Origin of the sequence: Haladaptatus sp. W1 (assembly GCF_001723155.1) — an archaeon.
GTDB lineage: Archaea > Halobacteriota > Halobacteria > Halobacteriales > Haladaptataceae > Haladaptatus > Haladaptatus paucihalophilus.
Window position 1 is genome coordinate 1 of sequence record NZ_MEIH01000322.1, and the last position, 40,909, is coordinate 40,909.

Consider the following 40,909-nt stretch of genomic DNA (forward strand, 5'->3'; position numbering starts at 1 on the left):
GCTTGGGTCGCGTACATCCCCGCGCCGATGTCGGCGATGGCCACGCCCACTCGAACAGGCGAGCCGTCCGCCTCGCCGGTGATGCTCATCAGTCCGCCCTCTGCTTGCATGATGAGGTCGTACGCGGGTCGGTCTTTGTCCGGCCCCCACTCGCCGTATCCCTGCTCTCCATCGGCGTTCACTTCCTGCTCGGAACGGGCCTGACGGACGGAAACGCGACGCTCGCCCAAATCGTGCTGGTGTGGCTGTTCGCGGTCGGTGCGGTCGCGGTGGCGTTCAGGAAGACGGTTATCGAGCAGTTGCGGGCGTAATCACGGTTCGTCCCGGAGATACGGCCGAAGCAGGTCGCCGTCGTGAAGGTTCTCGGGCAGTCGCTCGAACCACTCCGCCGCCGAAATCTCGCCCTCGTGCACGCCCAACCGCGACGCGTCGGGAATGTCTCCCTCCGAACGAGCGGCGTACACGACGTACCGGGCCGAAAACCGTTCCTCCCCGTCCGCCGCCGCGACGTAGGATTGGTCGAGGACGACCAGCGGCGCGCCGATGGTAGCATCCAATCCCGTCTCCTCGCGCACTTCGCGTTTTGCGGCTTCCGTCGGTGTTTCGCCCGGTTCGACCCCGCCACCGGGGAGAATCCATCCCTCGGACCACCCATTCTTCACGAGGGCGATTCGCCCCGCCGCGTCGCGGACCCGCGCCGCCGCTGTCAACCCGGTGCCGTCGACCGCCCACTCCTGAAGCGACGCCAGTTTCGACTCGGGAAGCGAAAGTGTCTGTTGCTCGCGCGGCGTGTCCGGTGGAACGTCGTGAGACACACCGTTCCATCCGTCCCTGTCTATCAAAAATTCGATGGATGCGGTCGGGTCAGTCCTCGCGCTCGATTTTGGACCGGAGGTACGCACCGACGCCGCCGACGCCGCCGAGGGCGGTGAGGAGTCCGAATCCGGGCTGTCCGTCCGAGGTGGTCGTCGTTCCGGTCGTCGTGCTGGTGAGCTGTCCATTCCCTCCCGTTCCCGTCGTTTCGGTTGCGCCCGGTGACCCCGAAGTCGTCGTGGTCGTTGTCGTCGTTCCCGGCGTCGTGGTTCCCGAAGTCGTCGTGGTCGTTGTCGTCGTGGTCTCCGAAGTCGTCGAACTTGTCGTGGTCATTTCGCTGGCGGTTGTGGTCGTTTTCTCGCTCGTCGTGGTTTCGGCGGTAGTAGTCGTCTCCTTCGTGGTCGTCGTGGTTTCGGCGGAAGTGGTCGTTTCTTCCGTGGTAGTCGTCTCCTCCGTGGTGGTCGTAGTGGCCGGTCCGTCGTCGCTCCCGAGGACGTGGAAATCGCCGTATTGCGTGTACATCCAATCCAGCGTCGAGCCCATCGGATAGGTCGCGGTGTACACCTTCCCGTCCACGACGACGGGCGAGTTGGCCGCCGGGCCGTATTCGTCGAAATCCCATCCTCCGAACTCGTGTCGCCACTCCAGGTCCCCGCTCGTCGTGTTCAGCGCCAGCACGACCGCGTTTCCGGTCTCCGTCTCCGGGTCCGCTCGGCCACCGGCGTACAGCGTTTCCCCCCCGACCGACAGGGCACCCGCGAGCGCTGCGTCCGTCACGGTCGTCCACGCTTCTTCGCCGCTTTTCGCGTCGAACGCCAGTATCGTGTTCCCGACGCGGAAGAACACGCGCCCGTTGGCGACCGTGAGGCGGTCCCCGAGCCAGTAGTACTCGATGTTGACCGACGACGACCATTGGAGCGTCCCGTCGTCGGCCGACCGCGCTTTGATTGCGTGCTCGCTGCTTTCGTTCACGACGCCAGTTGTCGCCCGCTCCGCACGATGGGAAACACGCGCTCTTCGTTCCGCGGGTCGGGTCCCTGCGCGAGGTCGAATCCGGTATCGTAGTGGGTCGTGTGCGTTGTCCCTCGGGCGTGCGGTTCGAGGAACGTCTGGACGATTCCGTGTTTGTTCGAGACGCTGAGCTTCCCGGAGACGCTGTAGAACTGGTCGTGAATCGGATAGAACACGTTCACGCCGTTCTTAACGAGGTCGAGACCGATTCCAGCGACGACGAAGGCGAAGAGACTCACCCACGCGACGCGGACGCCGTAGGCCCCCCACCGTCGTCCGATTCGGTTCTTCCCCAGCAAGTCGGCGAGCAGGACGATTCCGATGACCGTCGGTATGAGTAGGTTGTGAAACACCGCCCGGTGTCCCCCCTGAATCCAGAACCCGACCAGCGTGTCGATATCGGGAAACGCGGCGGCGGCGAGCACGATGACCGCCGCCCGCGTGTCGAACTGTTCGGCGAGCAGTGACGTGGCGAGTAAGGCCCCCACCGCGACGTGTACCACCGTCGATGGCATCGAACGATGGACGACAGCTTCCAAGAAAGTAGTTTGGTGGGAACCGTCGTCGTAGGCCGGGCGTACTTTCGGATGCCAATCGTTAGCAAACAAACGCGGCGTGACAGGTTCGGAGTTGTGTCCGATGAGGGCTCGCTTAGAACGGTATTCCCTCATTGACGACGGGGTTCGGGGCGACTGATGCGGTCCACGACGCCTAACGGTTCGTGACCCGTATTTCGACGCCCGTCGAAGGCCGGTTTCGATACGCTTTTCGGGACCTCTCCCACATGCGAAGACATGACAGATGCGCGCCGGACGCTCGCCGAGCAAATCGCGGGTGAAATCACGCTGAGCGACGACCCCGGAGCGACGCTCCGCAAGTGGCGCACCGACTTCGACGTGTCCCAGACCGCACTCGCCGACTACCTCGACGTGTCCTCGTCGGTCATCTCCGACTACGAGAGCGGCCGCCGCGAGAATCCGGGCATCGGCGTGGTCCGCCGGACCGTCACGGCGCTCCTCGATATCGACGAACAGCGCGGCGGCGACCGCATCCGCCAGTACGCCCGCGTCCTTTCGGCCGGGTTCGACAGCACCATCGTTAACGACTTGCGCGAGTATCCGACGAGCGTCCCGCTCCCCGAGTTCTACGACGCAATCGACGCGACGGAACTCGCACAGGGAACCTCGGCGGGCATCACCGGACACACCGTCATCGACAGCATCGAGGCCATCACCCGCCTCTCCAGCGAGGAGTTCTACCGCCTCTACGGCCAGAGCACGAACCGCGCCCTCGTCTTCACGAACGTCACGCGCGGGGAATCGCCGCTGGTCGCCATGCGCGTCGTCACCCCGACGCCGAACGCGGTCGTCCTCCACGGCATCGACCGGGACGAACTCTGGGACTACGCGCCGAAGATGGCCCAACTGGACGGCTTTTCGCTCGCCGTCACGGACTGCGAGAAGGAAACCATGCTGGATTCCATGCGCGAACTCGCGCCGTGACAGCCGGGGTTCATATCTCCACTCTGACTGTGATGCGTTCGTGACATCATAAAGGATGGCGTGGTGAAGGCCAGAGTTGAACCATTACATATGTGTCTCTGTGTGATAATGAGCGCAGAGGAATCACGGGGCGGGAGCGATGTGCACCAGTCGATATGTCCGTGGTGTGACGAAAACATCGACAATCCGACCGATTGCGTCAGAATCGCGCCGCCCGACCGTCGTCCCCCCGAGCACCGTCCGACCGTCAATCGCTGGTACCTCCACGCCGACTGCGCCGCCGAGTGGCGCGAGTTCGTCGGCCACCTCCGAACGCTCGCGGGACGAGGGGCGTTCCGGACGCTCGTCGAAGGGCCGCTGTCCGGCAACGTCAACGAGATGCTCGAATGGGAGCTGGCCGACACGAGCTAAAATATATTTTAGCTAACACTTTTCCATCGTCACCCCCTTCCTTTCTCCATGTCCGATACGATAGTGAAGACCGGAACGACGACGGTCGCGCTGACGACCGACGACGGAGTGCTCCTCGCCGCGGACCGCCGGGCCAGCCTCGGCGGTCGCTTCGTCACGAACAAGGCCGTCCAAAAGGTGCAGGGGGTTCACCCGACCGCCGCGCTGACGATGGCCGGTGGCGTCGGCGACCTGCAGTCGTACATCCGCACGCTCCGCGCCGAAGCCTCCCTCTACGAGACGCGCCGGGGCGAACCCATCGACATGGCCGCGCTCTCGACGCTCGCCGGGACCCTCCTGCGCGAGGGACCGTACCGGGGTGCCCAGCCGACCCTCGGCGGCGTCGATAGAACCGGCCCGCACGTCTACGACCTCGACACGGCGGGCGGCGTCATGGAAGCCGACTATCACGCCAGCGGCAGCGGGATGCAACTCGCCTACGGCGTCCTCGAACGCGAATTCGAACCGAACCTTCCGACGAACGTCGCCCGTCGCGTCGCGGCCAACGCCATCGAGAGCGCCACCGAACGCGACACGGCCAGCGGCAACGGCCTGACCGTCGCAACCGTCTCCGCGGATGGCGTCGAAATCCGTGGCTACGACGCGTTCTCGGAGGTGGCGGCATGAACGGAGGACAACAGCAGGCCTACGACCGGGGGACGAACATCTTCTCGCCCGACGGCCGCCTGTATCAGGTCGAGTACGCCCGCGAAGCGGTGCGTCGCGGGAGCGTCAGCGTCGGCGTCCGCGCCCGCGATGGCGTCGTTCTGGCCGCGAGAAAACACGTCCGCTCGCCCCTCCTCGAAGCCGACGGCATCGAGAAACTCCACAAGATAGACGACCACCTCGGCGTCGTCAGCGCGGGGCACGTCGCCGACGCCCGCCGACTCGTGGACTTCGGCCGCCGCCGCGCCCAGACCGACCGCCTGCGCTACGGCGAACCCATCGGCGTCGAACCATTCACCAAGGCCGTCACAGACCACGTACAGGAGTTCACCCAGCAGGGCGGCGCGCGTCCGTTCGGTGCGGCGCTGTTGGTGGGCGGTGTCGAACCACGTTCGACACGACGAGCGAGCGGCTCGACCCCGCAAGCCGGTGCCGAACCCACCACCACCGACGAGGACCCGAAACCGCGACTCTTCGAAACCGACCCGTCCGGCACGCCCCACGAGTGGCGGGCGACCGCCATCGGCGCGAACGACGACACGGTTCGGGAGTACCTCGAAGCGAACTACGACCCGCAAAGCTCGGTGCAGTCCGGAATCGAACTCGCCCTGTCGGCGCTCGCGGATGCCGAGGACGGTCCGCTCGCGCCCGAGGAGATTTCCGTTGCGACCGTCGCACCCACGTACCGGGCGCTCGACGCCGACGCTCGGCGGGAAACACTCGATTCGCTCGACCTGCTAGACGAGCAGGCGTCGTAGAATCGCCAGTAGATGTCGTAGAACCGTCGTGACGCGGTTACGAGGCCTGCTGCCCCGTCGATTCCCGCACCGTCACGACCTCCAGATTTTCCGCGACGAACAGCGCGAGCGCGTCGCCGCCGACCTCCGTCGAAACGCGCACGCACCACGGTTCCTCCGAGACGACGCGTTCCCGCCACTCGTCGCCGACGTTCCAGACGGGGCGCTCGCGCACGTCGATGCCGTGCCGGTGGTAGAACGCGATGACCGCCGGGTGTTCCAGCACCGCGAGCGTCACGGGCGAGCGGAGAAGACAGCCACAGCGCTCGCAGTCGAATCGGGCTTGCGGGCGGCGGACGCCTTCCGCTCGGTCCGCGGGTTCGTCACCGTCCCCGTCGGCGTCGTGGTATCCGACGCGCGCGTTCGCCGGTGCGCTGCATTCGGGGCACACGCCGTCGGCCATCAGCGAGAGGCGGTGTCGGTGGTGGCGGTCGAACGCCGGGAGAAGCCCCTCGGGGTCGTGTGCCCGATGCCCACCGGGTGGGAACGGGAGCGTGAGCGTCGGCCGCTCGCACGCCCGGCACTCGACGACGACGTAGTTGTCCTCGCCGTGGGCCGCCAGTCGCTCCTCCCCGCAGAAGGGACACGGGTCGTCCACCGCGATGGGGTCGAAATCTACGCTGTCCGTGTACGTCCCGGCGCGAATCGCCCGCGCGATTTCCCGCCCGGCGTAGGTGAGGGTGTAGCCCCCGTCCGTCTTCCGGACGAAATGCTCGGTCAGTTGCCGGAGATGGTAGGAAAAGCCCGCCGTGTTGTCCGCGGACGTCGCCTCGAACAGCTCCGAGAAGGCGAGCGTCTCCTCTCCCTCCGCCTCGGCGTCCAGCAGGGCGCGGAGCGCGGCCATCCGGACTTCGTTTCCGAGGACCGCGAACGCGTCCGTCGGGTCCACGTCGTCCTCGGATTCGGTTCCGATGGTCTCGGGCAGTTCGTCCGCCGCGTGTGTCGGCTCTGTTTCGGTCATTTCGATGGTGGTCGCGTCGGTTTGTGGTTCACCGTCGGGCGCGTGTCGTGTAGTCGCACGGACGGGTGCGACGCGGTTAAATCGTTTGCTGGCGGAAGGTCGTCGGAAAATAGGGCGGGACAAAACCGCGTGTCGTCGGGTTACTCGACGTTCCGGCGTATCGTCGTCTTATTCGACGTATTCGTACGTTCGCTCGTCCATGTCTCCGCGGCCGACGAAGACGAACTCGTTTTCGGGTTCCGTGAAGTCTTCGAGTTCGACGCGCTTGTCGTGGTTGTGGCGGTCGTGGACCTGCTCGTACTCCTCGTAGGTGAGGTCGTGACGGTTTCGAATCTGCTCGTCGATGGAGAGCTGGTCGAGTTCCTCTTCCCAGCCCTCTTGGACGGTTTCGGCGTGGATTTCGGCCTGTGCGCCGCTGCCGTAGGAGCCGACGAGGAGTTTCTTGCCCGTCATCTCCATGTCGTTTTCGGCGGCGTACTGGAGCGCCGAGGCGCGGGCGATGTGAACCGAGCCGGTGTACCAGTTGCCGACCTCGCGCGAGATGCGGAGCGTCGGGTCGATGGTGTTCGCGTACCACTCCTGATACTGGTCGGTCGCCTTGAGGTCGTCCATGTACCCGCGGATGGCCTCCTCGAACGCCTCGCGGTCGTCGTAGTCGTCCTCGCGGGGCTGGCGGCCGATTTCGGCGGCGAGTTCCTCCTCGATGTCCGTGTCACGGATGGTGTGACGGAAGGCGAACAGCCCCGCCTTGCGGACCATTCCGGGAACGGCGTGTGGTACGGGCCGAAGACGTAATCGCCGGGGTGGGTCTCCCCACCGGCGCGCTCGAAGTCCTCCAGCGCCTCGCGCATGCGAGCGAGGTAGACCTGCATGGAGCGCTTGCCGTCCACGCTGGGGAACTGCTGGTTGGGCTTGAGGAAGTCGGTCTCGTCGGCCGACCCGTAGCCCTGTTCGGTCGAAAGTTCGACGATGGACGGATCCTCGCTGATGAGCATCGCCACGGCACCCGCACCCTGCGTCGCCTCGCCGGGGTCGCCGCGGGCGTACAGCGCGGTGTCGGTCGCGATGACGAGCGCCGAGCGCCCGCGGTTGCGACCCGCCTTGATCCAGTTGTAGGCGTCGTCCAGACTCTGGGTTCCGGCGATGCAGGCGAACTTGCGCTCGCCCTTGTTCGCGTGGTGGAAGTCACCGTCGTACACCTGTTCGAGGCAGCCCGCGATGTACGTCGAAACGGGCTTGGAGTTGTCGAACGCGCTCTCGGTCGCCACGTCGATGCGGCCGATGTCGTCCGGCGTCAACCCCTTGCGCTCCATCAGTCGATGGGCCGCGTTCGCGCCCATCGTCACGATGTCCTCGTAGGAGTCGGGGAACGAACTGGCGTACAGTCCGAGCCCTTTCGTGTACTTCTCCGGGTCTTCGTCCTTGACCGGTGCGAACGTCTCGGGGAGGTCGAGTTTCAGCTTGCCCGTCCAAATTTCGATGGCGTCGATACCGACGGCTGTCATTCTTGCATCAATCTTGCATAACATGGTATAAGGGTTTGTCGATAGAACTATCGACAGGCGTCGAAACCAAGTCAGTCGTCGGAAGATTCGACCGAGAGGTAGTCGATTCGGAGCCGCTCGTCCTGATTGCTGTTGCGGTCTTCGAAGACCAGATAGAGCGTCCCGTTGTCGTTTACGTACTCGACGACCGCTTGCGGGAGGTCGATTCTCCGTGTCGTCGTGCTCGACTCGGACAGCGTATAGCTTCCGCCGAGGGGGTCACCGTTCTCGTCCACGGGTGTCACGGAAACCTCGTGGCTCCCTCCTCCACTCGTCCGGTAATCGCCGAGAACGAGCGTGTGGTGATTCCGCGATTCGATACCCGAGACCGAAACGCCGATGCTCATCTCGAAACCGTCCGGATGTCGGTAGTATTCGCGGAGTGCGGCGACTTGGTTATCGTTCGAATCGACATCCAGGTTGCCAAACCCTTCGAGACCACCCTCGGGATTCGATGGCGGTATCGAGGGGTCTTCTCCGTATTCCAGCGCTCCGTCACCGTCGTTGAATGCATCCGGGTACGCCGTCGTTTGCTCCCCGCCACCACCGCCGTTTCCACCGTCGTTCGCATCCAACGTGAACGATACGGGGTCGTGGTTCTCGAACGTCAGCGTGACGTCCACCGGTTCGTTCGCTATCTCGACTGGGGTGCCGTTGCGCTCGAACTGGTAGAGATAGAACGTCGCGGTTCCGTTGTTTCCGCCGATTATCGGGTTCTGCCGGAACGGCGGGGCCAGATTCTGCCCGTCGCTGTCGATGTCGATGGTCGTCGGGAGCGACACGCCGTTTCCGATGTCGCTCGCGCCGTCCCGCTGTGCGCTGACGTACAGTTCGCTCTCGTAGATACCCGTCCCGTACGACGGGTCGCTCAGCGCGTCGATGGTGCTATCGTGCGGTTCGACGTGAACGTCCGTGAGCGTCGCGCCCTCCGGACGTTCGTTCGTGACGCTGAAGACGACGCCCGATTTCGGCCCGCTGTTCCGGTAGCCCCTCGTCGCCGTCGCGTCCCCGTTGTAGACGATTTCCGGCATCGCTCCGGACTGGACGACGTGAACGACGACCGAATCCGCGTCCCCGCCGCTCGCGGCGAGGAGTTTCACGTCCCCCGTGGAACTGTCGTCGATGGACACTTGGACCCGCCCGTCGTCGCCCGTCGTCGCTTCCTTCGAAGACGTGCTGACGACGCCCGTTCGGTTCAAGCCGAAATCCACGGTCGTGTCCGTCACGGGTTCGCCGCCGTAGGTGACGTTCGCCGTCAGGGTGTGCGTCGAAGCCGCGCTTCGGTCCAGCGTACACACCGTCGGATAGCCGTTCGCGTTGTGCGTGCACTCCAATCCGGCCGCATCGACCCACTCTACGTCGTAGGTGCCGCCGCCACCGCTTCCGGTGCCGCCGCTCGCCGTCTCGATACGGAACGAAACCCGCTCGTGCTCCGCGCCGTTGTCGTCGATGGAGAGCGTCACCGTTTCCGTTCCGGACTCGCTCGCCTCGTACTCGAAGCGCACCCGACCCTGTTCGTTCGTCGTCTCGGTACGCCCCCCGTCGCTCGACGTTACCGTGACCCCACTCACGGGGTTGTTGTACCGGTCGCGCACCTCCGCGACGAGCGTCGTCGTTCCGTTGACCGTCTCCGTCTTCGGACTGACGTTGGTGATGTAGGTCGCGTTCGTTTCCGTAGTGTTCGACCCGACGCCGACCGCGGCCATCCGAAGGTCGTAGGTGACGTTCGCGCCGTTCTCTCGCCCCTTGAGCGTCACCGCGACCGTCCCGTCCTCCCCCGACCCGACGCTCTGTACGTATCGCTGGTCCGCGAGCAACCGCGTCCATTTCGCCACGCCGAGCGTCGTCGGAATCCGTATCACCGGGTCGTTTCCGTCCGACTGCACCGAAATCGTCCGCGTCGTCGTGGTCGATGGACTGAGCGCGTGCGGGTCGAGGCTCACCGTGCCGGACTGGGTGCGAGAGAGGCTTCCGTTGACCGTGACGAGCGTTATCTGCGTCCCGCGGACGAGTTGCTGGTCGGTCAGCGTCGCGTTTCCGTCCCGACCCCGGTTGTAGACGACGGTGTTCTCGTACACCGTGTCGGGCGCGTTGGCGTACTGGTCGTAGTTCGGCGCGTAGACGAGCGCTCGCGTCGAAAACGAGTGCCCCCCGCCGTCGAAGTAATCGCGCGTCTCCGAATCGGTGGCGCTGAGGTGTTCAATGGTGGTGGACCCCAGTTTCGCGGTTCGAAGCGACCCCGACGCCGGTGGCGGATTGACGAAGAGAACGTGTCCGGGGTACTGCGTCCCGAGCGTTACCGATGTCGGCTGTCCCGTTCCGGTCGCACCCGTTCGAACGATGGCGTTGCGCACGTCCTGCATCTGGCCCTGCACCCGCTCGTTATGTCGGAACTCGACCGTCTGATTTTGGCTCGGGATGGCAGTCGCCTGATACAGCGACATGGCGACGACGAGCGTGGCGAACAGGAGAATCGTTCCAACCTGTACCGTCACGCCACGGTCGTCAGACCGGAACGTCATGGATGGGACAGATACGGGAAAAGGATAAAAAACCTGTTACTCGATTACTCGTCGTCTTCCTCGACGAGTTCCGGGTCGCTCATCGCACTCTGAATGCTGTCCAGGCCGTTTGCCCACTCCGTAACGAGTCCGTACTCCATCTCTTCCATAACCGATATGTCGAGTTCGTCACCGGCGAAAATGCGCGTTCCACCCGCCGCGACGAGACCGAGCGCCGAGTCCAAATCCTCGGCCGATTCGGCTTTTTCGGCTTCGCGGATGTACTCCTCCACAGGTGCCTCCTCGGCGGGTCCGTGCGCGACGTACTCCTCTGCGGCGTAAAACACGCAGAGGAGACTCGTCTGGACGCCGTCGATGAGCATCGCTTTCTCTTCGTCCTCGAAATCGACCTCGCCGAGGACGGTCTCGCGGATGTCCGTGAGTTCCGAGAGGGCCGTCTCCTCGTCGATGTCCTCGTCGTCGTACGCGGTGACGATTTTGGCGACGGCGATGGCCACGTCGTCCTGCAGGTTGAGCAGGAGGCGCGCGGAATCCTCGTTTTCGGGATCGATGTCCTCGTCCCTGATTCTGTCCAGCCAGTTCTGCCAGCGTTCTTCGGAGTAGAACTCCTCTGGAGGAGCGCTCATACCTCTTCCGTGCGTAGCACGATTCATAAATCCTCCGAGGCGGCCTGAGGAGGGTGTGGGGGGTTGAAACGGCCGAAAAGCTGAAATAAATGTGGCGGCGCGGCCGGTAGTGGCCCTCATACGCCGCCGCTCGGCCCGAACGGGGCGAAGCGCTCGCTCCTATCCTTCTGACACAATTATCGGCGGAAGAGACGTTCGGCGGGGAATCTCAGTTCGAGAGCGTCGCTTCGGTGTCCAGCCCGTACACGAGTTCTGGCGTCGAGACGTGCGCGGTTCGTATCGCCTCGTCGTATCCCTGCTCTTGCATCCACGAGACGCGACGCGGCACCGTCTTGGGTCCCATCACCGCGCCGGGGCGGTCGGGGTCGTCGATGAAGTCCGTCTCCATCAGGAACGGCTCACCGCGCTCGACGGCGCGTTCGAGGCGGTCCTTGTCGCTCATCACGCTCGGCGTTACGCCCGCCAGTTCGCCGCCCGCGTAGTGTTTGACGACGCGTTCCGACGGCAATCCGACCGATTCCGCCCACTCCTCCACCTCCGTCAGGTCGTCCGTCGCCTCGGTGTGCAGTTGGACGGCACCCCCCGTCTCGGCACCGAGTTCCAGCGCGCGCCGGAGGACGGCGTTCGAGGCCGACCACACCTCGTCGGTCACGTCGTAGTGCGGCCGCCCCGATTTCAGGGCGACTGCCTTCCCGTCCGCGACGTATTCGGCCGCGACTTCGAGTCCGGCCTGCATCAGGTCGCGCGCACCCGCGGGAGAGAAATCACGGTCGTCCACGAGCCTCGAGACCAATCCCGGATGAACGCCGAGGACGGGCCACGCACGCCCGCGAAGGATGTCGTTCGCGCGCTCCACGACGTCGACCGTCGTGTCGAAGACGGTTCGGAAATCGTCGCCCGATTCGGCTTCGACGCCGAGCAGCCACGACGGTTTGTTGACGACGAGCAGGTGCGTGCCGCCGCTCCGCGCGAAGTCTTTGACCGCTTCGAGGCCGCGTCCGTGGTCGGGGTCCAGATGAAGGTGGTCGTCGAGTACCGGCGTCCCGAGGTCGTTCATACGTCCTCCTTGGGTTCCACGGAAAAAACGCCCGTGGTTCGCCGCCGCGCTCGGTTCGTCATTCGCCCGCGTTCGTTTCCTCGTCTTCGATGACGAACGCCTCGTGGGCCGCGTTCTGGAGGGCGTCGGACCGTCCGTACTCGCCGGGCGCGATTGCGACCGTGCGCACGCCGTTTCGCGCCGCCTTTTCGAGAACGGGTTTGAAATCCGTGTCTCTGGACGCGATGGCGAGGACGTCAACGCGCTCGTCGAGCGCGAGTTCGGTCGCGTCGATGGCGAGTTTCACATCGACGTCGCCGCTCGTGATGACGACTTCGAATCCGCGCGCTTCCGCCGCCTGAATCAGTCCCGGTGTCGCGTGCTCGTCTAGATAGAGACGAGTCGTCGCGAGTTGGCCAAGCTGCCGTCCGGCGGTCCGTACGTCGTCCAAATCGACATCGAAGTCGTCCCGGAGCACGTTCGGACCGTCGACGAAAAGGGCCACGGTTCGGTCGTGTGCGTCGTCGTCTTCCTCGTGGAGAGACCGCAAGCCGCCGCTCATGCTCCGAGCTAAACGATAGCGGGACATAGCGGTGGCGATTCGTTCGTCGTTCACTCCGTTTCTGGGGTTTTGTTGGTATTCCTATGTTGTATGAATCGTTACTATTTATTAGTTCATCTGAATTTTGTATTCATTTATTAGTCTGGGGGTGCAGATTTCAGCATCCTAAATGAATAAAATTTAAATATGTGTGAGGACTTCGTTAACCTGCCGTATGGCAGACGACAACACATCGCGGTTTGACAGACGAACATTCCTCAAAGCAACTGGTGCGGTCGGTGCTGCAGCGGCCCTGAGTGGCGTTACGGCGGCGACACCGGGTCGTAATCCGGGACCGAAAGAAGACGAAATCTTGGTCGGTGTTTCGGCGGGTCACGGTGACATCGAGCAGGCCGTCATGCAGAACGCACCGATGGACGTCAACGTCGTCCACAAGAACGAACACCTTCGCTACGTTGCGGTCGAGCTTCCGAGCGCGATGCCCGACTCCGCGCGACAGAGTTTCATCGACGCTATCGAGCAGCGCGAAGGAATCAAATACGCGGAGGAGAACTCGACGCACGAAGCGCTTCTCACGCCGGACGACCCCAAGTTCGGCCAGCAGTACGCTCCGCAGATGGTCAACTCCGACTCCGCGTGGGACACGACGCTCGGCAGTTCGGACGTCACCATCGCCGTCATCGACACCGGCGCACAGTACGACCACCCCGACCTGGCGGCGAACTACAAATCCAACCCGGGCAAGGACTTCGCCGACAGTGACAGCGACCCGTACCCGGACGTGCCGCAGGACGAGTACCACGCGACCCACGTTTCCGGCATCGCGGCCGGTGTCATCGACAACGGTACCGGCGTCGCCGGGCAGGGTAACTCCTCGCTCATCAACGGCCGCGCCCTCGACGAGGGCGGCAGCGGTTCCACGTCCGACATTGCGGACGCCATCCGTTGGGCCGCGGACCAGGGTGCCGACGTCATCAACATGTCCCTCGGTGGCGGTGGCTACACGAGCACGATGAAGAACGCGGTCACCTACGCGTCCAACAACGGCGTCTTCATCGCCTGTGCAGCGGGTAACGACGGCTCCGGCAGCGTCTCGTACCCGGCGGGCTACAGCGAGTGTCTCGCCGTCTCGGCCATCGACTCGAACGGCAACCTCGCCTCCTTCTCGCAGTACGGCAGCAAGGTCGAACTCTGCGCGCCCGGTGTGGACATCCTCTCGACGACCACCGAGACGCGCGGTTCCTACGAGAAGCTCTCCGGTACCTCGATGGCGACGCCCGTCGTCTCCGGTGTCGCCGGACTGACGCTCTCGCAGTGGGACCTCACCAACTCGGAACTCCGAAGCCACCTCAAGAACACGGCCGTCGATATGGGCCTGTCCTCGGACGAACAGGGCAGCGGCCGCGTCGATGCCTACAACGCCGTCACTACCCAGCCCGGTAGCGGCGGTGGCGGTGGTGGTGGCGGCGGCAGCGACTCCACGACCGATTCGGTCAGCGGGTCGCTCTCGGATTACTCCGACTACGACGACTACACGTGGTCGTGGGAGTACAGCAGCCCGAGCCAAATCGTCGTAGAACTCGACGGACCGAGCAGCGCCGACTTCGACCTCTACCTCAACACGGGGACGACGAGCGCCGCGAGCCCGAGCAGCTACGACTACTCGTCCACCACCACGAACAGTCAGGAAACGGTCACCATCGACAGCCCCGACACGTCGACGGATCTCCAAATCGACGTCGACTCCTACAGCGGGTCGGGTAGCTACACCGTGACCATCACGGAATACCAGTAATTCCCACTTTCAATTGGTCCCCTTCTCTCGTGTGCACCTCGGACCGTGAGTGACGACGTTCATCGACGGTCATCCCCGAGTGACGACGCTCACCACCGGTGAGAACGAAGCCCTATGTAACTTCTCCCCGCGATTACACCACGCGGTTTATCCCTTGTTACGACAAATTCTCGCCCATGGTCGCGCCGACTGGAATCACCGCCGGACTCATCAACCTCCTCGAAGTCTTCATCATCGCAGCGAGCGTGGGTATCTTCGTCGCCAAGGTCGGACGGTTTCCGTACACCATCGCCCTCCTCCTCGCCGGACTCGCCGTTTCGATACTCGGTATCAACATCGACATCACGCTGACACACGACCTCATCCTCCTCGTACTCCTGCCGCCGCTTCTGTTCGAAGGCGCGGCGACGACCGACCTCGACAGCTTTCGTGAAAATCTCGTCCCGGTGCTCGTTCTCGCCGTCCCCGGACTCATCGTCTCGATTCTGGTTCTCGGCGTGTTGGGCCACTACGCGTTCGGCTATCCGCTCTTACTCGCCACGCTGTTCGCCGCGATGATACTCCCGACCGACCCCGTATCGGTGCTCGCGCTCTTCGAAGAACTCGGCGCGCCCGAACGACTGTCGGTGTTGGTCGAAGGAGAGAGCCTCCTCAACGACGGCGTGGGCGTCGTCGTCTTCTCCGCGCTGTTCGCGTTGATCAGCCAGACGCCCCCGAACACGGACCTCTCGGAACTCATCTCGACGGAGGTCATCGCCGAGACGGGTCTGGAAATCATCGTCGCCAGTCTCGGTGGGCTCCTCGTCGGCCTCGCCGCGGGGTACCTCATCTACCGCGTCATGGTCAATCTGGACGAGCACATGACCGAAATCGTCCTCACGCTCATCCTCGCCTACGGCAGTTTCCTCCTCGCGGAACACTACTTCCACGTCAGCGGCGTCATCGCAACCGTCACCGCGGGACTGCTCATCGGCAACCGCGGCGCGGAGTACGCCATGAGCCCCCAGACGAAAATTTCGGTGTTCAACACGTGGGACACTGCCGCGTTCCTCGTCAACACGCTCATCTTCGTGCTCATCGGTGCGAAGACGCCTATCCACCAGATGGTGGACAACTGGCAACTCATCGCCATCGCCATCGTCCTCGCCATTTTCGTCCGCGCGCTCACAGTCTACCCGTTCACCGCCGCCGTCAACCGGTTCAGTCGGCGCGACATCCCGTTCTCTTACCAGCACGTGATGGTCTGGGGCGGTCTGCACGCCTCCATTCCCATCGCGCTGGTGCTCGGACTTCCGGGCGACTTCCCGAACATCTCGGAACTCCGGTCGATGGTGTTCGGCGTCGCGGCGTTCAGCCTCGTCGTCCAAGGGCTGACGATGAGCAACCTCCTCGACCACCTCGATATCGTCACGCGAACCGAAACCGAGGAACTGTACGAACTCCTCCTCGGGCGCGCTCGTGCCGTCGATTCAGCGCTCGACGCCGCCGAACGCCTCCACAACCGCGGCGACCTTCCCACGGACGTGTACGAGGACTTCCGCGGCGAGTACAGACACGAAAAGGAAGACCTGAACACGGCCATCTCCCGCCTGCTTCGGGAGAACCCCGAACTCCGACGCGAGGAACTCCTGGTCGGCGAACGCCGCGTCCTCAAACAAGAAAAGAGCGCCATCATGGACGCCACCCACTCGGGCGTCATCAGCGACGACATCGGCGAACGACTCCTCGAAGAGGTGGACCTCAAACTCGACCGCGTTGACACCGGTCGGAGCACCGTCCGCGACGACCCCGAGAACGAGGCCTACGAGGAGTTCTGGCGCGCCCGCGCCGCCGAGTACGGCCTCGATTTCTCCCCCAGCGACGACTAGCCCGACGAAATCGAATACCGACGTCCCCTCTCGACCCGAACGTTCAAGTAGCGAAACGGGACCACTTCTGGCTGGCCGACAACGTGAATCCACCAGTCGGCTCGCTACCCATGAATTGCCAGAACTATGGTCACTCCGATTCGTTCGTGTTGCTTCTCGACCTCGCCACCCGTGTCTCGGACGCGGAGACGACGCCGCTCGACTGGTCGTTTTGTCTCCAGTGCCCTGCGTGTGAGAGCACCGACGTCGATGGCGACCCGTCGAAACTGTTCGCCCGGCTTCAGGACTCAACGGTGTCGTCGTAAACCGCATCGTTGGCGGTCGTCGTCGCGTCCGTCCACGTCACCAGTGTCGTCCCCGTATCCGCGGCGATGTCGGCTAGCCGTCTCTCAAGCGCGCCGACGCGAACCGCGTGCAAGCAATCCACGAGATGTGGATGCTGTCGAAGCCAGAGACCGTCGAACCCGTCGTCACGGAGCACCTCCGCTACGTAGTCGATGGCATCCAGCAGGGTTCGCGTGCCGAATCGCTGTCTCGTTCGACCGTCCGTGGTGGGCGTTGTGACGTAGAGCGGGAGATACGGACAGTCGCCGCGATACGTTGCGACGAATCCGGCATCGAACGTCACGACGGTATCGGGCGGTTCGAGCGGTGATTCCCATCCCCGGACGAGGATACTCTTCGCGTCCCGCTCGTGTATCTCGCGGATTCGCTCTTGTGTCATTATCGTCATATATGACTATATAGTCGAAATAGCTAAGAATCCATAACGGTACCGATTGCTTTGGGGGGAGTAGATGACGTCCGAACAGATACTCGGGACGACGACCGTGACGCAACGTTGGCGAATCAGCCTCATCAAGGCCGTTCGAGAGGAGTTCGAGGAAGCGGGCGAGGAGGTAAAGGAAGGCGACCGACTCGTCTTCAAGAAGCGGGACGGTCAAATCGTCGTCGAACCGGCGTGAGAACGTCACCGAGTGCGGTCCTGAATCGCCTCCGGCAGGCGCGGGGGAGAAAACAAAGCATTACTTACTACGCTTCGAGGGTTCGGGTATGCCCCTTCGGAAACCGCCGTTGCGCGACCGACACGACGAGCGGGGCGCGACGTTCACCGAGTTCGGCGGCTGGGATATGCCCGTCGAGTTCGATTCGATAAAGCAAGAACACGAGAGCGTCCGGCACTCCGTCGGCATCTTCGACGTCTCCCACATGGGGGAAATAGAGGTCAGCGGACCCGATGCCGAGCGCCTCATGCAACGACTGACGACGAACGACGTGACCCAATTGTCTCCCGGCGACTCCCAGTACGCGATGATCACCGACGAGGACGGCGTCATCATCGACGACACCGTTGTCTACCGACTTCCGGAGGACGACGACGCGGAGTTCCTGTTCATCCCGAACGCCGGTCACGACGAGATGATGCACGACCGCTGGAAGCGATTCCGTAGCGAGTGGGATATGGACGCGGAAATCCGCAATGCGACGGACGACTACGCGATGTACGCGGTCCAAGGCCCGGACGCCGCCGACGCCGTGAACGAGGCCGCGGACGAGTCGGTCGCCGACCTCTCGAGGTTCGAAGCGATGTACGCGAGCGTCGCGGGCGTTCGGTGTTGGGTCGCCCGCACCGGTTACACGGGTGAAGACGGATTCGAACTCATCCTGCCGTCGGACGAGGCGGAAACCGTTTGGGACGCGTTCGACTGCCAGCCCTGTGGACTCGGCGCGCGCGACACCCTTCGGACCGAGATGGGCTATCTCCTGTCGGGACAGGATTTCGACCACGAGGACGACCCGCGGAACCCCTACGAGGCCAAAGTCGGTTTCACGGTGAAACTCGATACCGAATTCGTGGGCCGTGATGCGCTCGAACGTGTGAAAGAGGAGGGCGTCGAGGAGACGTTCGTCGGTTTCCGACTCGTGGACAGGGGCGTCCCCCGACACGGTTACGACATCACGAGCACCGAAGACACCATCATCGGGACGGTCACGAGCGGGACCATGAGTCCGACGATTAGCGAACCCATCGGACTGGGGTACGTTCCGACGGACTACGCCGACCCCGGAACCGTCATCCGCGTGATGGTGCGCGGGCAGTCGAAAAAGGCAAAGATTGAGAGCACACCGTTTCTGAAAGACAAACAATGAGCTTCGAAGTACCAGAAGACCGGAACTATCTTGAATCGCACGAATGGGTGGCAGTGAACGACGGAATCGGAAAAATCGGCATCACCGACTTCGCGCAGGACGAACTGGGCGACGTGGTGTTCGTCGAACTCCCATCGGAGGGCGACGAACTCGAACAGGAAGGCAACCTCGGCGTCGTCGAGAGCATCAAAGCGGTTTCCGACCTCTACTCGCCCGTCTCGGGCACCGTCACGGCCGTCAACGACGAGTTGGAGAATACGCCGGAACTCGTCAACGACGACCCGTTCGGCGACGGATGGATGCTCGAAGTCGAACTCGACGACGAGAGCGAACTGGACGACCTGCTCTCCGCGGACGAGTACCGCGAGCAGATCGAGTAGCGTTTCGGCGGCAGCCGTTTCGATGTTTTTCTTCTGCACTACCTCACGACGAGAGCGGAGCGACCGCCGACGGTAATTCGGGCGACCGTCGACGGAGAATCGGGGCGACCGCCGTCGGCGGAACCCGAATAACTAACCGGGAAGGATATCAAGTAGTTTGCGTTTCCGTGCATATTTTTCCGCCTCTCGTCGCGGCGACGCTACAAATATGTACACGAATGTGCAACTCGCGCGAACGCTTTCCTCCCATATTAAAAGGGTGCGCTCCCTAGCCGAAGGCAATGACCGGAGGCAAGGCGAGTACGGGAAGCCCGTACGCACCGCACACGGCCGAGGAGACGGCGGCGATGCTCGATGCGGTCGGCGTCGAGAGCGTCGAGGACCTCTTCGACATCCCCGAACCGGTTCGCTTCGACGGCGAGTTCGGCATCGAAAAGCGCACCGAACAGGCGACCCGCCGAGAGTTACAGCGAACGCTCGGCGAGAACCGAACCCTGACGGAGTTCCTGGGTCGCGGCCATTACAGCCACTACGTCCCCTCGCTGGTGGACCACTTGGCGGACCGCTCGGAGTTTCTAACCTCGTACACGCAGTATCAACCCGAAGTCACGCAGGGATTCCTGCAGGCGCTGTTCGAATATCAGTCGATGCTGGTCGAGTTGACCGGCCTCGAAATCGCCAACGCTTCGATGTACGACCACGCGACCGCGTTGGCCGAGTCGGCGCTGCTCGCCGCGCGCGTCCGGCAGACCAGCGGTAACCGCGTCCTCGTCCCCGATTCTATCCTCCCCGAACGCCGGAGCGTCCTCGAAAACTACACCGACGGACCGGGCCTCGTCGTGGACGAGTACGCGACGGACGACGCGAACGCCGATATCGACTCCCTCGCCGAGACCATCGACGAGGAGACCGTCCTCGTCTACGCCGAAAACCCGACGACTCGGGGGACCATCGAGGAGAACCTCGCCGAAATCGGCGACCTCGCACACGATAACGACGCGCTGTTCTGCCTCGGCACCGACCCCGTGGCGCTGGCGCTGCTGCAGGAACCCGCCGCGGTGGGCGCCGATATCGTCGTCGGCGACGCGGCCGCGCTCGGCCTCCCGACGAGTTACGGAATGGGCCTCGGACTGTTCGCCACGCGCGAGGAGTTCGTCCGACAGGTTCCGGGCCGACTCGTCGGCGTCAGCGAAGACGGCGACGGCAACCGGGCTTTCACGCTCACGCTCCAGACGCGCGAACAGCACATCCGCCGGGAGCGTGCGACCTCGAACATCTGTACGAATCAGGCGTGGGTCGCCCTCCGAACCGCCATCCACATCGCGTATCTCGGCGCGTCCGGGTTGGTCGAACTGGCCGAAAAGTGCGTCACGATGGCCGACGACCTCGCCCAGCGACTGGACGACATCAGCGGCGTGCAGGCACCGGTCAACGACAGACACCACTTCCGCGAATTCGTCGCCCACACCGACCAACCCGCACCGCCCATCGTCGCGGATCTGGAGGAACGCGGCTTCGCGGTGCACGAAGTCGGCGAACACGAGGTACAGGTTTGCGTGACCGACGTGAACGAACACGCCGTCGATGAGTTCGTCACGCTGTTTACGGAGGTGGCCATCTGATGAACTATACACAAGCGAAGTGGGAACACGACGAGGACGACCTGTACGAGCCCCTCCTCTCCGAGAAGGACGGAGCCGAGGTCGAAATCGAGTCCTCTCTCCCCGACGAGTTGACCCGCGACAGTCTCGACCTGCCCGAACTGTCCGAACCCGAACTGGCGCGCCACTACACCCGGTTGAGCCAGATGAACTACGGCATCGACAGCGGACCGTACCCGCTCGGTTCCTGTACGATGAAGTACAACCCGAAGTTCACCGAGGACGTGGCGACGCTCCCCGGCGCGAGCGTCCACCCCGACCGCTCCGAGGGGAGCGTGCAGGGCACCCTCGAACTCCTCTACGGATTGCAGGACTACCTCGCCCGAATCGGCGGGATGGATGCGGTCAGCCTCCAACCCCCGGCTGGCGCGGCGGGCGAGTTCACCGGCATCCTCGTGGCGAAAGCCTTCCACGAGGCGAACGGTGAGGGCGACCAGCGGACGGAAATCATCGTCCCGGACAGCGCCCACGGAACCAATCCCGCGAGCGCGGCGCTCGGCGGGTACGACGTGGTTGAACTCCCGAGCGCGGACGACGGCCGCGTCGATATCGAAGCCTTGGAAGCCGCCGTCGGTGACAGCACCGCGCTGTTCATGCTCACGAACCCCAACACGCTCGGGTTGTTCGAGCGCGACATCGAACGAATCGCCGAAATCGTTCACGAAGCGGGCGGCCTGCTCTACTACGACGGGGCGAACCTGAACGCCCTGCTCGGACGCGCCCGCCCCGGCGACATGGGCTTCGACATCATGCACTACAACGTCCACAAGACGTTCGCCACGCCGCACGGCGGCGGCGGCCCCGGTGCCGGGCCCATCGGCGTCCGCGAAAAGCTGGCAGAGTTCCTGCCCGCACCGCGGGTCAAGAAGATGAACGGAACGTACGAGCGGTTCGACCCTGAGCGAACCATCGGGAAGGTCCACGGCTTCACGGGCAACTGGCTCGTGTTGATCAAGACCTACGCCTACATCGCCCGCCTCGGCGACGAAGGCCTCTCGGACGCCAGCGCGAAGGCAGTTCTCAACGCGAACTACCTCGCCTCGCAGATAGAGTACGACGTGCCGTTCTCCCCCTTCCACCACGAGTTCGTCGCCAGCGCGGGCGACCAAGACGCCGCCGACGTGGCGAAACGGATGCTCGACTACGGCGTCCACCCGCCAACGACGAAGTGGCCCGAAATCGTCTCCGAGGCCCTGATGACCGAACCGACGGAGATAGAAAACCGCGAGACGCTGGACGAACTCGCGGACGCGTTCAACGCTGTCATCGCGGAGGACGACGAGACGCTCGAAGCCGCACCGCAAAAGACGACCGCGAAGCGCATCGACCAAGCGAGCGCCGCGCGGAACCTTCGCCTCTCCTGGCACTCGCTGGACGACTAATTCCCTCGACTCGCTTCGTATCACGAGTCGGTCCGGCGTCGTCACGTATCACAACGGGTATCGTTCGTTTCCACCTCGGTTGAGAGGTGAACGAAATCCTGAAACCGTTTTGTCTCGTCCTCCTCTTGCTTCTCGCTGGCTGTAACGGCATGGCCACCGACCCGTCTTCGACGACTCACGCTCCGACCAGTCGAACGACGGTCGACACCGTGGTTTCGAACCGTACTACTTCCACGACGACACTCCCAACGAAAACCTGTACCGTCACGAACGAAACGAAGGACGGTAGCATCGTCGCCGTTCGACCGACGATGCACCGGGACGACAGGGAGGTCATCGTCATGACGCAGTGGAATGCGACCGCGAACGTCTCGAAACTCGACGTGACGCTGGACAGTAGCCGACTGTTCGAAGCCCGGTCGTCGGTATTGGACGGGGAGAATGTGAGTGGCTTCGGGCGATCCGTGGGAACCGCACCGCTTGCCGGACAATTGCAGGTCGAGCTCTACGACGACGGAAGGCAGGTTGGACAGTACAACGCGTCCATGGTCTGTGAACGGTAGCAAATCGTTTCTCGTGCAGCCGAATCTGTCGGATGTAAAACCATACCAGCCGAGGAGAGAATTCCAAATGTAACGGATGGACCAAGCACTCTACCGAAACCCGCGCGCTTACGATATTCTCTACCAACACAAGGACTACGAGGGTGAAGTCGAGTTCGTCCTCGACCGCTTCCGGGAGCACGGAAACGACGGCGGTTCGGCACTCGTCGTCGGCTGTGGCACCGGCAATCACAGCCGACTGCTCCAGCGGTCCGGCTTCGACGTGCTTGGTATCGACCCGAACCCGGCGATGCTCGACCGTGCACGCGAGAAATCGTCGGCGACCTTTCGCGTGGGTGCGCTCCCCGACATCGAACTCGACCGGACGTTCGATTTGGTGTGGGTTCCGTACACTGTCGTCGACTATCTGGAACTCGATACCCTCCCGTCCGCGCTGGCGACGTTGACTGAACTCGTCGCCGCCGACGGCCTCCTCGTGGTCGACACCGGTGATTTCCACGAACTCGGTGCGCCCGGCTTTCAACTCCTTTCGAGCGACGAGGGGTCGTGCGCACGACTGTTCCAGTATCACCGAGTCGATGCCGACCACGTTCGGATGGACGCGCTCGTCTTCCTCGACGACGAGTGGTTCTTCGACCAGCACACCCTGCTTGACGTCCCCGACGAGTCGATAGCCGAGGCGCTCCGCGCCCGCGAGTTCACCGTCGAGACGGCCGACTGGTACGGAACGCCGACGGCCATGGACGACCCGGCCGACGTGAAACACCGTCGTTCAGCGGTGAGCTGTCGTTAAGCTGGAGAGCGGGGCTTCGTTGGGATGGATGCCATCGCAAAGTGGAGGGGTTGGTCATCAGCGTGAGCCACCGCCGCGTGTGAAAGTTGGATTTCCCTTCTCCCGATGAGGAACTTCCCCTTCGACCGAGAGGAAATTCCCCTTCTGGCCGATGAGGAGAGTCGCCACTGAACGGAGCGAAGTCGCTACGAAAATCGAGATTCGGGCCGAATTATGCCGACGCGGAGTCGATGTCGCCGTCGATGCGGACGAGTCCGAAATCACATTCCGAGCAGCGCCACTTCGTCTTCTCGCCGAGGTGGAGGTTCGTGCTCGCGCTCCGCCAGAACGTCTGTTCGCTTCCGCACTCCGGGCAGTCGTGCTGCATTTCGAGGCTCATACGTGCCTCTCCGTGACTGACGAAGTTGAAGATACTGGTTTCACCCGGCTAGTCCTCCCCGCGCTCGAGATGCAGGGCGTCGAAAAACCGGTGTAACACGCGCCGGGACGTGAACTGGACGAGCTTCTCGTCGTCGGCATCCGAATCGGCGAACAGGCCGAGCGGAATCTGTGCCCCGGCCATGTCTGCGTGGCCACCCGCGCTTCCGACGTCGCCGAACGCCTGCTGGAGGACGTTGCCCGCGTGAACCCGGGGGTCGATGGACCGCGCACTCATCTCCACGGACCCGTTGACGACGCCGAACACGAGCACCGTATCCACTCCTTCGACGTTGAGGAGGTAGTCCGCGGCTTGAGCGAGCGCGTCGCGCTCGCTCGTTCGCCCGGCCGAAGTGGCGAGCGTCGCCCCTCGTTGGACGCGATTGCGAATCGCCTCGCCGATCGCGTCGACCGTCGCCGGGGAAAACGCCGCACCGTACAGCTCTTCGAGCAGGTCGAGGTCCGCATCCCGACAGACGTAGAGTGCGGCCTCGTACTCGTGGGGCGTCGGATTACGAATGAAGTCGATCCGTTCCCGATGGAGGGCGAACAACAGCGCCGACCCGAGTTGAACATTGACTCCGATGTCGAGATCGCGCAAATACTCGATGAGGATGGTCGCGGTCGCGCCGTAATCCTTGCGCACGTCGACGAACTCGGCTGTCGGGTTCTCCGTGGAGTGATGGTCGATGACGATATCGGGTTTCACCGAGTCGAGTTCCGTATGTCCCGCCGGTGTCGAGTGGTCGACGAAGGCAACGCGGTCGAACTCCTCGGGGTCGAACGTATCGAGGTGGTCCAACTCGACGTGAAGCAGGTTGACGAACGCCCGGTTCTGCTGGTGGGAAATCGCACCCCCGTAGAAGAGTTCTACGGTGTCGACACCGCCCGACTCGGCGATGACCGAGAGCGCGAGCGCACTGGCGATGCAGTCCGGGTCGGGGTTGTCGTGGCAGACGACCGCGAGCGAGTCGACCCCCGCGAGGTACTCGACTAACTCCTGGGCGCGGGTCATGATAGCCGTTCGACGCGAGACGGTATCAAACCGTGGCTGGGTATCCGGTACGCTCACGAGAAATAAACTGGATACCACGATACAGAATTAGTTGGGGACGGACACGGCCGGACGCTGTATTCTCGCCTCACGCATGCCTCACGTACCGGTGTTCCACGCGTATTCGGTCGTGACGCGGCGTTCGATACGAGCGATCGAAGCATCGGCCAAATCCGGGATGTCATCGACCGGAGTATCATTGATCGTCCGCCGAATGTCGTCGTTCGTTCCGATGAGTCATCGGGCGCGCTTGCGCCTCAAAAATCGTTCTGACACGCCTGAATGACCAGTTTTGGCTCGTCGTACAGGCTGTTTACCGTGTGTTTGCCCTTTCCCCTCCCGCGCCCTCGCTGGTCCTGTTTGATGAGGTCGAGGAACTCCAACTCGGTAAGCAAATCCCTGACGCGTCGTTCCTTCAGGGGTTCGGAGTCCATCTGTTCACAGATTTGGCGGTAGGAGTGCTGGACGACTTTGTTCGGAATCTCGGGGTCCTCCTCGTTCGACTGTTGGACCCGCGAGGCGAGCGCGAGCAGCACGTAGCGCGCGTGCGGTGGCTGCTTGGAGATGAGTTCCGAGATGCGGTTCGCTCCTTCGCGGTCCTGTGCGACGTCGACGTGTTCGTCCCGGACCACCGATTCGCGTTCCTCTTCCGCGACTTCGCCAGCGAACCGGAGTACGTCTATCGCTTTGCGGGCGTCGCCGTGTTCTCGTGCCGCCAGCGCGGCGACCTTCGGAATTACGTCGGTTTCGAGGACGCCATCGACGAAGGCGTCGCGCCGCGATTCGAGGATTTCTCGGAGTTGCGTGGCGTCGTACGGCGGAAAGACGTAATCGCGTTCACAGAGGCTGCTTTTCACGCGCTCGTTCAGTTCGTCCTTGTACCGTATCTTGTTCGAGATGCCGATGACGCCGAGGTTACAGTCGTCTATCTTCCCGGCCTCGTTCGCGCGCGAGAGGTTCATCAGGAGGTTGTCCCCGGCGGTGTCGCCGCTCTTGTCGCCGATTCCTTCGAGTTTGTCCACCTCGTCGAGGATGATGATGGCGACGTCGTACATGCTTTCGAGGACGGTCCACAGTCGGTTGTAGTACATCGAGGTGCTGATTCCCTGCTCGGGAATGGTCGTCCCGCTCCGTTCCTCGTCGTTGAGTTGCGCGGCGATGGATTGGACGACTTGCGTCTCGGTCGAATCCTGCAGGCAGTCGATGTAGGCGAAGCCCGCGTTGACGTCGTTTCGACCGGCGCGTTGCATCATCTGGCGGCTGATGAACTTCGTGCAGAGGGATTTTCCGGTGCCGGTCTTCCCGTAGAGAAAGATGTTGTTGGGGGTGTTCCCGTTCAGCGCGGGACGGAGCGCGGTACCGAGCCGTCGCAGTTCGTCTTCACGGCCGATGATTCGGTCGCCGTCGGGGAGGTGTGAGACTTGCAGAAGCTCCTTGTCGTTGAAGATTGCCGTATCGTCTCCGAAATAGTCCACTGACTCGGACATCTATAGAATCGTATGTCGGGAGAGATTATATAAACGTACCCCCTCATTGCCGCTGTAAATTTAGTATACCAACAGTAGAACGGTTCTATGGCTTATTCCCAACCCCTCGTTGCCGTTGTAACGACACCGAATTGCCGCTGTAACGGCCGTCCACAAGCGACGAGAGGACACCGCATTGCCGTTGTAAAGTCCGGCTTTGTTTAAATATGTGTGGATTTGGATTGTCACTGAGACACCCCGTGTTGCCGCTGTAAGTTGGGGTGGTGTGGGGTGGACGGGAAGGAGGGGTGTGTTCGTGCGCCGATAAACGAAAAACGGAGAAGTAGAGTGATTAAAAGGGCGAAAAACCTCGTTCTCTCGTTCCGAGTCTCACAGCCATTCGCTCTGAGTGATGTGGGATTTCCGCTGGAGTAAGAACGCGACCGAGTCGCTACCTATTGTTTGCGACTCTTCTGCGGTGAAGTTAGGAGATTGGTTATTTAGTTCTATTGTTCTCACTGTAGCAGGAATTGCGTCCATCGAGCAGTACGGTGTTTGTCGAACTGTGCTCATCGAACTGTGCTCATTAGTCTCGTCACCGTTCATCGGTGCCGCCGTCCTACCGACGTCACACCATCGTCGCATCATCCCCATCGTCACCGTCACATCATCCTCCCGGTCACAACTGGTTGTCATCGTTACTATTTCATCAGTACTCCATCCATCAATCTTATATCCATTCGTCCGACATTCGAATCGATATTTCACGACGATTCTCCACGATTCACACCACACACCCCATCTACCGCCCTCTTACAGCGGCAACGTGGGGTGTCGGACGACCATCTCTGAAATCAACAACTTCTCTCGACAACTCACCTCGATATTCCCCCTTCCATTTCACAATCATCTCTAGAAATATGACGGCCTCCGAACTCACGACTGTTCCCGGAACTATCCGAACTGCCACTTCGTGGCGTCGTTCGGGTAGTCGCTCCACGCGAAGACGGTCTCCAGTTGCACCGTGAAGAACGGCGCTCCGTGGTGAATCCCGTACTTTCCTTGATACGCCGAATCGAGTCTGTCTTCGAGGTCCGTATCAGTGACGCGCTCCGCGGTGCCTTCGATGATGACGACTGCTTCACCACTCTCCCGATGGACGACGATTCTGGAATCTAGCTGGAGATTTCGAACCCAGCGCGTCCGTTCTCCGCCGCCGCAATGAACGGTGTCATCGACCCAGACGCCCCACACTGGGCGGGCGTGAGGGTGGCCGTCCGGTCGATTCGTGCAAATCCAGTAGTACTCGTCGTTCGCCATCTGCTCGCGCACGAACGTCCACGAGAGCATCCCCGCCTCCTCGTCGGGAATGCCATAGCTTTGTTCGGTCCGTGGCCGACTCCGATGGGAGTCGAACTCCTCGACGTCGTTCCCCACCATCGACGGACATACGAGACGGATGGGCAAAGAGGTATCCGCCACTCTTACAGACAATAGTCCACTCCGCAACGATAGTCCACTCTGCAACGGTAGTCTACTCCACGACGATAGCTTACTTTACGCTCGCGTTCCATTGCTCGAGTATGAGTTCGATAACCCTGTACTCGCTCGACGGCTGTCCGTTCTGTGAGAAGGTTCACGACGCGCTCGACGACGCCGACATCGCGTACGAAACCGAGTGGGTCGAGCCGCTCCACTCGGATCGAAACGAGGTAAAACGCGTCAGCGGTCAGCGCGCCGTTCCCGTCCTCGTGAACGTGGACTCGGGCGTTACGATGGCCGAAAGCGACAAAATCGTCCAGTACGTGGAGCAGTCGCTCGCATGAAAATATACACCGGACGCGGCGATGCGGGCCAAACGGACCTGCAAGACATGTCCCGCGTCTCGAAAGCCGACCCGCGAATCGAAGCCTACGGCACGGTGGACGAACTGAACGCCCTCGTCGGTCGCTGCCGACCGACGGGCCACGACGACGTGGACGACCACCTCCGCAAAATCCAGAATCACCTCCACATCGTGCAGGCCGACTTCGCCAACCCGGACCCCGACGAGGACGACCCACAGGTGAAAAGCGAGCACGCCGATCTCCTCGAATCGTGGATGGACGGCTACGACGAAGAACTGGACCCGCTCACCTCGTTCATCCTCCCCGGCGGGGGCGAATCCGGGGCGAACCTCCACCACGCCCGCGCCGTCTGTCGCCGCGCCGAGCGCCGGGCCGTCGCGCTGGCGAGCGAGCAGGACATCAACGACGCCGCCGTCACCTACCTGAACCGTCTGTCGGACGCGCTGTTCATCTTCGCCCGCGTGGTGAACAAACGCGACGGGGAGCGCGAAGAGAGTCCGTCGTACTGACTTTCCTTCTGCTACTCGGAACTACACTGTCAGCTCACCCTTCGGAATTTCGTGATTCGTGATAATTCTGACGAGGGGGAATTCTAACGAGTGACGAGGTGAGATTCTGATGGTGGATAAAAGCTTCCCACGAGCGATAAAACAGACTTCGACGGATGCTTCCGTTCTCCGACTTACAGTCCCAGTTCGCGCCCGATAACGAGGTGCTGAATCTCGCTCGTCCCTTCGCCGATTTCCATCAGCTTTGCGTCGCGGAGGAACCGCTGCGGGGCGAAATCCTCGGTGTAGCCGTAGCCGCCGAGAACCTGTACGGCGTCTTCTGAGACCTTCCGCGCGGACTCGCTGGCGTCGAGTTTCGCCAGCGCGCTCTCGTGGGAGACGGAGTGGCCTTCGTCGTACTTGCACGCCGCTTTGTGGGTCAGCAGGCGCGAGCGCTCGATTTTGCGGTCCATGTCCACGATTTTGTTGCGGATGGCGTCGAACTTCGAGATGGGCTTGCCGAACTGCTCGCGCTCCTGACTGTACTCGTGGGCCGCCTCGTAGGCACCTTGCGCGATGCCGGTCGAGAGCGCGGCGATGCTGATTCGGCCGCCGTCGAGGGTCTTCTTCGTCTGCTCCCAGCCGTCGCCCTCCTCGCCGAGCAGTCGGTCCTCGGGAACGCGGCAGTCGGTGAACTGGATTTCACAGGTGGGCGAGGCGTTCAGTCCCATCTTGTCCCAGACGGTCGTGACCTCGAAGCCGTCGTCCTCTTCGGGGTCCACGATGAACGTCGAGATGCCGCCGTAGCCCGCGTCGCGGTCCGTGACGGCCTTCACGAGGACGCTTCCCGCGACGTTGGCGTTCGTGATGAACTGCTTCGTGCCGTTGATGACCCACTCGTTGCCGTCTTTCTCCGCGGTGGTGTCCATGTCGCTGGCGTCGGAACCGGAGCCGGGTTCGGTGAGCGCCCACGAGCCGAGGTACTCGCCCTCCGCGAGCGGCGTCAGCCACCTCTCTTTCTGTTCTTCGGTGCCGAACATCTCGATGGGTTTCGACGCCAGCGAGATGTGCGCAGCATACGAGAGGCCGATGGACCCGGACACGCGACCCAGTTCCTCCGCGACGAGGGCGTACATCAACTGGTCGCCGCCCAGTCCGCCGTACTCCTCGCTGACGGGAACGCCCATCATGTCGAGCGCGGCGAGTTCGTCGAAAATCTCCGCGGGGAATCGGTGTTCGGTCTCTATCTCCTGTGCAATCGGTTCGATTTCCTCGTCACAGAACTCCCGAACGGTGTCCCGCACCATCTTGTGTTCGCCGGGAAGGTTGAAATCCATGCGCAATTTTTGCGCGGGTTTGGCTATAAAGACACCGCCATGTCTTCGACATGGCGAGCCTTCAGTTGCTCCGCTCCTGAAGACACCGAAGAAGGGAAACCTGCTTCGAGCCCCCACTCACTCCGTTCGTGGGGACACTGCAACAACGGAGTTGTTGCGAGCCTTCGGTCACTTCGTTCCCGAAGACACCGCTACAGCGTAGCTGTAGCGAGCCCTCATTCGCTTCGCTCACGAGACCACCGAAGCACAACGAAGGGGTCTCGTGACAGCGAGTGACTTTATCAATGGGGGGGACTAACCAACCTCCGATGGGTATTCGGCGACTGGTTCGTGGCACGATAGAGTGGCCGCGCATCGAGGCGGTCATTCGGGAGATTGCGGAGCGGTACGACCGCGACGAAGTTCGCGTCGAGTTCATCGACGCGGATAACTGGCTTTCGACGCCGTGCGTCGTGGACGACGAGTGGTTCGTCAAGATAACGACGGGGCAGAACTCGCTCGTGCACGCGCTGTTCACCAGCGCCCGAAACCTCGGCGCGTTCACCAGCGGCACCGAGGGGTTCTTCGAGCACTTCGCCGGGCCGGAGGAGATGGCCGAACACGAACTGGAAGCCACGCGGAAGATGCGCGAAATCGGGCTGAACGTCCCGGCACCGATAGAGTCGTTCGAATACGACGACCTCGGCGTGTTAGTGATGGAGTACCTGCCGGACTTCGAGACGTTCGAGCAGATGCCCGAGACGGAAGTTCGCGCGTACGCTCCGAACCTGTTCGCGGCGCTGTCGCGCATGCACGAGAACAACCTCGCACACGGCGACCTGCGCGGCGAAAACGTCCTCGTTGCGAACGGGGAGATATATTTCATCGATGCGACCAGCGTGAACGGGGAGCGAATCGACGAGGCGAGGTCGTACGACCTCGCCTGTGCGCTCGCCTCGCTCACGCCGCTCATCGGTGCTCGTGACGCCGTGGTAGCCGCCCGGGAGCATTACACGGCCGAAGAACTCCTCGCCGCCCGCGAGTTCCTCGACTTCGTGAACATCCGCCCCGACCACGATTTCGACGCCGCCAGCGCGAAGGGGGAGATCGAAAAGCTCGCCGAGACGGAAGACAGGGAAGAACGGGAAGCCAGCTAATCGCTCGCCAGTACTTGAACGGGAAACCAAGTGATCGCTCGCCGGTGCTTTCTTGTTCGCACTCCGCGAGCGGACGGATATGACCGACGAGCGACCGCGAATCGTCAACGAGTCGAATCTCGATTGGGAGGAAAAATCACACGGCCAGGATTTTCACGCGCGCCGAAAACGACTCGGAGCGATGGCTGGCGGCGAACAGTTGGGGTGTAGCCTCTACGAACTTCCGCTGGGCAAAAAATCGTGGCCGTATCACTACCACACCGGCAACGAGGAGGCGATTTTCGTTCTCGACGGGAACGGAACGCTCCGAACAGAAGACGAGGAGACAAGCCTCGAAGCGGGGGATTACGTCGCGTTTCCGGTCGGCGAGGAGTACGCCCGTCGGGTCGTCAACGATTCCGACGACGAACTTCGCTACCTATGTTTTTCGACCATGCGCGAACCCGACGTTTCGGTGTATCCCGACTCGGGGAAGTTCGGCGTGTTCGCGGGGTCGGCACCGGGGGACCACGAGGGCCGAACGTTGGCCGGGTACTTCCCGCTCGATGCCGAAGTCGGGTACTGGGACGGGGTAGACGAGTAGCGGAACGAAACGGGGAGACGAATAGTGGAAAAACGAGTCGGGGGGAAGAGAGAAACGACGGGGAAGAGAGAAAAATACGATGTGGTCGCCGCCGGTTATCACATCGGGGCGATAAATCCCGCTTCGTTCGTTAGGAATTGGGAGTCTTTTTTAGCGTACCCGTCCGAGTTCTTCTCGAAGATATGAGTCAACAAGCCAGCGAGCAGGTTTACAGCCACTACATCGGCGGCGAGTGGCACGACGGCGTGGGCGATGAGACGTTCGAGAGCGTTAACCCGGCGACGAAGGAGTCGCTCGGCGAGTTCCAGCGCGGAACACCCGAGGACGTCCAGGCCGCCCTCGACGCCGCGGAGGAGGCAGAAGAGGAGTGGCGCGAGCTTTCGTACGTTAACCGCGCGGAGTACCTCTGGGACATCTACCACGAACTCCGAGAGCGAACGGACGAACTCGGCGAAGTCATCACGAAGGAATGTGGGAAGGAGATTTCCGAAGGGAAGGCCGACGTCGTTGAAGCCGCGCACATGGTCGAGTGGGCCGCGGGCAACGCCCGTCACCCGCACGGCGACCTCGTACCGAGCGAGATTCCGAGCAAGGACGCCTACATGCGCCGCAAGCCGCGCGGCATCATCGGTTGCATCACCCCGTGGAACTTCCCGGTCGCCATCCCGTTCTGGCACATGGCCCTCGCGTTGGTCGAAGGGAACACCGTCGTCTGGAAACCGGCCGAGCAGACGCCGTGGTGTGGGCAGATAATCGCCGAGATGTTCGAGGACGCGGGCATCCCGGACGGCGTGTTCAACATGGTCCAAGGCTTCGGCGACGCCGGAAACGCCATCGTCGAGGACGAGCGCGTGGACACCGTGCTGTTCACCGGTTCCTCGGAAGTCGGTCACAAAATCGCGGGCAAGGTCGGCGGCGAACCCGGCAAACTCGCGGCCTGTGAGATGGGTGGCAAGAACGGCATCGTCGTCACCGAGAACGCGGACCTCGACGTCGCCGTTCACAGCGCCATCATGTCCTCGTTCAAGACGACAGGCCAGCGTTGTGTCTCCTCCGAGCGCCTCATCGTCCACGAGGACGTCTACGACGAGTTCAAGGAGCGCTACGTCGCAACCGCGAAGGAGATCTCCGTCGGCGACCCGCTCGACGAGAACACCTTCATGGGACCGATGGTCAACGAAGAGCAGGTCGAGAAGTTCGGCAAGTACAACCAACTCGCCAAGGACGAGGGCGCGAACGTGCTCGTCGACCGCGAGGAACTCGACGACGACGAAATCCCGAACGACCACGAGAAAGGATTCTGGGTCGGTCCGTTCGTTTACGAGGTCGATTACAGCCCCGACCTGCGCTGCATCCACGAGGAAGTGTTCGGTCCGCACGTCGCCCTGATGAGCTACTCGGGTGGCATCGAAGAAGCAGTCGAAATCCACAACGACACGCCCTACGGACTGGCCGGAGCCATCATCAGCGAGGACTACCGACAGGTCAACTACTTCCGCGACAACGCGGAGATCGGCCTCGCCTACGGCAACCTCCCGTGCATCGGCGCGGAGGTCCAGTTGCCGTTCGGCGGCGTGAAGAAGTCCGGCAACGGCTACCCGAGCGCCCGCGAAGCCATCGAGGCGGTTACCGAGCGCACGGCGTGGACGCTCAACAACTCGAAGGACATCGAGATGGCACAGGGCCTCTCGGCGGATATTAAGACTGAAGACGAAAACTAACCGGGAAGAGTCGAGCGGTGCGAGACGATTCCCCGTAGTTTTCGTCTTCACAGAGGACGAATAAACAAACCCAATTTCCGATTCTCTTCGAAACCGAGCGCTGTCGCTGACGTTCGAGTTACGACGCGGAACGAGACCGCTCTCGAAGAAGATAGTGTTTCGATAGGAGACGACGCTTCGGTTTTGACTTGCGAAGGTGGAAGACGGCGAGAGGCGAGACGGGTGGGTGGTGGCTTCCGGAAGCCAATGTGGGTCCGACCAGTTCCCACGCGACGAAGCGCACAGTCCCAGTTGTTGCCAACACACGACGAGAAAAGCGTCGCATACTGGCATTCATCCCTTTTTCCTTCTTGGTTATAAATCTGTGCAACTCGCGCCGCCCGTTCGGCGGTCGTCGCCACCGACGGACGACGTGGCTGGATGAGGGTCCATTTTTGACGCATCGAAAACGACAGCGAGGCGCAAAGCGTCTCGTTCCGGGCGACTACACCTGCTTGCTGACGTACGGGCCGTCTGGTGGTAGCCCAACTTGTTCCGGTAGTACTCCCGCGCGCCGATGCCGGAGATGACGCTCACCTTGTCGTAGCCCGCGTCGGCGGCGATTTCCTCGGCCTTTGCCATCAGCTTCCGCCCGTAGCCGCGGTGTTGGTGCTGGGTTTCCTCGCTCGCCGCGCCGACGCCGACCTCGCTGCCGTAGACGTGAAGTTCGCGGACGACGGCGGCGTTGTCGAGTTCGCGGCGCACCGGGTCGCCGGGGAAGCGAAGGCGACAGAAGCCGAGCAGGAGGTCCTTCCTCCTATCTTCGAAGCTGATGAAGTGCTCCGTGCCGCCCGCGGCCTCGTAGGTCAGCACGTCGAGGTCGACGTTCTCGGGTTCTTCGTCGTTCATGCCGACCTCGCGGCAGCGGATGCAGTCGCACGTCCAGCCGTGTTCTTCCATCCGCTGGCGGGCGAGTTGTCGGAGGTTGGACTTCCACACGCCGCCGTCGATGAAGTCCGCCGGGATGTCGCGCTGGACGCGCTGGAGGCGGACGTACTTTGGAATCATCGACTTGATTTCCGCGACGAGTTCCGCGGCCTCCTCGTTGCGGAGCGGTTCGTACTCGCCCTTGTACCACCAGTCGTAGGTGGCGGTGCCGCGGACGACGAGCGTGGGATAGATTTTGAGGTAGTCCGGCTTCCACTTCTCGTCCTCGAAGATGCGGCGGAAGTCCTCGACGCACATCTCCTTCGACATGCCGGGTTGTCCGGGCATCATGTGGAAGCCGACCTTGAACGCCGAGTCTCGGAGGCGCTGATTGGCTTCGATGGACGCTTGTGCGCCGTGGCCGCGGTGCATCTCGCGGTTGATTCGCTCGAAGGTGGTCTGGACGCCGACTTCGACTTTCGTGCCACCCAACTCGAGCATCCGGTTTATCTGCTCGGGGTCACACCAGTCCGGCTTCGTCTCGAACGTCGTCCCGATGTTGCGGATGTCACCGGTCTCGTTCTCGGCGATGACGTCCTCCAAATACTTGAACTCGTGTTCGTCGGGACTCTGTGCGAAGCTCTCGCCTTCCGCCGGTTCGGGTTCCTTGTCCACGTCGTAGTCGTTCATCGCCTCCAGCGCGCGCTTGACGAACCACTCCTGATAGTCGTGGCTCCGGGCGGTCATCGTCCCGCCCATCAGGATGAGTTCGACCTTATCGACGGGGTGGCCGATTTGGCGCAGTTGCTCCAAGCGGAGCGTCACCTGCCCGTACGGGTCGTAATCGTTCTGCACGCCCCGCGCCGCCGCGGGTTCGTGGCCCGTGTAGCTCTGGGAGGAGGAGAACTCCGAGGACGGACCGCCGGGGCAGTAGAGACATTTCCCGTGCGGGCACTGCTCGGGGCTGGTCATGATGGCGATGGGTGAGACGCCCGACGCGGTTCTGACGGGTTTGCGCCGCAACACGGCCTCCAGTTCCTCGCGCCGCTCGTCCGGCGCGTGATCGAGAATCTCGGAGTTCTTCGGCACTTTCGGCGACGAGTACTCCGAGCAGGCGTCGAGTTTGGCGCTCTCCACGTCGTCGCGCTCCACGTCGCCCGCGAGGATGCGGTCTATCAGTTCCTCGCAAACCTGCTCGAACGCCTCCGTCTCCGTGGCGTCCGGCGTCTCGGTACTCATTGCTACGTAATCGTCGATTCCGCCGGATAAGCGTGTCGTCTACGACCGATTCCGTGGTGGGCGAAGGGAACGGTGGTAATCGAGGAGGTGAGGGCAGAAAGAGAAAGATGAAGAGACGAACGTCCGCGCGAATCGGCGGTTCCTTAGTTCAGCTCTGCGCTGACGGCTTCGATGACCGCATCGAGCGCTTCGTCGCGCTCGCCGCGGAGGAATTCGAACTTGCCGTCCTTCGTCCCGACGGGGATGATGCCGGCTTCCGGCGCGCGGTCGCGCACCGAGTCCGCGATGTCGCGGACGTTGATGGCACCGTCGCTTCGAATGTGAACTTCGTCGTCCGCCAGTCCGAGGGTGACGTTCTGGCTGCCGGGCTGGCCGGTCATGTCGCGGCGGTGGAGTGCGTCGAGGAGGACCGACGACGACGGGAAGTCGAAGCGGTGGGTGTAGGCGTCCGTGTCGAGGACGGTGAAGGTGACGCCGTTCGCGCCGCGGACCGTGAGGTTCGGCTCCGCGGTGTCGAGTTCGTTTTCGAGCTTCTTGCGGAACTGCTCGCTGACGTGTTCGGCGAGGTCGCGCTTCGCGTGCTCGAAGAGGAGGTCGGTGATGAGTTCGCGTTTGTCCTCGTAGGACTGGTAGTAGGCTTCCAGCGCGACCGCCTCGCGGAGCGCGGTGACGTGGGCCTCGTCGTAGCCCGCGTCCGTTGCGAGTTCAACGTACTCGCTCGGAGTGTCCTCCCAGTAGCTGACCGCCGGGAGGTGGGACACGTCGTCGCGCACGTCTGTGTTGACGTGGGCCGCGACGTTCGCGCCGAGGACGCCCGCCGTCACGCTGTCGCCCGACTCACCGAGGTACGGATTGACGACGCTATCCGCGGTTTCGGCGACGTCGTTGTCCGGGTAGTGCGTGTCGATGACGACGTGGGGCGCGCCGTAGATGTCGAGGAGCGAGAGTCCGTCGCTCGATTCGACGGTGCTTCCGGCGTCCACGAGGACGAAGAGGGGGAGTTTCTCGTCGTGGCGCTCGCGGTTGTCGAGCATCATGGTCGCGTCCTTCGTCGCGTCCTGCATGTCGTAGAACCCGTCTTCGAGCGGTCGGCGGTCGAAGTAGTGATACTGGGCGTCGCTTCGTGCGTGTTCGTCGCGCACGAGCGGGAGGACGGCGCGTTCGATGGCCGCACCGGCGACGTAGCCTTCCGCGCTCGCGTTGTGCCGGACGATGACAGGGCGGGATTCGATGACCGCGCGGCGAATCGTACTTGCGGCATCGCGGATGTCCTCGTGAATCCCCTCGACCGCGGCGTCGTCGGCGAGCGGTTCGACGTCGGCGGGGCGGGCTTCGTCTTCGAGTGCCTTCGCCAGTCGGTCTTCGACGGAGGCTTTCTCGTCCTCGGTGAGCGCGTCGAGCTGTTCCGTCTCGACTTGGAGTTCGTTGTTCCGGAGTTCGACCTCGCCGGTCAGTCGGGCGATGTCGCCCGTATCGACTTCGGGGTAGGCGCGAACGCCAGCCTCCTTGAAGGCGGCACAGTCGACGACGGCGGTCTCGTCGCGGAGTTCGAACACCGTCGGACCGCTCGTCTGGCTCGTGCTGACGATTTCGCCTTCGATTCGAACGCGGTCGCCAACGCGGTCGCCCAGCGTTTCGATGGCGACGCGTTCGGGAACCTCCATCTGGGAGGACACCGTGGCGCTTCCGACCGCGTTCCCGGAGCCGTCGGTCGTCGCCGACGGGTCCGACGAGCGTTCGGGCGTGGGTTCGGATTTCGGTTCGGCGTTCGATTCGGATTTCGAATCGGTGTTCGACTCGGTGTTCGAATCGGAGTCGGATTCGTCAGCGGCGGACGAGTCTTCGGTTCGCTCCGCGTCGTCGCCCGCGTCCTCGTTCGGGAGGTGAACGTCGGTCCCGTCTTGGATGAGTTTGCCGCGGAACTCGCGTTCCGATTGGCGGATCGACCAGCTGAGGTCGACGTTGCCGTTGTCGCGCACGCCGATGACCTCCACGTACACGGTGTCGCCTTGGTCCCAATCCAGACTCTCCAGTCTGCGGTCGAGCTCGCTCTTGTGAAGCAATCCCGTTACGTGGTTGCCGATGTCGATGAAGACGCCGAAATCGGCGAAGCCGTCTACGGTACCTTTGTAAAATCGTCCCGAGGTGAGCTGTTCCGGGCTGCTACCTTCGAATTCAAAGAGAACGTCCTGCTCGTGGCTCGAACAAATCGGGCCGTCAGCAGGCGTCCCGCAAATGACGCAGTTACCCATTTATACTGGCAAAGAATAGTCCCGGCCTAAAACGGTTGTCGAATTCCCGACGCCGTTCTCGACCCGTCACGCCGGGCCGACCGACCCGACGGTTCCCGCGATGGGATGGTCGAAGCAACATTATTCAAACCAAATTATTAAAGATAAAATTAACTTGTGGATTCGAGGACGAACGTACTGTAACGGATTGGGTCGTTCGTTGTTCGCAATTATTATTCATTCTGTTTGGAACGCCGAACGCGACGCGACCGGCCGTGCGCCACCTGTCGGCTTAGTAGTAATAGAACGAAAAGTCGTCGCCGCAGTGATGACAGTGAACGAGTTTCCCCTTCAACTGGTCGTCGTCGGACGACGCTTCGACGCGTCTTCGACGGCCGAGGTCCACGTTCGCTGCCGATCCACAGTGCGGGCAACCAATGCGCATGGCTGACTGGGACATGCCCACGACTTCGACGAGGAAAGCCATAGTTATACTCCGTCTAATCACGTGACACTGTGTATTGTTACCGTGCAACAGCATCCTACGGGTCCGTCAGTCCCGTTCGCGGTGTCGGTGGCCGAAGACGAGCGCCACCACGTTCGACAGCAGCAGCAGGAAAAACGTCTGTTGTTGACCGGCTGTGTCGAGGCCATTGACGAGGAGCGGCACGTAGAGGAACGGCAGCATGACCGCCGCCCAGAAGCCGATAAAGCGTATCGAGGAGACGAACGAGTGGGGGGACGAGAGATGCGTCTCGTCGCCGTCCACGTCGTTCGAATCGGTAATCATGGACATGTGCGTCACACCATGCTACTATCTACCACGATATTATTATTGGTCCCCTAACGAGCCGAAAAGATAGTACACGATGAGCCGGACGGTCGGGTGGCCGTCCGTTCCGTCGCTATTCGAAGACGTGGCTGTCGTCTTCCAGTCGCTCGATGTCCGCCGCTATCTTTCTAACGTCCTCAGGGAACAGCGAGACTTGCACCTCGTTGCCGTCTTCGTCCTCGAACACCAGTTTCACCCGCTTGTCGCCGAACTCCCGTGCTTCCGCCGATTCCACGTCGAACAGCTTCGCCGTCGCTTTCTTGTTCGTCGGACCGACGTTCTTCAGCGAACCGTCCTTCAGTTCGACCATAAAATCGTCCAGCCGTAGGTTGAGCATACCGTCGATACGACTTCCGTCCCTTAATTACCACGGGACGGCGCTCGCCAGTCCGGGAACCGCGACCACGAGGGCGCGGAACCCGCCGAAACCGTAGCCGAACACGACTGCGGCCGGGAGCGCGCCCACGGCCGCCGCGCGGAGGTAGGACGTGTTGTGAACTTCGCGCATCCCGATGACGAGCAGGACGGCCCCGTAGACCGTACAGGCTGCACGTAGCTCTGGGATGGGAAGTCCGGCCAACAGGCAGGGTGCGACCGCGTACCCGAGGACCTGTACCGTCTCGCTGATGCCGCCGCGTTCGGGAACGAGCAGCATCAGGATGACCGTCTGTAACGCCGCCGTCAGGTGGAGGACGGCGGGCGCGATGAACAATCCGACCAACGCCAGCGCGAGGAGTTTCGTGAGGAGCGGTCCTCCCGCGATGGTGCCGACGGTCAAGTCGCCGGTCGCCATCCGCGTTGCGACCTCTATCAGCGTTACGAGGACGCCGAACACCATTCCCGGGGCTTGGTCGCCCGGCGCGACGCCGGTTCGGAAAAAGCGGCGCGGCCGCACGAGAACCTCTATCCACGCGCGGACGATAGCCTGCGGTCCGCGGTCGCGTCCACCGGTCGGATTTTCGACCCACTGCGTCACGGTTCCCTCTACTCGCTCCGAAGGGTATGACAGTTCCGACACCGCGCTTCGTAGGACTCCTGTGCCCCGACCAGAATCGTCGGGTCGTCCACGTGCGCCGGTTCGCCGTCGATGAGACGCTGATTTCGCGTCGCGGGCTCGCCGCACGTCGCACAGATTGCCTGTAGTTTCTCGACGTACTCCGCCAGCGCGATGAGTTGTGGAACCGGGTCGAACGGTTCGCCGCGGAACGTCTGGTCGGTCCCGCTGACGACGACGCGTCGCCCGTCCTCCGCGAGAAATTCACAGACCGAGACGAGTTCCTCGGAGAAGAAGTTGGCTTCGTCGATGGCGACGACCTGTTCGCCGTTCAACCCGTCGGGAATCGCCCACACGCCGTCGTCGTCCGGTTCGACGACGGTCGCTTCCCACGAACTGCCGTCGTGCGAGCCGACGGTATCCTCGCCGTAGCGGTCGTCCAGCGCGGGCTTGAACACCGCGACCTCTTGGCCCGCGATTTCCGCGCGGCGAAGCCGCCGAAGTAGCTCCTCCGTCTTCCCGGAGAACATACAGCCGGTGATGACCTCGACCCACCCGCTGTTCGTGATTTTGTGCATGCTCGAATGGCGCTCAATCCGACATCAAAAGGGTTGCTCATTCAATCGACCGCGCCGATATTTTCCCCGCTCTCGAAACTCTTCGGGCAGGGTTCGATGTTCGCGTACAGGACGATTTGTCGCCCGAGCGCGACGACACGGTTTTCCAACTCCTCGTCGGTGAACGCGCCGTCTACCACCGCGCTGTGCGAGCGCGGTACCGCGGCCTCGTAGGGGAGCACCCACGCGTCCAGTGCCCGACAGACAGACCGGAGGTGGTCCATCGCCGTGACCGGAAATCGGCCACCAGCCACCGCGAGCAAGCCGACCGTCTTGTCCTCGAACTCGTCGAACCCGCAATAGTCGAGCGCGGTCTTCAGCGGCGAGGAGTACGACCCGTGGTACACCGGCGTCCCGAGGATGACCGCATCCGCCTCGCGCACGCGACGTTTCAGTTCCGCGGCGTCGCCAGCGTCCCGGTCCGCGGGGTCGAACAGCGGCAGGTCGAACTCGCGCAAGTCGAGCAGTTCGCCGGTCCCGCCCTCCGATTCCACCCCGACGAGCGCGTTTTGCAGCGCGACCCGGGTGGTGCTCTTCTCGTTGAGACTGCCGCAGATGGCCACGACTCGGGGTTGGTTCGTCATACCATGACATGGGTGCGCCAGAGCGAAATACGTTGTCGGCGAACGTCCGTGTCGAGGTTCCGAACGATGGCCGCGAATTCCCCAGACACGACGACCTTCGAACCCTCCCACACGCTGATGGCTGCCGACTTCCACGGGTCGGCGGGTGCGATTTTCGAACTCGCGCTCGACCGCGCCACCGACGGCTACGTCGGCATCGACCACGACGAACTGGAGATGGACCTCCCGGACGCGCCGCGCTGTCGAACGACGTGGAACGCGGTGCGCGACTCGCTCTCGTGGGTCGATGACGAGCATCCGGGCGCGTGGTATCACGCTTCCCTTCCGGATGCCAGCGCCGAATTCCGCGACCTGTGGTCGCTCGAAGACGGCGA

Annotated in this window: 40 protein-coding genes and 4 pseudogenes; 20 read left to right on the forward strand and 24 right to left on the reverse strand. The window is 62.6% G+C overall.

What is annotated here, in order from left to right:
• Positions 1-161 (reverse strand): annotated as a pseudogene (locus BG842_RS27880) (CoA transferase); the annotation flags it as partial.
• Here BG842_RS27880 and BG842_RS17230 point away from each other — a divergent pair.
• Complete coding sequence (locus BG842_RS17230) at positions 105-311, forward strand: hypothetical protein (protein WP_069451731.1); 207 nt, start codon at positions 105-107, stop codon at positions 309-311. The pseudogene BG842_RS27880 and the gene BG842_RS17230 overlap by 57 nt on opposite strands.
• On the opposite strand, the gene BG842_RS17235 is transcribed toward BG842_RS17230, so the two are convergent.
• The 3 genes from BG842_RS17235 to BG842_RS17245 are packed head-to-tail and all read right to left on the reverse strand — an operon-like array spanning position 312 to position 2,339.
• Positions 312-815 (reverse strand): NUDIX hydrolase, encoded by a 504-nt coding sequence (locus BG842_RS17235; RefSeq protein WP_069451732.1) that lies wholly within the window; start codon positions 813-815, stop codon positions 312-314. It lies immediately after the preceding gene.
• A 49-nt stretch (positions 816-864) separates the two neighbouring features.
• A complete protein-coding gene (locus BG842_RS30040; protein WP_069451733.1) occupies positions 865-1,785 on the reverse strand; it encodes a PQQ-binding-like beta-propeller repeat protein in 921 nt (306 codons plus the stop codon).
• The gene (locus BG842_RS17245) at positions 1,782-2,339 is read right to left on the reverse strand and encodes a metal-dependent hydrolase (RefSeq protein ID WP_254663270.1); all 558 of its coding nucleotides are present in this window, start codon (positions 2,337-2,339) and stop codon (positions 1,782-1,784) included. The genes BG842_RS30040 and BG842_RS17245 overlap by 4 nt, the downstream gene beginning before the upstream one ends.
• A gap of 279 nt (positions 2,340-2,618) precedes the next feature.
• On the opposite strand from BG842_RS17245, the gene BG842_RS17250 reads away from it, so the two are divergent.
• The 4 genes from BG842_RS17250 to BG842_RS17265 all read left to right on the forward strand — a co-directional run bounded on the left by BG842_RS17250 (position 2,619) and on the right by BG842_RS17265 (position 5,200).
• Positions 2,619-3,326, forward strand: coding sequence for a helix-turn-helix domain-containing protein (locus tag BG842_RS17250; protein ID WP_069451734.1), 708 nt, complete (start codon positions 2,619-2,621; stop codon positions 3,324-3,326).
• Between the two features lie 108 nt (positions 3,327-3,434).
• Positions 3,435-3,737, forward strand: coding sequence for a hypothetical protein (locus BG842_RS17255; RefSeq protein WP_254663271.1), 303 nt, complete (start codon positions 3,435-3,437; stop codon positions 3,735-3,737).
• Positions 3,738-3,785: 48 nt separating this feature from the next.
• The gene (locus BG842_RS17260; protein ID WP_069451736.1) at positions 3,786-4,403 is read left to right on the forward strand and encodes a proteasome subunit beta; all 618 of its coding nucleotides are present in this window, start codon (positions 3,786-3,788) and stop codon (positions 4,401-4,403) included.
• Complete coding sequence (locus BG842_RS17265) at positions 4,400-5,200, forward strand: archaeal proteasome endopeptidase complex subunit alpha (RefSeq protein ID WP_069451737.1); 801 nt, start codon at positions 4,400-4,402, stop codon at positions 5,198-5,200. Before BG842_RS17260 ends, BG842_RS17265 begins: the two co-directional genes overlap by 4 nt.
• A gap of 37 nt (positions 5,201-5,237) precedes the next feature.
• Here BG842_RS17265 and BG842_RS17270 read toward each other — a convergent pair whose 3' ends face one another.
• The 6 genes and pseudogenes from BG842_RS17270 to BG842_RS17295 all read right to left on the reverse strand — a co-directional run bounded on the left by BG842_RS17270 (position 5,238) and on the right by BG842_RS17295 (position 12,490).
• Positions 5,238-6,200 carry a helix-turn-helix transcriptional regulator gene (locus BG842_RS17270; RefSeq protein ID WP_069451738.1) on the reverse strand — a complete coding sequence of 321 codons (963 nt, stop codon included), beginning with the start codon at positions 6,198-6,200 and terminating at the stop codon, positions 5,238-5,240.
• A 168-nt stretch (positions 6,201-6,368) separates the two neighbouring features.
• Positions 6,369-7,705 (reverse strand): annotated as a pseudogene (gene hmgB, locus BG842_RS17275) (hydroxymethylglutaryl-CoA synthase).
• Between the two features lie 71 nt (positions 7,706-7,776).
• Positions 7,777-10,266: a hypothetical protein gene (locus BG842_RS17280; RefSeq protein ID WP_069451739.1), complete on the reverse strand. Its 2,490-nt coding sequence runs from the start codon at positions 10,264-10,266 to the stop codon at positions 7,777-7,779.
• Positions 10,267-10,310: 44 nt separating this feature from the next.
• Entirely contained in the window at positions 10,311-10,892 is a 582-nt protein-coding gene (locus BG842_RS17285) for a DUF2150 family protein (RefSeq protein WP_007977838.1), read from the reverse strand.
• A gap of 208 nt (positions 10,893-11,100) precedes the next feature.
• On the reverse strand, positions 11,101-11,949 hold the full coding sequence (locus BG842_RS17290) for a TatD family hydrolase (protein ID WP_069451740.1): 849 nt from the start codon (positions 11,947-11,949) through the stop codon (positions 11,101-11,103).
• 58 nt (positions 11,950-12,007) lie between these two features.
• Entirely contained in the window at positions 12,008-12,490 is a 483-nt protein-coding gene (locus BG842_RS17295; RefSeq protein WP_069451741.1) for an NYN domain-containing protein, read from the reverse strand.
• Positions 12,491-12,704: 214 nt separating this feature from the next.
• Between BG842_RS17295 and BG842_RS17300 the strand changes: the two genes are divergently transcribed.
• Both BG842_RS17300 and BG842_RS17305 read left to right on the forward strand, forming a co-directional pair.
• Positions 12,705-14,285 (forward strand): S8 family peptidase, encoded by a 1,581-nt coding sequence (locus tag BG842_RS17300; protein WP_007977833.1) that lies wholly within the window; start codon positions 12,705-12,707, stop codon positions 14,283-14,285.
• A gap of 176 nt (positions 14,286-14,461) precedes the next feature.
• Positions 14,462-16,153, forward strand: a complete 1,692-nt coding sequence (locus BG842_RS17305) for a Na+/H+ antiporter (protein ID WP_069451742.1) — start codon at positions 14,462-14,464, stop codon at positions 16,151-16,153.
• Between the two features lie 280 nt (positions 16,154-16,433).
• Here the strand turns inward: BG842_RS17305 and BG842_RS17315 are convergent, their stop codons facing one another.
• A complete protein-coding gene (locus BG842_RS17315; RefSeq protein WP_018128771.1) occupies positions 16,434-16,877 on the reverse strand; it encodes a hypothetical protein in 444 nt (147 codons plus the stop codon).
• Between the two features lie 73 nt (positions 16,878-16,950).
• Here BG842_RS17315 and BG842_RS30045 point away from each other — a divergent pair, with 73 nt between their 5' ends.
• The 7 genes from BG842_RS30045 to BG842_RS31890 all read left to right on the forward strand — a co-directional run bounded on the left by BG842_RS30045 (position 16,951) and on the right by BG842_RS31890 (position 23,083).
• The gene (locus BG842_RS30045; RefSeq protein ID WP_175424197.1) at positions 16,951-17,118 is read left to right on the forward strand and encodes a hypothetical protein; all 168 of its coding nucleotides are present in this window, start codon (positions 16,951-16,953) and stop codon (positions 17,116-17,118) included.
• Positions 17,119-17,206: 88 nt separating this feature from the next.
• Entirely contained in the window at positions 17,207-18,304 is a 1,098-nt protein-coding gene (gene gcvT, locus BG842_RS17320) for a glycine cleavage system aminomethyltransferase GcvT (protein WP_069451744.1), read from the forward strand.
• Positions 18,301-18,684, forward strand: coding sequence for a glycine cleavage system protein GcvH (gene gcvH / locus BG842_RS17325; RefSeq protein ID WP_069451745.1), 384 nt, complete (start codon positions 18,301-18,303; stop codon positions 18,682-18,684). Before gcvT ends, gcvH begins: the two co-directional genes overlap by 4 nt.
• A 281-nt stretch (positions 18,685-18,965) precedes the next feature.
• Positions 18,966-20,306 carry an aminomethyl-transferring glycine dehydrogenase subunit GcvPA gene (gene gcvPA / locus BG842_RS17330; protein ID WP_069451746.1) on the forward strand — a complete coding sequence of 447 codons (1,341 nt, stop codon included), beginning with the start codon at positions 18,966-18,968 and terminating at the stop codon, positions 20,304-20,306.
• Positions 20,306-21,727: an aminomethyl-transferring glycine dehydrogenase subunit GcvPB gene (gene gcvPB / locus BG842_RS17335; protein WP_069451747.1), complete on the forward strand. Its 1,422-nt coding sequence runs from the start codon at positions 20,306-20,308 to the stop codon at positions 21,725-21,727. The genes gcvPA and gcvPB overlap by 1 nt, the downstream gene beginning before the upstream one ends.
• Positions 21,728-21,813: 86 nt before the next feature.
• Positions 21,814-22,290, forward strand: coding sequence for a hypothetical protein (locus tag BG842_RS17340; RefSeq protein WP_069451748.1), 477 nt, complete (start codon positions 21,814-21,816; stop codon positions 22,288-22,290).
• Between the two features lie 76 nt (positions 22,291-22,366).
• On the forward strand, positions 22,367-23,083 hold the full coding sequence (locus BG842_RS31890; RefSeq protein ID WP_254663272.1) for a bifunctional 2-polyprenyl-6-hydroxyphenol methylase/3-demethylubiquinol 3-O-methyltransferase UbiG: 717 nt from the start codon (positions 22,367-22,369) through the stop codon (positions 23,081-23,083).
• A gap of 211 nt (positions 23,084-23,294) precedes the next feature.
• On the opposite strand, the gene BG842_RS30050 is transcribed toward BG842_RS31890, so the two are convergent.
• From BG842_RS30050 to BG842_RS17360, 4 genes are all read right to left on the reverse strand, one after another.
• Complete coding sequence (locus tag BG842_RS30050) at positions 23,295-23,462, reverse strand: hypothetical protein (RefSeq protein ID WP_007977818.1); 168 nt, start codon at positions 23,460-23,462, stop codon at positions 23,295-23,297.
• 48 nt (positions 23,463-23,510) lie between these two features.
• A complete protein-coding gene (locus tag BG842_RS17350; RefSeq protein ID WP_069451749.1) occupies positions 23,511-24,515 on the reverse strand; it encodes a bifunctional oligoribonuclease/PAP phosphatase NrnA in 1,005 nt (334 codons plus the stop codon).
• 296 nt (positions 24,516-24,811) lie between these two features.
• Entirely contained in the window at positions 24,812-26,041 is a 1,230-nt protein-coding gene (locus BG842_RS17355; protein ID WP_069451750.1) for a Cdc6/Cdc18 family protein, read from the reverse strand.
• Between the two features lie 933 nt (positions 26,042-26,974).
• Positions 26,975-27,460 carry a pyridoxamine 5'-phosphate oxidase family protein gene (locus BG842_RS17360; protein WP_069451751.1) on the reverse strand — a complete coding sequence of 162 codons (486 nt, stop codon included), beginning with the start codon at positions 27,458-27,460 and terminating at the stop codon, positions 26,975-26,977.
• Between the two features lie 143 nt (positions 27,461-27,603).
• Between BG842_RS17360 and BG842_RS17365 the strand changes: the two genes are divergently transcribed.
• A complete protein-coding gene (locus BG842_RS17365) occupies positions 27,604-27,846 on the forward strand; it encodes a glutathione S-transferase N-terminal domain-containing protein (protein ID WP_069451752.1) in 243 nt (80 codons plus the stop codon).
• A complete protein-coding gene (locus BG842_RS17370; RefSeq protein ID WP_069451753.1) occupies positions 27,843-28,376 on the forward strand; it encodes a cob(I)yrinic acid a,c-diamide adenosyltransferase in 534 nt (177 codons plus the stop codon). The genes BG842_RS17365 and BG842_RS17370 overlap by 4 nt, the downstream gene beginning before the upstream one ends.
• Before the next feature lie 173 nt (positions 28,377-28,549).
• Here BG842_RS17370 and BG842_RS17375 read toward each other — a convergent pair whose 3' ends face one another.
• Positions 28,550-29,692 carry an acyl-CoA dehydrogenase family protein gene (locus tag BG842_RS17375; protein WP_069451754.1) on the reverse strand — a complete coding sequence of 381 codons (1,143 nt, stop codon included), beginning with the start codon at positions 29,690-29,692 and terminating at the stop codon, positions 28,550-28,552.
• A 308-nt stretch (positions 29,693-30,000) separates the two neighbouring features.
• On the opposite strand from BG842_RS17375, the gene BG842_RS17380 reads away from it, so the two are divergent.
• The 3 genes from BG842_RS17380 (at position 30,001) to BG842_RS17390 (ending at position 33,132) form a co-directional block, all read left to right on the forward strand.
• Entirely contained in the window at positions 30,001-30,828 is an 828-nt protein-coding gene (locus BG842_RS17380) for an RIO1 family regulatory kinase/ATPase (RefSeq protein ID WP_069451755.1), read from the forward strand.
• A 79-nt stretch (positions 30,829-30,907) separates the two neighbouring features.
• Complete coding sequence (locus BG842_RS17385) at positions 30,908-31,411, forward strand: cupin domain-containing protein (protein ID WP_254663273.1); 504 nt, start codon at positions 30,908-30,910, stop codon at positions 31,409-31,411.
• Between the two features lie 182 nt (positions 31,412-31,593).
• On the forward strand, positions 31,594-33,132 hold the full coding sequence (locus BG842_RS17390; protein WP_069451757.1) for an aldehyde dehydrogenase family protein: 1,539 nt from the start codon (positions 31,594-31,596) through the stop codon (positions 33,130-33,132).
• Positions 33,133-33,616: 484 nt separating this feature from the next.
• Here the strand turns inward: BG842_RS17390 and BG842_RS17395 are convergent.
• The 8 genes and pseudogenes from BG842_RS17395 to BG842_RS17430 all read right to left on the reverse strand — a co-directional run bounded on the left by BG842_RS17395 (position 33,617) and on the right by BG842_RS17430 (position 40,535).
• Positions 33,617-35,277, reverse strand: a pseudogene (locus BG842_RS17395) (tRNA uridine(34) 5-carboxymethylaminomethyl modification radical SAM/GNAT enzyme Elp3).
• Positions 35,278-35,420: 143 nt separating this feature from the next.
• Positions 35,421-37,529 carry a DHH family phosphoesterase gene (locus BG842_RS17400; protein WP_069451758.1) on the reverse strand — a complete coding sequence of 703 codons (2,109 nt, stop codon included), beginning with the start codon at positions 37,527-37,529 and terminating at the stop codon, positions 35,421-35,423.
• A gap of 271 nt (positions 37,530-37,800) precedes the next feature.
• Positions 37,801-37,995, reverse strand: coding sequence for a hypothetical protein (locus tag BG842_RS17405; protein ID WP_069451759.1), 195 nt, complete (start codon positions 37,993-37,995; stop codon positions 37,801-37,803).
• Positions 37,996-38,061: 66 nt separating this feature from the next.
• A complete protein-coding gene (locus BG842_RS17410; RefSeq protein ID WP_254663274.1) occupies positions 38,062-38,304 on the reverse strand; it encodes a hypothetical protein in 243 nt (80 codons plus the stop codon).
• A gap of 109 nt (positions 38,305-38,413) precedes the next feature.
• On the reverse strand, positions 38,414-38,677 hold the full coding sequence (locus BG842_RS17415) for a hypothetical protein (RefSeq protein WP_069451761.1): 264 nt from the start codon (positions 38,675-38,677) through the stop codon (positions 38,414-38,416).
• Positions 38,678-38,704: 27 nt separating this feature from the next.
• Entirely contained in the window at positions 38,705-39,316 is a 612-nt protein-coding gene (locus BG842_RS17420) for a YIP1 family protein (protein ID WP_069451762.1), read from the reverse strand.
• 8 nt (positions 39,317-39,324) lie between these two features.
• A complete protein-coding gene (locus BG842_RS17425) occupies positions 39,325-39,912 on the reverse strand; it encodes a thymidine kinase (protein WP_069451763.1) in 588 nt (195 codons plus the stop codon).
• A 41-nt stretch (positions 39,913-39,953) separates the two neighbouring features.
• A complete protein-coding gene (locus BG842_RS17430) occupies positions 39,954-40,535 on the reverse strand; it encodes an NADPH-dependent FMN reductase (protein ID WP_069451764.1) in 582 nt (193 codons plus the stop codon).
• A gap of 66 nt (positions 40,536-40,601) precedes the next feature.
• On the opposite strand from BG842_RS17430, the pseudogene BG842_RS17435 reads away from it, so the two are divergent.
• Positions 40,602-40,909, forward strand: a pseudogene (locus tag BG842_RS17435) (hypothetical protein); the annotation flags it as partial.

Bases quoted from the DNA above. Each gene is read 5' to 3' on its own strand.
- BG842_RS17245 (WP_254663270.1), bottom strand. From the start codon at position 2,339: ATGCCATCGACGGTGGTACACGTCGCGGTGGGGGCCTTACTCGCCACG.
- BG842_RS17250 (WP_069451734.1), top strand. From the start codon at position 2,619: ATGACAGATGCGCGCCGGACGCTCGCCGAGCAAATCGCGGGTGAAATC.
- BG842_RS17255 (WP_254663271.1), top strand. From the start codon at position 3,435: ATGAGCGCAGAGGAATCACGGGGCGGGAGCGATGTGCACCAGTCGATA.
- BG842_RS17260 (WP_069451736.1), top strand. From the start codon at position 3,786: ATGTCCGATACGATAGTGAAGACCGGAACGACGACGGTCGCGCTGACG.
- BG842_RS17265 (WP_069451737.1), top strand. From the start codon at position 4,400: ATGAACGGAGGACAACAGCAGGCCTACGACCGGGGGACGAACATCTTC.
- BG842_RS17270 (WP_069451738.1), bottom strand. From the start codon at position 6,200: ATGACCGAAACAGAGCCGACACACGCGGCGGACGAACTGCCCGAGACC.
- BG842_RS17280 (WP_069451739.1), bottom strand. From the start codon at position 10,266: ATGACGTTCCGGTCTGACGACCGTGGCGTGACGGTACAGGTTGGAACG.
- BG842_RS17285 (WP_007977838.1), bottom strand. From the start codon at position 10,892: ATGAGCGCTCCTCCAGAGGAGTTCTACTCCGAAGAACGCTGGCAGAAC.
- BG842_RS17290 (WP_069451740.1), bottom strand. From the start codon at position 11,949: ATGAACGACCTCGGGACGCCGGTACTCGACGACCACCTTCATCTGGAC.
- BG842_RS17295 (WP_069451741.1), bottom strand. From the start codon at position 12,490: ATGAGCGGCGGCTTGCGGTCTCTCCACGAGGAAGACGACGACGCACAC.
- BG842_RS17300 (WP_007977833.1), top strand. From the start codon at position 12,705: ATGGCAGACGACAACACATCGCGGTTTGACAGACGAACATTCCTCAAA.
- BG842_RS17305 (WP_069451742.1), top strand. From the start codon at position 14,462: ATGGTCGCGCCGACTGGAATCACCGCCGGACTCATCAACCTCCTCGAA.
- BG842_RS17315 (WP_018128771.1), bottom strand. From the start codon at position 16,877: ATGACACAAGAGCGAATCCGCGAGATACACGAGCGGGACGCGAAGAGT.
- BG842_RS30045 (WP_175424197.1), top strand. From the start codon at position 16,951: ATGACGTCCGAACAGATACTCGGGACGACGACCGTGACGCAACGTTGG.
- gcvT (WP_069451744.1), top strand. From the start codon at position 17,207: ATGCCCCTTCGGAAACCGCCGTTGCGCGACCGACACGACGAGCGGGGC.
- gcvH (WP_069451745.1), top strand. From the start codon at position 18,301: ATGAGCTTCGAAGTACCAGAAGACCGGAACTATCTTGAATCGCACGAA.
- gcvPA (WP_069451746.1), top strand. From the start codon at position 18,966: ATGACCGGAGGCAAGGCGAGTACGGGAAGCCCGTACGCACCGCACACG.
- gcvPB (WP_069451747.1), top strand. From the start codon at position 20,306: ATGAACTATACACAAGCGAAGTGGGAACACGACGAGGACGACCTGTAC.
- BG842_RS31890 (WP_254663272.1), top strand. From the start codon at position 22,367: ATGGACCAAGCACTCTACCGAAACCCGCGCGCTTACGATATTCTCTAC.
- BG842_RS30050 (WP_007977818.1), bottom strand. From the start codon at position 23,462: ATGAGCCTCGAAATGCAGCACGACTGCCCGGAGTGCGGAAGCGAACAG.
- BG842_RS17350 (WP_069451749.1), bottom strand. From the start codon at position 24,515: ATGACCCGCGCCCAGGAGTTAGTCGAGTACCTCGCGGGGGTCGACTCG.
- BG842_RS17355 (WP_069451750.1), bottom strand. From the start codon at position 26,041: ATGTCCGAGTCAGTGGACTATTTCGGAGACGATACGGCAATCTTCAAC.
- BG842_RS17360 (WP_069451751.1), bottom strand. From the start codon at position 27,460: ATGGTGGGGAACGACGTCGAGGAGTTCGACTCCCATCGGAGTCGGCCA.
- BG842_RS17365 (WP_069451752.1), top strand. From the start codon at position 27,604: ATGAGTTCGATAACCCTGTACTCGCTCGACGGCTGTCCGTTCTGTGAG.
- BG842_RS17370 (WP_069451753.1), top strand. From the start codon at position 27,843: ATGAAAATATACACCGGACGCGGCGATGCGGGCCAAACGGACCTGCAA.
- BG842_RS17375 (WP_069451754.1), bottom strand. From the start codon at position 29,692: ATGGATTTCAACCTTCCCGGCGAACACAAGATGGTGCGGGACACCGTT.
- BG842_RS17380 (WP_069451755.1), top strand. From the start codon at position 30,001: ATGGGTATTCGGCGACTGGTTCGTGGCACGATAGAGTGGCCGCGCATC.
- BG842_RS17385 (WP_254663273.1), top strand. From the start codon at position 30,908: ATGACCGACGAGCGACCGCGAATCGTCAACGAGTCGAATCTCGATTGG.
- BG842_RS17390 (WP_069451757.1), top strand. From the start codon at position 31,594: ATGAGTCAACAAGCCAGCGAGCAGGTTTACAGCCACTACATCGGCGGC.
- BG842_RS17400 (WP_069451758.1), bottom strand. From the start codon at position 37,529: ATGGGTAACTGCGTCATTTGCGGGACGCCTGCTGACGGCCCGATTTGT.
- BG842_RS17405 (WP_069451759.1), bottom strand. From the start codon at position 37,995: ATGGCTTTCCTCGTCGAAGTCGTGGGCATGTCCCAGTCAGCCATGCGC.
- BG842_RS17410 (WP_254663274.1), bottom strand. From the start codon at position 38,304: ATGTCCATGATTACCGATTCGAACGACGTGGACGGCGACGAGACGCAT.
- BG842_RS17415 (WP_069451761.1), bottom strand. From the start codon at position 38,677: ATGCTCAACCTACGGCTGGACGATTTTATGGTCGAACTGAAGGACGGT.
- BG842_RS17425 (WP_069451763.1), bottom strand. From the start codon at position 39,912: ATGCACAAAATCACGAACAGCGGGTGGGTCGAGGTCATCACCGGCTGT.
- BG842_RS17430 (WP_069451764.1), bottom strand. From the start codon at position 40,535: ATGACGAACCAACCCCGAGTCGTGGCCATCTGCGGCAGTCTCAACGAG.